This is a genomic window from Actinomycetospora rhizophila (genome assembly GCF_042657905.1).
Classification (GTDB): Bacteria; Actinomycetota; Actinomycetes; order Mycobacteriales; family Pseudonocardiaceae; genus Actinomycetospora; species Actinomycetospora rhizophila.
On record NZ_JBHSKG010000021.1, the window covers coordinates 54,106 to 110,165 of the forward strand.

53 protein-coding genes and 1 pseudogene (2 of these 54 only partly in view) are annotated in these 56,060 nt (G+C 74.7%); 9 read left to right on the forward strand and 45 right to left on the reverse strand.

Features of this window, described 5'->3' with window-relative positions; genetic code table 11:
* The 4 genes from ACFPK1_RS28310 to rarD all read left to right on the forward strand — a co-directional run.
* Positions 1–18: the 3' portion of an enoyl-CoA hydratase-related protein gene (locus ACFPK1_RS28310; protein WP_378024293.1), read on the forward strand. 777 nt of this gene lie to the left of the window's left edge; 18 of the gene's 795 nt are visible here — the last part of the coding sequence; its start codon lies beyond the left edge, outside the window; its stop codon occupies positions 16–18.
* Positions 19–197: 179 nt separating this feature from the next.
* Positions 198–2,084 carry a 2-oxoacid:acceptor oxidoreductase subunit alpha gene (locus ACFPK1_RS28315; protein WP_378024294.1) on the forward strand — a complete coding sequence of 629 codons (1,887 nt, stop codon included), beginning with the start codon at positions 198–200 and terminating at the stop codon, positions 2,082–2,084.
* On the forward strand, positions 2,081–3,178 hold the full coding sequence (locus ACFPK1_RS28320; RefSeq protein ID WP_378024295.1) for a 2-oxoacid:ferredoxin oxidoreductase subunit beta: 1,098 nt from the start codon (positions 2,081–2,083) through the stop codon (positions 3,176–3,178). Before ACFPK1_RS28315 ends, ACFPK1_RS28320 begins: the two co-directional genes overlap by 4 nt.
* A 37-nt stretch (positions 3,179–3,215) precedes the next feature.
* Positions 3,216–4,082: an EamA family transporter RarD gene (gene rarD / locus ACFPK1_RS28325; protein WP_378024296.1), complete on the forward strand. Its 867-nt coding sequence runs from the start codon at positions 3,216–3,218 to the stop codon at positions 4,080–4,082.
* Positions 4,083–4,126: 44 nt separating this feature from the next.
* Here the strand turns inward: rarD and ACFPK1_RS28330 are convergent, their stop codons facing one another.
* The 25 genes and pseudogenes from ACFPK1_RS28330 to menD form a co-directional block, all read right to left on the reverse strand.
* The gene (locus ACFPK1_RS28330) at positions 4,127–5,179 is read right to left on the reverse strand and encodes a polyprenyl synthetase family protein (RefSeq protein ID WP_378024297.1); all 1,053 of its coding nucleotides are present in this window, start codon (positions 5,177–5,179) and stop codon (positions 4,127–4,129) included.
* Positions 5,149–6,774: an NADH-quinone oxidoreductase subunit NuoN gene (gene nuoN, locus ACFPK1_RS28335; RefSeq protein WP_378024298.1), complete on the reverse strand. Its 1,626-nt coding sequence runs from the start codon at positions 6,772–6,774 to the stop codon at positions 5,149–5,151. The genes ACFPK1_RS28330 and nuoN overlap by 31 nt, the downstream gene beginning before the upstream one ends.
* Positions 6,771–8,396, reverse strand: coding sequence for an NADH-quinone oxidoreductase subunit M (locus ACFPK1_RS28340; RefSeq protein WP_378024299.1), 1,626 nt, complete (start codon positions 8,394–8,396; stop codon positions 6,771–6,773). Before ACFPK1_RS28340 ends, nuoN begins: the two co-directional genes overlap by 4 nt.
* Entirely contained in the window at positions 8,393–10,384 is a 1,992-nt protein-coding gene (gene nuoL, locus ACFPK1_RS28345; protein ID WP_378024346.1) for an NADH-quinone oxidoreductase subunit L, read from the reverse strand. The genes ACFPK1_RS28340 and nuoL overlap by 4 nt, the downstream gene beginning before the upstream one ends.
* A 19-nt stretch (positions 10,385–10,403) precedes the next feature.
* Complete coding sequence (gene nuoK / locus ACFPK1_RS28350; protein WP_378024300.1) at positions 10,404–10,703, reverse strand: NADH-quinone oxidoreductase subunit NuoK; 300 nt, start codon at positions 10,701–10,703, stop codon at positions 10,404–10,406.
* On the reverse strand, positions 10,700–11,578 hold the full coding sequence (locus ACFPK1_RS28355; RefSeq protein WP_378024347.1) for an NADH-quinone oxidoreductase subunit J: 879 nt from the start codon (positions 11,576–11,578) through the stop codon (positions 10,700–10,702). Before ACFPK1_RS28355 ends, nuoK begins: the two co-directional genes overlap by 4 nt.
* Positions 11,579–11,733: 155 nt before the next feature.
* A pseudogene (gene nuoI / locus ACFPK1_RS28360) lies at positions 11,734–12,258 on the reverse strand (NADH-quinone oxidoreductase subunit NuoI); the annotation flags it as partial.
* Complete coding sequence (gene nuoH, locus ACFPK1_RS28365) at positions 12,258–13,577, reverse strand: NADH-quinone oxidoreductase subunit NuoH (RefSeq protein WP_378024301.1); 1,320 nt, start codon at positions 13,575–13,577, stop codon at positions 12,258–12,260. The gene nuoH and the pseudogene nuoI, both read right to left, overlap by 1 nt.
* Positions 13,574–16,150 (reverse strand): NADH-quinone oxidoreductase subunit G, encoded by a 2,577-nt coding sequence (locus ACFPK1_RS28370; RefSeq protein WP_378024302.1) that lies wholly within the window; start codon positions 16,148–16,150, stop codon positions 13,574–13,576. The genes nuoH and ACFPK1_RS28370 overlap by 4 nt, the downstream gene beginning before the upstream one ends.
* Complete coding sequence (gene nuoF, locus ACFPK1_RS28375; protein WP_378024303.1) at positions 16,147–17,478, reverse strand: NADH-quinone oxidoreductase subunit NuoF; 1,332 nt, start codon at positions 17,476–17,478, stop codon at positions 16,147–16,149. Before nuoF ends, ACFPK1_RS28370 begins: the two co-directional genes overlap by 4 nt.
* Before the next feature lie 38 nt (positions 17,479–17,516).
* A complete protein-coding gene (nuoE, locus tag ACFPK1_RS28380; protein ID WP_378024348.1) occupies positions 17,517–18,212 on the reverse strand; it encodes an NADH-quinone oxidoreductase subunit NuoE in 696 nt (231 codons plus the stop codon).
* A gap of 116 nt (positions 18,213–18,328) precedes the next feature.
* Positions 18,329–19,660 (reverse strand): NADH-quinone oxidoreductase subunit D, encoded by a 1,332-nt coding sequence (locus ACFPK1_RS28385; protein WP_378024304.1) that lies wholly within the window; start codon positions 19,658–19,660, stop codon positions 18,329–18,331.
* Positions 19,657–20,466 (reverse strand): NADH-quinone oxidoreductase subunit C, encoded by an 810-nt coding sequence (locus tag ACFPK1_RS28390; RefSeq protein WP_378024305.1) that lies wholly within the window; start codon positions 20,464–20,466, stop codon positions 19,657–19,659. The genes ACFPK1_RS28385 and ACFPK1_RS28390 overlap by 4 nt, the downstream gene beginning before the upstream one ends.
* Positions 20,456–21,052 carry a NuoB/complex I 20 kDa subunit family protein gene (locus ACFPK1_RS28395; protein ID WP_285648798.1) on the reverse strand — a complete coding sequence of 199 codons (597 nt, stop codon included), beginning with the start codon at positions 21,050–21,052 and terminating at the stop codon, positions 20,456–20,458. The genes ACFPK1_RS28390 and ACFPK1_RS28395 overlap by 11 nt, the downstream gene beginning before the upstream one ends.
* 2 nt (positions 21,053–21,054) lie before the next feature.
* Entirely contained in the window at positions 21,055–21,420 is a 366-nt protein-coding gene (locus ACFPK1_RS28400) for an NADH-quinone oxidoreductase subunit A (protein ID WP_378024306.1), read from the reverse strand.
* A 170-nt stretch (positions 21,421–21,590) separates the two neighbouring features.
* On the reverse strand, positions 21,591–22,949 hold the full coding sequence (locus ACFPK1_RS28405; protein WP_378024307.1) for a geranylgeranyl reductase family protein: 1,359 nt from the start codon (positions 22,947–22,949) through the stop codon (positions 21,591–21,593).
* A 126-nt stretch (positions 22,950–23,075) separates the two neighbouring features.
* Positions 23,076–23,795, reverse strand: coding sequence for a demethylmenaquinone methyltransferase (locus ACFPK1_RS28410; RefSeq protein ID WP_378024308.1), 720 nt, complete (start codon positions 23,793–23,795; stop codon positions 23,076–23,078).
* Positions 23,792–24,385: a DUF3592 domain-containing protein gene (locus ACFPK1_RS28415; protein WP_378024309.1), complete on the reverse strand. Its 594-nt coding sequence runs from the start codon at positions 24,383–24,385 to the stop codon at positions 23,792–23,794. Before ACFPK1_RS28415 ends, ACFPK1_RS28410 begins: the two co-directional genes overlap by 4 nt.
* Positions 24,386–24,408: 23 nt before the next feature.
* On the reverse strand, positions 24,409–24,882 hold the full coding sequence (mnhG, locus tag ACFPK1_RS28420; protein WP_378024310.1) for a monovalent cation/H(+) antiporter subunit G: 474 nt from the start codon (positions 24,880–24,882) through the stop codon (positions 24,409–24,411).
* Positions 24,879–25,163: a monovalent cation/H+ antiporter complex subunit F gene (locus tag ACFPK1_RS28425; protein ID WP_378024311.1), complete on the reverse strand. Its 285-nt coding sequence runs from the start codon at positions 25,161–25,163 to the stop codon at positions 24,879–24,881. Before ACFPK1_RS28425 ends, mnhG begins: the two co-directional genes overlap by 4 nt.
* Positions 25,160–25,735 (reverse strand): Na+/H+ antiporter subunit E, encoded by a 576-nt coding sequence (locus ACFPK1_RS28430; RefSeq protein WP_378024312.1) that lies wholly within the window; start codon positions 25,733–25,735, stop codon positions 25,160–25,162. The genes ACFPK1_RS28425 and ACFPK1_RS28430 overlap by 4 nt, the downstream gene beginning before the upstream one ends.
* Positions 25,732–27,546 carry a Na+/H+ antiporter subunit D gene (locus ACFPK1_RS28435; RefSeq protein ID WP_378024313.1) on the reverse strand — a complete coding sequence of 605 codons (1,815 nt, stop codon included), beginning with the start codon at positions 27,544–27,546 and terminating at the stop codon, positions 25,732–25,734. The genes ACFPK1_RS28430 and ACFPK1_RS28435 overlap by 4 nt, the downstream gene beginning before the upstream one ends.
* Positions 27,543–28,037 carry a Na(+)/H(+) antiporter subunit C gene (locus ACFPK1_RS28440; RefSeq protein WP_378024314.1) on the reverse strand — a complete coding sequence of 165 codons (495 nt, stop codon included), beginning with the start codon at positions 28,035–28,037 and terminating at the stop codon, positions 27,543–27,545. Before ACFPK1_RS28440 ends, ACFPK1_RS28435 begins: the two co-directional genes overlap by 4 nt.
* Complete coding sequence (locus ACFPK1_RS28445) at positions 28,034–30,886, reverse strand: Na+/H+ antiporter subunit A (protein ID WP_378024315.1); 2,853 nt, start codon at positions 30,884–30,886, stop codon at positions 28,034–28,036. Before ACFPK1_RS28445 ends, ACFPK1_RS28440 begins: the two co-directional genes overlap by 4 nt.
* Before the next feature lie 148 nt (positions 30,887–31,034).
* A complete protein-coding gene (menD, locus tag ACFPK1_RS28450) occupies positions 31,035–32,762 on the reverse strand; it encodes a 2-succinyl-5-enolpyruvyl-6-hydroxy-3-cyclohexene-1-carboxylic-acid synthase (protein ID WP_378024316.1) in 1,728 nt (575 codons plus the stop codon).
* Positions 32,763–33,212: 450 nt separating this feature from the next.
* Here menD and ACFPK1_RS28455 point away from each other — a divergent pair, with 450 nt between their 5' ends.
* Together ACFPK1_RS28455 and ACFPK1_RS28460 are read left to right on the forward strand one after the other, a co-directional pair.
* Positions 33,213–34,478: a hypothetical protein gene (locus tag ACFPK1_RS28455; protein ID WP_378024317.1), complete on the forward strand. Its 1,266-nt coding sequence runs from the start codon at positions 33,213–33,215 to the stop codon at positions 34,476–34,478.
* 96 nt (positions 34,479–34,574) lie between these two features.
* On the forward strand, positions 34,575–35,447 hold the full coding sequence (locus ACFPK1_RS28460; protein ID WP_378024318.1) for a 1,4-dihydroxy-2-naphthoate polyprenyltransferase: 873 nt from the start codon (positions 34,575–34,577) through the stop codon (positions 35,445–35,447).
* Between the two features lie 6 nt (positions 35,448–35,453).
* On the opposite strand, the gene ACFPK1_RS28465 is transcribed toward ACFPK1_RS28460, so the two are convergent.
* Entirely contained in the window at positions 35,454–35,798 is a 345-nt protein-coding gene (locus ACFPK1_RS28465; RefSeq protein ID WP_378024319.1) for a DUF4229 domain-containing protein, read from the reverse strand.
* Positions 35,799–36,004: 206 nt separating this feature from the next.
* Between ACFPK1_RS28465 and ACFPK1_RS28470 the strand changes: the two genes are divergently transcribed.
* Complete coding sequence (locus ACFPK1_RS28470; RefSeq protein WP_337714908.1) at positions 36,005–36,208, forward strand: BldC family transcriptional regulator; 204 nt, start codon at positions 36,005–36,007, stop codon at positions 36,206–36,208.
* A gap of 179 nt (positions 36,209–36,387) precedes the next feature.
* Positions 36,388–36,648: a hypothetical protein gene (locus ACFPK1_RS28475; RefSeq protein ID WP_378024320.1), complete on the forward strand. Its 261-nt coding sequence runs from the start codon at positions 36,388–36,390 to the stop codon at positions 36,646–36,648.
* 6 nt (positions 36,649–36,654) lie between these two features.
* Here the strand turns inward: ACFPK1_RS28475 and ACFPK1_RS28480 are convergent, their stop codons facing one another.
* The 5 genes from ACFPK1_RS28480 to ACFPK1_RS28500 all read right to left on the reverse strand — a co-directional run bounded on the left by ACFPK1_RS28480 (position 36,655) and on the right by ACFPK1_RS28500 (position 42,590).
* Positions 36,655–38,019, reverse strand: a complete 1,365-nt coding sequence (locus tag ACFPK1_RS28480; RefSeq protein ID WP_378024321.1) for a MinD/ParA family ATP-binding protein — start codon at positions 38,017–38,019, stop codon at positions 36,655–36,657.
* Between the two features lie 72 nt (positions 38,020–38,091).
* On the reverse strand, positions 38,092–39,090 hold the full coding sequence (gene ccsB / locus ACFPK1_RS28485; protein ID WP_378024322.1) for a c-type cytochrome biogenesis protein CcsB: 999 nt from the start codon (positions 39,088–39,090) through the stop codon (positions 38,092–38,094).
* Positions 39,080–40,792: a cytochrome c biogenesis protein ResB gene (resB, locus tag ACFPK1_RS28490; RefSeq protein WP_378024323.1), complete on the reverse strand. Its 1,713-nt coding sequence runs from the start codon at positions 40,790–40,792 to the stop codon at positions 39,080–39,082. The genes ccsB and resB overlap by 11 nt, the downstream gene beginning before the upstream one ends.
* A 6-nt stretch (positions 40,793–40,798) precedes the next feature.
* Positions 40,799–41,647 (reverse strand): cytochrome c biogenesis CcdA family protein, encoded by an 849-nt coding sequence (locus ACFPK1_RS28495; RefSeq protein ID WP_378024324.1) that lies wholly within the window; start codon positions 41,645–41,647, stop codon positions 40,799–40,801.
* Positions 41,648–41,738: 91 nt separating this feature from the next.
* Positions 41,739–42,590: a hypothetical protein gene (locus ACFPK1_RS28500; RefSeq protein ID WP_378024325.1), complete on the reverse strand. Its 852-nt coding sequence runs from the start codon at positions 42,588–42,590 to the stop codon at positions 41,739–41,741.
* 299 nt (positions 42,591–42,889) lie between these two features.
* Between ACFPK1_RS28500 and ACFPK1_RS28505 the strand changes: the two genes are divergently transcribed.
* Positions 42,890–43,075: a hypothetical protein gene (locus tag ACFPK1_RS28505; RefSeq protein WP_378024326.1), complete on the forward strand. Its 186-nt coding sequence runs from the start codon at positions 42,890–42,892 to the stop codon at positions 43,073–43,075.
* Positions 43,076–43,079: 4 nt separating this feature from the next.
* On the opposite strand, the gene ACFPK1_RS28510 is transcribed toward ACFPK1_RS28505, so the two are convergent.
* The 14 genes from ACFPK1_RS28510 to ACFPK1_RS28575 form a co-directional block, all read right to left on the reverse strand.
* A complete protein-coding gene (locus ACFPK1_RS28510; protein ID WP_378024327.1) occupies positions 43,080–43,475 on the reverse strand; it encodes a zinc ribbon domain-containing protein in 396 nt (131 codons plus the stop codon).
* Positions 43,476–43,543: 68 nt separating this feature from the next.
* Entirely contained in the window at positions 43,544–44,119 is a 576-nt protein-coding gene (locus tag ACFPK1_RS28515) for a TlpA family protein disulfide reductase (protein ID WP_378024328.1), read from the reverse strand.
* A 1-nt stretch (position 44,120) separates the two neighbouring features.
* The gene (locus tag ACFPK1_RS28520) at positions 44,121–44,756 is read right to left on the reverse strand and encodes a histidine phosphatase family protein (protein WP_378024329.1); all 636 of its coding nucleotides are present in this window, start codon (positions 44,754–44,756) and stop codon (positions 44,121–44,123) included.
* Positions 44,753–46,069, reverse strand: coding sequence for a glutamate-1-semialdehyde 2,1-aminomutase (hemL, locus tag ACFPK1_RS28525; protein ID WP_378024349.1), 1,317 nt, complete (start codon positions 46,067–46,069; stop codon positions 44,753–44,755). The genes ACFPK1_RS28520 and hemL overlap by 4 nt, the downstream gene beginning before the upstream one ends.
* Before the next feature lie 80 nt (positions 46,070–46,149).
* Positions 46,150–48,216, reverse strand: coding sequence for a serine/threonine-protein kinase (locus ACFPK1_RS28530; RefSeq protein WP_378024330.1), 2,067 nt, complete (start codon positions 48,214–48,216; stop codon positions 46,150–46,152).
* 91 nt (positions 48,217–48,307) lie between these two features.
* On the reverse strand, positions 48,308–48,631 hold the full coding sequence (locus ACFPK1_RS28535) for a hypothetical protein (RefSeq protein WP_378024331.1): 324 nt from the start codon (positions 48,629–48,631) through the stop codon (positions 48,308–48,310).
* A complete protein-coding gene (locus tag ACFPK1_RS28540; protein ID WP_378024332.1) occupies positions 48,628–49,086 on the reverse strand; it encodes a hypothetical protein in 459 nt (152 codons plus the stop codon). Before ACFPK1_RS28540 ends, ACFPK1_RS28535 begins: the two co-directional genes overlap by 4 nt.
* Positions 49,083–49,523 carry a hypothetical protein gene (locus ACFPK1_RS28545; protein WP_378024333.1) on the reverse strand — a complete coding sequence of 147 codons (441 nt, stop codon included), beginning with the start codon at positions 49,521–49,523 and terminating at the stop codon, positions 49,083–49,085. Before ACFPK1_RS28545 ends, ACFPK1_RS28540 begins: the two co-directional genes overlap by 4 nt.
* Positions 49,520–50,494 carry a porphobilinogen synthase gene (gene hemB, locus ACFPK1_RS28550; protein WP_378024334.1) on the reverse strand — a complete coding sequence of 325 codons (975 nt, stop codon included), beginning with the start codon at positions 50,492–50,494 and terminating at the stop codon, positions 49,520–49,522. The genes ACFPK1_RS28545 and hemB overlap by 4 nt, the downstream gene beginning before the upstream one ends.
* Positions 50,495–50,524: 30 nt before the next feature.
* Positions 50,525–52,171 carry a uroporphyrinogen-III synthase gene (locus ACFPK1_RS28555; protein ID WP_378024335.1) on the reverse strand — a complete coding sequence of 549 codons (1,647 nt, stop codon included), beginning with the start codon at positions 52,169–52,171 and terminating at the stop codon, positions 50,525–50,527.
* Between the two features lie 23 nt (positions 52,172–52,194).
* Positions 52,195–53,223, reverse strand: a complete 1,029-nt coding sequence (gene hemC / locus ACFPK1_RS28560; protein WP_378024336.1) for a hydroxymethylbilane synthase — start codon at positions 53,221–53,223, stop codon at positions 52,195–52,197.
* The gene (locus ACFPK1_RS28565) at positions 53,223–54,584 is read right to left on the reverse strand and encodes a glutamyl-tRNA reductase (RefSeq protein WP_378024337.1); all 1,362 of its coding nucleotides are present in this window, start codon (positions 54,582–54,584) and stop codon (positions 53,223–53,225) included. The genes hemC and ACFPK1_RS28565 overlap by 1 nt, the downstream gene beginning before the upstream one ends.
* Positions 54,581–55,372 (reverse strand): redox-sensing transcriptional repressor Rex, encoded by a 792-nt coding sequence (locus ACFPK1_RS28570; protein ID WP_378024338.1) that lies wholly within the window; start codon positions 55,370–55,372, stop codon positions 54,581–54,583. The genes ACFPK1_RS28565 and ACFPK1_RS28570 overlap by 4 nt, the downstream gene beginning before the upstream one ends.
* 251 nt (positions 55,373–55,623) lie before the next feature.
* Positions 55,624–56,060: the 3' portion of a hypothetical protein gene (locus tag ACFPK1_RS28575; protein ID WP_378024339.1), read on the reverse strand. Its footprint extends 211 nt past the window's final position; the window shows 437 of its 648 coding nt (coding positions 212–648); its start codon lies off the right edge, out of view; it ends in the stop codon at positions 55,624–55,626.

Sequence of the window (56,060 nt, forward strand, 5' to 3'; positions counted from 1 at the left end):
GCCACCGGGAAGAAGTGACAGCCCGGGACCGCCACAGTCCCGTCACCGGGAACGACGGCGTGCACAACATCCTTTTTCGGTCCAGCCTGTGACCCACGACCAGCCGCCGGACGGTCACGCAGCGGTGAGGTTAGCCTGAGTAGTCCGCCTCGTCCCAGGGGGATTCGCCGAGTTGCGAAGGGAAGCGATCGGAAGCGATGACCACTGACACCGCCGTCGGGCCGTCCGGTCGGGAGGTGCGCCAGACCCATCGGGTCGTCATCCGCTTCGCGGGCGACTCCGGGGACGGCATGCAGCTGACCGGCGACCGGTTCACCTCTGAAGCCGCGGCGTTCGGGAACGACCTGGCTACGCTGCCGAACTTCCCCGCCGAGATCCGCGCCCCTGCCGGGACGCTGCCCGGGGTGTCGAGCTTCCAGCTCCACTTCGCGGACTACGACATCCTCACGCCGGGCGACCGCCCCGACGTGCTGGTGGCGATGAACCCGGCGGCGCTCAAGGCGAACATCTCCGACCTCCCGCACGGCGGGATGCTCATCGTCAACACCGACGAGTTCACCAAGCGGAACCTGGCGAAGGTCGGCTACGAGTCCAACCCGCTCGAGGACGACTCGCTGGAGCCCTACACCACGCACCAGGTCGCGATGGCCACGCTGACGCGCGGGGCGCTCGAGCCGACCGGCATGAGCAAGAAGGACGCCGAGCGCGCGAAGAACATGTTCGCGCTCGGGCTGCTGTCGTGGATGTACCACCGCGGCACCGAGGGCACCGAGCAGTTCCTGCGCGAGAAGTTCGCCAAGAAGCCCGAGCTGGCCGAGGCCAACATCCTCGCGTTCCGCGCCGGCTGGAACTACGGCGAGACCACCGAGAGCTTCGCGGTCACCTACGAGGTCGCCCCGGCGCGCCTCGCCGAGGGCACCTACCGCCAGATCACCGGCAACCTCGCGCTCGCCTACGGCGTCGTCGCCGCGGGACAGCAGGCCAAGCTGCCGGTGTTCCTCGGGACCTACCCGATCACCCCGGCGTCGGACGTCCTGCACGAGCTCTCGAAGCACAAGGGCATGGGCGTCACGACGTTCCAGGCCGAGGACGAGATCGCCGGCATCGGCGCCGCGCTCGGCGCGTCGTTCGGCGGCTCGCTGGGCGTCACGTCGACGTCCGGCCCCGGCGTCGCGCTGAAGTCGGAGACGATCGGCCTGGCGGTGGCCCTCGAGCTGCCGCTGCTGATCCTCGACGTGCAGCGCGGCGGCCCCTCGACCGGCCTGCCCACCAAGACCGAGCAGGCCGACCTGCTGCAGGCCATGTACGGGCGCAACGGCGAGGCCCCGGTGCCGATCATCGCGCCGCAGTCGCCCGCCGACTGCTTCGACGCGGCCCTGGACGCCGTGCGCATGGCGCTGACCTATCGCACCCCGGTGTTCCTGCTCTCCGACGGCGCGATCGCCAACGGCTCCGAGCCGTGGGCCATCCCGGACGTGTCCGACCTGCCGGACCTCTCCACGACGTTCGCCACCGAGCCGAACGCCCCCGACGGTTCCGGGGAGTTCTGGCCCTACCTGCGCGACCCCGACACCCTGGCCCGCCCGTGGGCGATCCCGGGCACCGCCGGCCTCGAGCACCGCATCGGCGGGCTGGAGAAGGCCGACGGGCGCGGGACGATCTCCTACGACCCGGACAACCACGACCGCATGGTCCGGCTGCGCCAGGCCAAGATCGAGGGCATCGAGGTCCCCGACCTCACCGTCGACGACCCGGACGCCGACGCGGAGGTCCTGGTCATCGGCTGGGGCTCGTCGTACGGCCCGATCGGCGCCGCCTGCCGCCGGGTGCGCGCGGCGGGGATGTCGGTGGCCCAGGCCCACCTGCGCCACCTCAACCCGCTGCCCCGCAACCTGGGCGACGTGCTGCGCTCGTACCGCCGGGTGGTCGTGCCGGAGATGAACCTCGGGCAGCTCTCGATGCTGCTGCGCGCGAAGTACCTGGTCGACGCGCACTCGTACACCAAGGTCGCCGGCCTGCCGTTCCAGGCCGAGGAGCTCGCCGGCGTCCTCACCGACGCCGTGAAGGGGGACCTGCCCGCATGACCGCGACAGAACTCGGCCAGCCGTCGTTCGGCGGCGGCCTGGACCTCGTCCCGACCACCGACGAGACGCAGAAGGCCAAGGACTACACCTCCGACCAGGAGGTCCGCTGGTGCCCGGGCTGCGGCGACTACGCCGTGCTCGCGAGCGTCCGCGGCTTCCTGCCGGAGCTGGGGCTCAAGCGCGAGAACATCGTGTTCGTCTCGGGCATCGGCTGCTCGTCGCGCTTCCCGTACTACCTCGACACCTACGGCATGCACTCGATCCACGGGCGCGCGCCGACGATCGCGACGGGCCTGGCGGTCACCCGCCCCGACCTGTCGGTCTGGGTCGTCACGGGTGACGGCGACGCGCTGTCGATCGGGGGCAACCACCTGATCCACGCGCTGCGCCGCAACATGAACATCACGATCCTGCTGTTCAACAACAGGATCTACGGGCTGACCAAGGGCCAGTACTCGCCGACCTCCGAGGTCGGCAAGGTCACCAAGTCCACGCCGATGGGCTCGGTCGACGCCCCGTTCAACCCGGTGTCGCTGGCCCTGGGCGCCGAGGCGACGTTCGTCGGGCGCGCGCTCGACTCCGACCGCAAGGGCCTCACCGAGGTGCTGCGCCAGGCCGCCGCGCACCGCGGCGCCTCGCTGGTCGAGATCTTCCAGGACTGCCCGATCTTCAACGACGGGTCGTTCGACGTCCTGCGCAAGGGCGACGACGTCGCCGAGCGGCTGATCAAGCTCGTCGACGGCGAGCCGATCCGCTTCGGCAACGAGGGCGAGTGGGGCGTCGTGCGCTCCGCGTCCGGCGGGCTCGAGGTCGCCCGGGTCGCCGACGTCGGCGAGGACGCCGTCGTCGTCCACCGCGCGGGCGAGCAGGACCCGACGCAGTCCTTCGCGCTCTCGCGGCTCTCCGACCAGGACCTCACGCACACCGTCACCGGGATCTTCCGCAAGGTCGACCGCCCGACCTACGACGACGGCGCCCGGGCCCAGGTCGCGGCCGCCACCGAGCAGGCCGAGCAGCGGGGCGACAACCTCCAGGCCCTGCTCTCCGGCAAGGACACCTGGGCGGTCATGCCGGAGCCCGAGAACGAGCAGTAGCACCGCGCCCGACACCGCGCCCGACACCCGGGCGACGGTGTCGGGTGCGGGTCGGGGATACGCGGCCGCGGTCACCGCCTACGTCCTCTGGGGCGTCTCGCCGGCGTTCTGGCCGCTGCTGGCGCCCGCGGACGCCGTCGAGTCCGTCGCCCACCGCGTCGCGTGGACGCTCCTGGGCATGCTCGTCGTGATCACCGTCGCGCGCCGGTGGCCGGCCCTGCGCGGCCTGTCGTGGCGGACCTGGCTGCTGATCACGGCCGGCTCGGTGCTCATCGGGATCAACTGGGGCACCTACATCTGGGCCACCACCCACGACCACGTCGTGGACGCGGCCCTGGGCTACTACGGCACCCCGCTGGTCGCGGTGCTGCTCGCGGTGCTCGTGCTGCACGAGCGGCTGCGCCCGGCGCAGTGGGTGGCGATCGGGCTGGCGGCGGCCGCGGTCACCGTGCTGACCGTCGGGACCGGGCGGCTGCCGTGGATCACCCTGGCGCTGGCCGTGAGCTTCGGGGTCTACGGGCTGGTCAAGAAGCGGGTGCCGCTCGACCCGATCCCCGGGCTGACCGCCGAGGGCTTCCTGCTCGGGCCGCTGGCGATCGTCTACATCGTCGTCATCCAGGTGACGGGCGCCGGGACGTTCACCGGCCACGGGCTCGGGCACGCGCTGCTGCTCGTCGCCGCGGGTCCGGTGACGGCGATCCCCCTGCTGCTCTTCGCGGCCGGGGCGAAGCGGCTCACCCTGGCCACCCTGGGCGTGCTGCAGTACATCAACCCGACGCTGCAGTTCCTGTTCGGCGTGGTCGTGGCCGGCGAGGCCATGCCGGTGTCGCGCTGGGTCGGCGTCTCGCTCGTCTGGGCCGCCCTGCTGATCTTCACGACGGATGCGCTCCGCGCACGTGAGTGATACGGGTCGTCCTGACGACCCATATCACTCACGTGGCGGAGCCATCACCCCGTCCTCGCGATCGTGTAGTCGAGGAGGGCGGCGAGGGCGCGGCGGGCGGGGCCGTCGGGCAGGGTCGCGAGCTCGCCACGGGCGGCGTCGGCGCGGGCGTCGAGGGCCGCGCGCGCCTCGTCGAGGCCCCGCGAGCCGCGCAGCAGCTCCAGCGCCTCGCCGACCTCGGAGTCGTCCAGTTCGCGGGTGCCCACGCCCAGCTGGCGCAGGCGCGCCACCTCGGGCCCGTCGCCGGCCAGCGTGTAGAGCACCGGCAGCGTCGCGACGCCCTCGCGCAGGTCGGTGCCCGGGGTCTTGCCCGAGTCCCCGGACGGCGAGGCGATGTCGATGATGTCGTCGGAGACCTGGAACGCGGTGCCGATGATCTCGCCGAACCGGCGCATCGCGGCCACCTGCTCCGGTGTCGCGCCCGCGAACATCGCCCCGAAGCGCCCCGAGGTGGCGATCAGCGACCCCGTCTTCTCGGCCACCACCGCGAGGTAGTGCTCGATGGCGTCCTCGCCGTCGCGTGCGCCGCGCGTCTCGCGCATCTGGCCCGTCACGAGCTCGGCGAACGTCTCGGCGATGATCCGGACCGCGTCGGGCCCCAGCTGCGAGACCAGCCGCGAGGCGTGGGCGAACAGGTAGTCGCCGGTGAGGATCGCGACGCTGTTGTCCCAGCGCGCGTTGGCGCTGTCGGCGCCCCGGCGCATGACGGCCTCGTCCATGACGTCGTCGTGGTACAGCGTCGCGAGGTGGACGAGCTCCACCGACGTCGCCGCGATCACCACGTCCTGCGACGTCCCGCCGGCGAGCTGGGCGGCGAGCAGCGTCAGCAGCGGCCGGAACCGCTTGCCGCCGGCCTCGATGAGGTGCAGCGACGTGTCGGTGACGAACCGGTAGTCGCTGTGCACCTCGCGGCGCAGCAGTTCCTCGACACGGTCGAGCCCCTCGCTCACCGCGGCGGCGAGGTCGGGATCGGCGATGGGCAGGCCCGCGACCTGGGTCAGCGCGGGATCGGGAGCGGACACGGGCCTCAGCCCAGGAAGGACAGGCCGTCGGCCCATCCGAGGACGGCGGTCGGCACGACGCCGAGCAGCAGGGTCACCACGACCCCCAGTGTGATCGCCACCGTCGTGAACGGGCCAGGCACGCTGACGGTCGGACCGTCCGCCGCGGGCTCCGAGAAGTACATCAGCACGATGAGGCGCAGGTAGAAGAACGCCGCCACCGCGCTGACCACGAGAGCCACGATGACCAGCGGCGTCATGCCGTCGGCCAGCGCCGCGGAGAACACCGCGAACTTGGCGGTGAAGCCACTGGTCAGCGGGATCCCGGCGAGCGCCAGCATGAGGAACGTCACCGCCGCCGCGACCACCGGCGAGCGCTTCCCGAGCCCCGCCCACGCCGACAGGTGCGTCGCCTCCCCGTCCGGCCCGCGCACGAGCGAGACGAGCCCGAACAGCGCGACGGTGGTGAAGCCGTAGGCGAGCAGGTAGAACAGCGTCGCCGAGAGCCCGGCCGGCGTGATGGCCATCGCGCCGAGCAGCAGGAAGCCCGCGTGCGCCACCGACGAGTAGGCGATCATGCGCTTGACGTCGGTCTGGGTGAGCCCGAGCACCGCGCCGATCACCATCGAGGCGATCGCGACGGCCCACAGCACGCCGCGCCACTCCCACACCGTCGACCCGAACCCGACCGACAGCACCCGCAGGATCGCGCCGAACGCGGCGACCTTGGTGCAGGCGGCCATGAAGGCGGTCACCGAGGTCGGCGCGCCCTGGTAGACGTCCGGGGTCCAGGTGTGGAACGGGCCCACCGAGGCCTTGAACATCAGCCCGACCACGAGCAGCGCGAGCCCGCCGAACAGCAGCGAGTCGGGGCGCAGCGAGCCCGCCGTGGCGAGCGAGATGTCGGTCAGCTTCACCGAGTCCGCGTAGCCGTAGAGCAGCGCGAGCCCGTAGAGGAAGAACGCCGACGAGAACGCGCCGAGCAGGAAGTACTTGACCGCCGCCTCCTGGCTCATCAGCCGCCGGCGCCGGGCCAGGCCGCAGAGCAGGTACAGCGGCAGGCTGAGCACCTCGAGGGCGATGAACATCGTCAGCAGGTCGTCGGCCGCGCAGAAGACGAGCATGCCGCCGAGCGCGAACAGGACGAGCGAGAAGACCTCGGTCTGGCCCTCGACCGGGCCCCGTCCACCGTCACGGCCCCGTCCACCGCCACCGCCGCCCGTGCGGGTCCGGACCGCCGTCCCGCCGGCCCGGGCGCCGATCGCCTTCTCGCGCGCCTCGGCCTCGCCGGCCGCCTCGGGGTCGGCGAGGAACGCCCCGCCGGGCTCGACGGAGCGGTCGGCCATGAGCAGCACGCTCGGGAGCGCGAGGGCGAGCAGCGTGCCCCAGAGGAACAGCGCCGGGCCGTCGACGGCGACCGCGCCCGCGAGCGTCGACACCGGGGCGGCACCCGACGCCGCCCGGATGATCACGGCCAGCAGCGCCACGACGATCGCGACGAGCGTCAGGACCAGCTGCACCCGCCGGCGCACGCGGAAGGGCAGGAGCGCCTCGAACAGCACCGCGAGGCAGGCCGCGCCGAAGATGATCCAGAGGGGCGCCAGCGCCCCGTAGGCGATCGTCGGGAACGAGGGCGCCAGGGGCCCGGTCATCGCGCCACTCCGTTCGGGGTCACGGGGTCGGGCACGCCGACCTCGCTCAGGGTCGCCGCCACGGTCGGGTCGAGGATCTCGAGGACCGGGCCGGGGAAGAAGCCGAGCACGAGGACCAGCGCGACCAGCGGGGTGAGCAGGGCGACCTCGCCGCGGGTCAGGTCACCGAAGCGGGCGGTGGTGCGCCGCATCCAGGAGTCGTCCCCCGCGCCCGCGTCCGTCCCGAAGGTCGCCGCCGACGCCGCGCCCGGGCCGTCCCCGACGACGGCGGCGCCGCGCAGCGGGCCGGTCATCGTGCGCTGGATGACCCAGAGCATGTACAGCGCGGCGAAGACGATGCCCACGGTCGCGACCACCGTGAACGCCGGCTGGCGCGGGAACGACCCGAGCAGCACGAGGAACTCGCTGATGAACGAGTTCGTGCCGGGCAGGGCGATCGTCGAGAGTCCCGCGACGAGGAACATGCCGGCCAGCAGCGGGGCGGCCCGCCCGACGCCGCCGTACTCGGTCATGTCCGCGGTGCCGCCGCGCCGGATCAGCAGGCCGACGACGAGGAACAGCATCGCGGTCGAGATGCCGTGGTTGACCATGTAGAGCGCCGACCCGGCGAGCGACTGCGACGAGAACGCGAAGATGCCGAGCGCGATGAAGCCGAAGTGCGCGATCGAGGTGTAGGCGACGAAGCGCTTGAGGTCGGTCTGCGCGGCGGCGAGCAGCGCGCCGTAGAGCACGCCGATCACCGCGAGGGTCAGCACCAGCGGGGCGAGCTCCTGCGACGCGGCCGGGAACAGCGGCAGCGTGTAGCGCAGGAACCCGAAGGTGCCGACCTTGTCGAGCAGGCCCAGCAGGATGATGCTGCCCGCGATCGGGGCCTCGGCACCGGCGTCGGGCAGCCACGTGTGGAACGGCACCAGGGGCGCCTTGATCGCGAACGCGGCGAAGAACCCGAGGAACAGCGGGATCTGGGTCGACAGGGGCAGCTGGGCGGCCATCCCCTGCAGCGCGGTCCAGTCGAAGGTCCCCTGGCCCAGGCGCGTGTCGCTCGCGACGAACAGCCCGATCACCGACGCGAGCATGATCAGCCCGCCGAGGAACGAGTAGAGGAAGAACTTCACCGCCGCGTACTGGCGGCGCGGCCCGCCGAAGCGCCCGATGAGGAAGTACATCGGGATGAGCATGGCCTCGAACAGGACGTAGAACAGGAACACGTCGGTGGCCGCGAAGACGCCGACGAGCACGCCCTGGGTCGCGAGGATCAGCGCGGTGAACCCGGCGCCGGTGCGCCCGGCGGGCAGCTTGTCGGCCGAGGCGAACACCAGCACGATCGGCACGAGCACGGCCAGCAGCGCGATCATCGTCAGCGCGATGCCGTCGATCCCGAGGGCGAACGACACCCCGAAGGCCGGGATCCACTCGACGGAGAGCCGCCCCTGGAACCGCGGGGCGTCCGGGGCGGTGCTGAACAGCGACCAGACGACGGCCACGAGCACGAGCGAGACCGCGGCGAACCCCAGGCCGACGGCACGGGCCGCCCGGTCGAGGCCCTCGCGGTTCGCCATGACGCCACAGAGGGCGGCGCCGATCAGCGGGAGCAGCAGCAGGGCGAGCAGCAGCGCGCTCATCCGGCGCCGCCCACGACGAGCAGGGCCGCGACGAGCACGACGGAGCCTCCCAGGATGGTCAGGGCGTAGGAGCGGACGAAACCGGTCTGCGTGCGCCGCAGCCGGCCCGACGTGCCGCCGAGCAGGGCGGCGATGCCGTTGACCGCCCCGTCGACGCCGCGGTTGTCGAGGTACACCAGCGCCCGCGAGAGCCAGATGCCCGGGCGGGCGATGACGCCCTCGTTGATGGTGTTGGCGAACAGGTCGGCGCGGGCCGCCCGCACGGGCAGGCTCACCCGCTGCGGGCGCTCGACCGGCACCTCGCGGCGGCCGATCAGCAGGTAGGCGAGGCCGGCGCCGGCGAGCATCATCACGGTCGCGACGTAGGGCACCAGGCCGACCGGGAACGCCGCGGGCAGGTCGTGGGGATCGACCGGCGCGCCGAGCGAGGCCTCCAGGTAGAGGCCCAGCCGCTCGCCGCCGACGAGGAACGCGCCCGCGCCCACCGACCCGAGGGCGAGCAGCACCATCGGCGCCGTCATCGACGCCACCGACTCGTGCGGGTGGTAGTGCTCCGGCGGGTCCTCGAGGTCGGCGGCGTCGATGCGCCGCGGGTGCAGGTCCTTCCAGCGTTCCGGCCCGAAGAACGTCATGAGCATCAGGCGCGTCATGTAGAACGCCGTCAGCCCGGCGGCGCCGAGGGTGGCGATCGCGAAGATCCAGCCGGCCACGGGTCCCGCGGTCAGCGAGGCCTCGATGATGAGGTCCTTCGTGTAGAAGCCCGAGAGGAACGGGAAGCCGATCAGGGCCAGGAAGCCCGCGGTGAACGTCCAGAACGTCACCGGCATGTGGCGCCACAGCCCGCCGAAGCGGCGCATGTCGGTCTCGTCGGCCATCCCGTGCATCACCGAGCCGGCACCGAGGAAGAGCCCCGCCTTGAAGAAGCCGTGGGCGAGCAGGTGGGCGAGCGCCGCGGCGTAGCCGACCGGGCCCAGCCCGACGGCCAGCATCATGTAGCCGATCTGGCTGACCGTGGAGTACGCGAGCACCTTCTTGATGTCGTCGTACGCGCAGCCGATGATCGCGCCGAGCACCAGCGTGATCGCACCGATGATCGTCACCACGAGCTGCCCGACCGGCGCCAGGTCGTACAGGGGGTTCGCGCGGGCGATGAGGTAGACGCCGGCGGTGACCATCGTGGCCGCGTGGATGAGCGCCGACACCGGGGTCGGGCCCTCCATGGCGTCGGGGAGCCAGGCCTGCAGCGGGAACTGACCGGACTTGCCGCACGCGCCGAGCAGCAGCAGCAGGGTGATCGCCGTCAGCGCGCCGGGCGAGATCTCGCCGGCGCGGGCGAACACCTCGGCGTACTGGGTGGTGCCCAGCTCGACGAACAGCAGGAAGATCGCCAGCGCGAGCCCCACGTCACCGACGCGGTTCATCAGGAACGCCTTCTTGGCCGCGCTGCCCGCCGACCGGCGTCCCGTGTAGAAGCCGATCAGCAGGTAGGAGGCGAGACCGACGCCCTCCCAGCCGAGGTAGAGCGTCACGAACCCGTTGCCGAGGACGAGCAGGAGCATCGCCGCGACGAACAGGTTGAGCTGCGCGAAGAACTTGCGACGGTTCGGGTCGTGGGACATGTAGCCCACGGAGTAGATGTGGATCAGCGAGCCGACGCCGGTGATGAGCAGCGCGAACGCCAGCGACAGCGGGTCGATGCGCAGGCCGAACTCGACGTTCAGCGCGCCGACGGCGATCCAGTCGTAGAGCCCGAGGTCCCGGACCCGCTCCTCGGCGGGCAGCCCGAGCGACCCGGCGAACAGCACGACCGCGACGACGAACGCCGCGACCACCGTGGCGACGCCGAGGATGTGCCCCCAGCGGTCGGTGCGGCGGCCGCCGACGAACAGCACGAGCGCGCCCAGCGCGGGCAGCGCGACGAGGAGCCAGGCCACGCTCGCGGCGCCCTCGGCGGGGAGCACCTCGGGGAGCGGTGCGGCGGCCAACAGAGGCGACACGTCTCTCCCCCTAGTACTTGAGCAGGTTGGCGTCGTCGACCGAGGTCGACCGGCGCGTGCGGAAGATGGTCATGATGATCGAGAGGCCGACGACGACCTCCGCCGCGGCGACGACGATGACGAAGAAGGCCAGGATCTGGCCGTCCAGCGACCCGTTGATGCGGGCGAACGTCACCAGCGTCAGGTTCACGGCGTTGAGCATCAGCTCCACGCACATGAACACGATGATCGCGTTGCGGCGCACGAGCACCCCGACCGCGCCGATGGCGAACAGCAGGGCGGAGAGCAGCAGGTAGCTGGTGGGGCTCATCGGGCTCCCTGGGTCTCGGGGCCCTCGTGCTCGCCCTCGCTGAGACGGTCGTGGGTGCTGCCGACGCCGTGGTGCTCGCCGTCCCCGCCGCGGAGGGCCCGCGCGTCGACCTCGCCGGCCGGACCGCCGTCCGACTGCACGTCGGCGATGTCGGCGTCGAGCCGCTCACGGCGCGTGGCCTCGATGATGCGGGACAGCGAGGCCGGGGCGACCGACCCGTCGGGCAGCAGCGCCGGGGTGGCGACCGAGTCGGCGGTGGCGAAGACGCCCGGCCCGGAGCGTGAGCCGTACCCGGACAGGGGGCCGCGGAGGCGCTCGGCGACCCGCTCGCGCTGCGAGGTGCCCTGCTGGCGCGGGCGCCCGGCGAAGGCGTACACCAGCGCGCCGACCGCGGAGACGGTCAGCAGGAACGCGCTGAGGATCACCGGGAACACGTACTCGAGGAAGATGCTGCTGCCCAGCAGCGCCACGTTCCCCCGGGCCTCCGGTCCGTAGCTCGGGCCGAGCCCGACCGGTTGCACGGCGGTCAGGGTCCCGGCGACGGCCACCGCCGCGAGCGCGGCGAGGCCCACCCCCAGCACGGCGGCGACCAGACGCTGTCCGCGCAGGACCTCGACGACCGAGTCCGAGGCGTCGCGGCCGACCATCATCAGCACGAACACGAACAGGATCATGATCGCGCCGGTGTAGACGATGATCTGCGTGACGCCGAGGAACGGCGCCTGCTGGACCATGTAGAGCACGCCGAGCGAGAGCATGGTGAGCACCAGCCACAGGGCCGAGTGCACGGCGTTGCGCGAGAAGATCATGCCCAGGCCGCCGGCGAGGGCGACCGGGCCCAGGATCCAGAAGACCACCGCCTCGCCGCTGGTCATCTCCCCGCCGCCCGTGACGGGGGCGGCGGCCAGCAGGGCGGTCACCGCTTCTCCCCGGTGGACATGACCGAGCTCTGCTCGACGGCGGTGTCGGTGACCTCGTCCTGCGGGGCCGGCCCGCGCGGGGGCACCATCGGGATCTCCTCGCGCACCGCGTCCTGGACGTCCGCGCGCCGGGCCATCTCGGGGCCCTGCACGTAGTAGTCCTGCTCGTCCTCGCCGAGGCGCATCGGGTGGGGCGGCTGCTCCATGCCCGGCAGCAGCGGCGCGAGCAGCCGCTCCTTGTCGTAGATCAGGTCCTGGCGGTCGTCGTCGGCGAGCTCGTACTCGTTGGTCATCGTCAGCGACCGCGTCGGGCAGGCCTCGATGCACAGGCCGCAGCCGATGCAGCGCAGGTAGTTGATCTGGTAGATCGCGCCGTAGCGCTCGCCGGGCGAGTAGCGCTCCTCGTCGGTGTTGTCCCCGCCCTCGACGTAGATCGCGTCGGCCGGGCAGGCCCAGGCGCAGAGCTCGCAGCCGACGCACTTCTCCAGGCCGTCGGGATGGCGGTTGAGCTGGTGCCGCCCGTGGTAGCGCGGGGCGGTCACCTTCTTCACCCGCGGGTAGTCCTCGGTGACGACCTTGCGGAACATCGTCGAGAAGGTGACGCCGAAGCCGGCGACCCCGTCGAACAGGCCCATCAGCGGTCCCCTTCCCGGCTCGCGCCGGCGGTCACGGTCTCGCCGTCCTGCTCGGTCTCGCGCGACCCCGTCACCGCGCGGCGGCGGCGCTTCGGGGTCGACGGGACGCGCAGGTCCAGCGGCGGGACCGGGTAGTCGGTGACGATCGTCGGCTCCCGGTCGTCGTCCTCCGGCGCCTGGTCGGGGATCAGCAGCGCCGCCCCCACCAGCACGACCAGCGCGATGCCGCCGACCAGGAGGATCTGGCCGGTCGTCAGCTCCGTGCGCAGCACCCGCAGCGCGGCCACCAGCACGAGCCAGACCAGCCCGATCGGGATCAGGAGCTTCCAGCCCAGCCGCATGAACTGGTCGTAGCGCTGCCGCGGCAGCGTGCCGCGCAGCCACACGTAGACGAAGAGGAACGCCAGCGTCTTGCCGAAGAACCAGAGCAGCGGCAGCCAGCCCTCGTTGACGCCCGGGATGAGCGACAGCGGCCACGGCGCCATCCAGCCGCCGAGGAACAGCGTGGTGGCGACGGCCGAGAGCGTGACCATGTTGATGTACTCGGCGAGGAAGAACAGGGCGAACTTGAGCGACGAGTACTCGGTGTGGAAGCCGCCGACCAGCTCCGACTCGGCCTCGGGGAGATCGAACGGGGCGCGGTTGGTCTCGCCCACCATCGACACGGCGAAGATCACGAAGCTGACCGGGAGCAACCAGACGTACCAGCCGGTCTGCTGCGCCGCGACGATGTCCGCGGTCGACAGCGAGCCGGCGTAGAGCACGACCGCGATGATCGACAGGCCGAGCGCGAGCTCGTAGGAGATGACCTGGGCGGCGCTGCGCAGGCTGCCCAGCAGCGGGTAGGGCGAGCCGGACGCCCAGCCGGCCAGCACGATCCCGTACACGCCGACCGACGAGCAGGCCAGCACGACCAGCACCCCGACCGGCAGGTCGGTCAGCTGGAGCGCGGTCCGCTCACCGAAGATCGAGACCTCCGGGCCGAGCGGGATGACCGACCACGCGACGAACGCCGGCACCACGGAGAGCACCGGGGCGAGGAAGAACACCGCGCGGTCGCGCGCGGCGGGCAGCACGTCCTCCTTGAACGCCAGCTTCAGGCCGTCGGCCAGCGACTGGAGCAGGCCGAACGGGCCGTTCCAGTTGGGTCCCGGTCGCTGCTGCATGCGCCCGACCACGCGGCGCTCGAACCAGATCATGAACAGCGTGACCAGCATGAGGCCCGCGAAGACCACGACGACCTTGATCAGGGTCAGCCAGAACGGGTCGTCCGCCAGGAGCGTCTGGGTGTACCCCGGCGGGGGCGGTACGGGGTTCACGCGGGGCTCCCGTCGCGAGTGGGGCGGCCGCCGGTCAGGCGGACGGCGCCGCCGTGGGCGAGCCCGAGGCCGGCGAGGGTGACGATCCGGCCGTCCGGGTGCGGGACCCGCGCCGGGGCCCACACGACGTCGTCGGGCAGGTCGGCGATCTCGACCGGGAGGATCAGCGACCCGCGCGGGCCCTCGAGCTCCGCGGGGTCGTCCTCCTCGATCCCGAGCCGCCGCGCGGTCGGCGCCGAGACGCGGATCTTCGGCGGCCGGGCCGTGCCCGCGAGCTCCGGCTCGCCCGCCATCAGCGCGCCGCCGTCGAGCAGCTGGCGCCACGCGGCGAGCACCAGACCCTCGTCGGGAGCGGCGGGGCCCGTGGCGTCACCGCGCACGGGGGCCGGCTCCGAGGGGCGGGCCACGCCGAGGCGCTCGAGCTCCGCCGCCGCGACCTGCGGGGTCTGGGTGAACAGGTCGACGTCCATCTCGACGGCCAGGGTGTCGAGCACCCGGCAGTCGGGCAGGGTCGTCGCCGCGGTGCCGCCGACGCGGCCGGCGGAGCCGCCGGACGGGTCGATGGTGGTCGCGAAGTACCGGTCGCGGCCCTCCCAGTTGCGGAAGGTGCCCGCCTTGTTGACGACCGGGGCCACGGGCAGGACGACGTCGGCGTAGGCCGTCACCTCCGACGTGGCCTGCTCGAGGCTGATCACCACGTCGGCCGCGCCGAGGGCGGCGCGGGCGAGCTCCGGGTCCGGGAGGTCGGTGAGCTCGACACCGCCGACGACGAGGCCCGCGAGCCGGCCGTCGACGGCGGCGCGCAGGATCGCGGCGGCGTCGCGGCCCGGCGCGGCGGGCAGCGCCTCGGCGTCGGCGAGGCCCCAGCTCGACGCCAGCTCGGTGCGGCCGACGTCGTCGATCGGCCGGCCACCGGGCAGCAGGTTGGGCAGCGCGCCGGCGTCCACGGCGCCGCGCTCGCCGGCGCGGCGGGGGATCCACGCGACCCGCGCCCCGGTGCGCTCCACCAGGGCCGACACCGCGGCGTAGAGACCGGGCACCTCGGCGGCGCGCTCCCCCACGAGCACGACGGCGCCCGGCTGACCGAGCCCGTCGGCGACCGCGTCGGGCAGCGTGCGGAGCGCCGCCGGCTCGTCGCCCGGGGCGCAGCGCACGAGCCGGCCGCCGGTCTTGACGACGGCCGGCGTCGACCACTGGCCGAGGTGGTGCACCCGCGTGCCCGCCCGCGCGGCCTTGCGCAGCCGCAGGAAGACGATCGGCGCCTCCTCCTCGACCTCGAGGGCGACGGTGAGGACCGAGGGCGCCGCCTCGAGGTCCGCGTACGTGACACCGAGCCCGGTGCCGGCGACGTGCGCGGCGAGGAAGTCGAGCTCCTCGCCGGAGTGCACGCGGGCGCGGGCGTCGATGTCGTTGGTGCGCAGCGCCAGGCGCGCGAACTTCGCGTACGCGTAGGCGTCCTCGACGGTCAGGCGACCGCCGGGGAGCACCCCGACGCCGCGCTTCGGCTCGCCGGGCTCGCCGTCGGGGTCGTCGGCGTCGACGGGGGCCGGGCCGGACCCGTCCCGGGCCGCGATCAGCAGGCTCGCGGCGCGCTCGAGGGCGTCGGTCCACGACGCGTCGTGCAGCGCGCCGTCGTCGCCGCGCACCTGCGGCCGCAGGATCCGCCGGTCGGTCTGTGTGTAGCGGAACGCGAAGCGGGTCTTGTCGTCGATCCACTCCTCGTTGACCTCGGGGTCGTCGCCGGCGAGCACGCGGGTGACCCCGCCGCGGCGCCAGTCGCGCCGGATCGCCGCGCCGGAGCTGTCGTGCTCGGAGATGCCCGGCGTCGACACGAGGTCGAACGGCCGCGAGCGGAAGCGGTAGGACGCCGAGGTCAGCGCGCCGACCGGGCAGATCTGGATGGTGTTGCCGGAGAAGTAGGACTGGAAGTCCTCGCCCTCGCCGAAGGCGGTCTCCTCGGTGCCGATCTGCTGGTGCGCGCCGCGCTCGAGCAGCTCGATGAACTGGTCGCCCGCGATCTGGCGCGAGAACCGCGTGCAGCGCTGGCAGAGCACGCAGCGCTCGCGGTCGAGCAGCACCTCGTCGGAGATGGGCAGCGGCTTGGCGAACGTCCGCTTCTCCTCAACGAAGCGCGACTCCGCCCGCCCCGACGACATCGCCTGGTTCTGCAGGGGGCACTCGCCGCCCTTGTCGCAGACCGGGCAGTCGAGCGGGTGGTTGATGAGCAGCAGCTCCATGACGCCCTGCTGCGCCTTGTCGGCGACCGCGGAGGTCATCTGGGTGTTGACGACCATGTCCTGCGCGACGGTCATCGTGCAGCTGGCCTGCGGCTTGGGCATCTTGCGCCCGCCCATCTCCACCTCGACCAGGCACTGGCGGCACGCGCCGGCCGGGTCGAGCAGGGGGTGGTCGCAGAAGCGCGGGACGACGATGCCGAGCCGTTCGCAGGTGCGGATCAGCAGCTCGCCCTGCGGGGCGTCGACGACGCGGTCGTCGATGGTGAGCCGCACGTGCCCGTGGGGCACGGGAGGGAGGTCGTCCTGGTCCGACGCCCGTTCCGGGGCCTGGGTCATGCGCTGGCTCCGCTCAGCTCGGCGATGCGCTCGACCTCGGGGTGCGTCCGCTGGGCGGTGCAGAGGTCGACGAACTCCTGCCGGAAGTACTTGATGCCGCTGGTGATCGGCGAGACCGCGCCGTCGCCGAGCGCGCAGAACGAGCGCCCGAGGACGTTGTCGCAGACGTCGAGCAGCGTGTCGATGTCGGCCTCGGTGCCCTCGCCGTCGACCATCCGGCGCAGGATGCCGGCGAGCCAGTAGCAGCCCTCGCGGCACGGGGTGCACTTGCCGCACGACTCGTGCTCGTAGAACTCGGTCCACTTCATGACCGCCCACGGCACCGACACGGTCTCGTTGAAGATCATGAGAGCGGTGGTGCCGAGCATCGAGCCGGCCTCGGTGGCGCCCTCGAAGTCCAGCGGGACGTCGAGGTGCTCGTCGGTCAGCAGGGGCGTCGACGAGCCGCCCGGCGTCCAGAACTTCAGCGGGATGCCGTCCTTCATGCCGCCGGCGAGCTCGAGGAGCTCGCGCAGCGTCGTGCCCAGCGGCGCCTCGTACTGCCCGGGCCGCTCGACGTGCCCGGACAGCGAGTAGATCTTCGGCCCGGGCGAGCGCTCGCGGCCCATCGTGCGGAACCAGTCCTTGCCGCCCGCGACGATCGACGGGACGGTCGCGATGGTCTCGACGTTGTTGACCACGGTCGGCGCGGCGTAGAGGCCCGCGGTCGCCGGGAACGGCGGCTTGAGGCGCGGCTGGCCGCGGCGGCCCTCGAGCGAGTCGAGCAGCGCGGTCTCCTCGCCGCAGATGTACGCGCCGGCGCCGGCGTGCACGACGATGTCGAGGTCGAACCCGCTGCCGTGGATGTCCTTCCCGAGGTGCCCGGCGTCGTAGGCCTCGCGCACGGCGGCGTGCAGGCGCCGCAGGACGTGGACGACCTCGCCGCGCACGTAGATCACGCAGAAGTGCGCGCGGATCGCCCAGCTCGTGATGATGCAGCCCTCGATGAGCGAGTGCGGGTCGGCCATCATCAGCGGGACGTCCTTGCACGTCCCGGGCTCGCCCTCGTCGGCGTTGATGACGAGGTACTTCGGCTTGGCGGCCGGACCGGTGGGCTCCTCGCCGGGCTTGGCCTGCGGGATGAAGCTCCACTTCATGCCCGTCGGGAAGCCCGCGCCGCCGCGTCCGCGCAGGCCGGAGTCCTTGACCAGCGCGATGAGGTCGTCGGGGAACGTCTGCAGGGCGGTGTCCAGCGCCTCGTAGCCGCCGAGCTCGGTGTAGTGGCGCAGCGTCCACGACTCCGGACCGAGCCAGCGCTTGGTCAGCACCGGGGTGAGGGGATCAGCCATCGGATGCTCCAGCTCCGCTGCGCTTCGTGTCGCGCATCTCAGTTCTCTCCCTCGTCGGTCGCGGCGGGCACCGCGGGCGCGGTCCAGCCGCGCTCCTCGGCGAGCCGTGCGCCGCGCAGGCTCTCGTCGGCGGCCGACGGGCCGGCGACCGCGTCGAGCCCGCCGACGGCCGGGTCGTCGAAGAAGCCGGCCAGCAGCAGCTCGACGGAGCGGAAGTCGGTCAGCGGGGCACCGCGGGTCGGGTGCGGCTTCTCGCCCCGCTGCAGCGCCTCGACGATCTCGAGCGCCGAGTCGACGGTCTGCTTGTCGAAGAACTCGTAGTCGACGGTCAGGACGGGCGCGAGGTCGCAGGCCGCGAGGCACTCGGCGTGCTCGAGCGTCGCCGTGCCGTCGGCGCTGGTCTGCTCGTGCCCCAGCGGCCGCCCCGGCCCACCGAGCCGCTCGCGCACCGCCCGGTAGATGTCGTCGCCGCCCAGCGCCGCGCACAGCGTGTTGGTGCAGACGCTGACGAGGTGGCGCCCGACGGGCTCGCGCTTGTACATCGTGTAGAAGGTCGCGACCGCCGAGACCTCCGCGGTCGTGATCTCCAGCGCCTCCGCGCAGAACGCGATGCCCGACCGGGACACGTGGCCCTCGACGTGCTGGACGAGGTGGAGCAGCGGCAGCAGCGCCGACCGCGGCTCCGGGTAGCGGGCGATGATCGCCGCCGCCCGGTCGCGCACCCCGTCGAACATCGAGATGTCGACCGCGGACAGCGCGGCGTGCTGAGCGGTCGTCCCGCCGGCCTCGTCGATGGCGTGCTCAGGATCCTTCGGCGGGGTCGCCGGCGCGTCGGGGCCCAGGGTCCGGCTCATCGGTCACATCCCCCCATCACGGGATCGAGGCTCGCCAGCGCGGCGATGACGTCGGAGACCATCCCGCCCTCGGACATCGCCGGGGCGGCCTGCAGGTTGACGAAGCTGGGGTCGCGCAGGTGGACCCGCAGCGGGCGGGTGCCGCCGTCGGACACGAGGTGCGCGGACAGCTCGCCGCGCGGCGACTCGATCGGCACGCACGCCTGCCCCGGCGGGACCTTGAACCCCTCGGTGACCAGCTTGAAGTGGTGGATGAGGGACTCCATCGACTGCCCCATGATCCGGCGGACGTGCTCGAGCGAGTTGCCCATGCCGTCGGCGCCGATCGACAGCCGCGCGGGCCAGGCGATCTTCGCGTCCTCGACCATGACCGGGCCCGGCTCGAGCCGCGCCAGCGCCTGCTCGATGATCGAGAGCGACTGGCTCATCTCCTCCACCCGCAGGAGGTAGCGGGCGAAGCTGTCGGCGGCCGTGTCGGTGGGGACCTCGAAGTCGTAGTGCTCGTAGCCGAGGTACGGCTCGACCTGGCGCAGGTCCCACGCCAGCCCGGCCGAGCGCAGGATCGGGCCGGTGACGCCGAGCGCGAGGCAGCCGTCGAGCGGCAGGTAGCCGACGCCCTCGAGGCGCTGGCGCCAGATGCGGTTGCCGGTGAGCAGCTTGTGGAAGCCGGGCAGCCGCTCGCGCATGACCTTGATGAACGAGCGGATGCGCTCCTCGTAGCCCTCGGGCAGGTCCTGCACGACCCCGCCGGGGCGGACGAACGCGTGGTTCATCCGCAGGCCGGTGAGGAACTCGAGCAGGTGCAGGACCTCCTCGCGCTCGCGGAAGCCGTTGGTCATGCCGGTGAGCGCGCCGAGCTCCATGCCGCCGGTGGCCAGCGCGACGAGGTGCGAGCCGATCCGGTTGATCTCCATGAGGAGCACGCGGATCGTCGCGGCGCGGTCGGGCACCTCGACGCCGAGCAGCCGCTCGACCGAGAGGCAGTACGCGGTCTCGTTGAAGATCGGCGAGAGGTAGTCCGCGCGCGTCACGAACGTGACGCCCTGGGTCCAGGTGCGGTACTCGCAGTTCTTCTCGATGCCCGTGTGCAGGTAGCCGATGACGAGACGGGCGTCGGTGACGGTCTCGCCCTGCAGCTCCAGCACGAGGCGCAGCACGCCGTGCGTCGACGGGTGCTGCGGGCCCATGTTGATGACGATGCGCTCGTCGCCGGCGGTCTGGTCGACCATCTCGTCCCAGTCGCCACCGGTGACCGTGTAGACGGTGCCCTCGGTGGTCTCGCGGCTGGACGCGGCGTACGGGTCGGTCTGGTCGTGGACGTCGGTCACGTGTACGCCCTCCGCTGGTCGGGCGGCGGGATCTCCGCGTCGTGGTACTCCACGGGGATGCCGCCGAGCGGGTAGCTCTTGAGCTGCGGGTGGCCGTTCCAGTCGTCCGGCATGAGGATCCGGGTGAGGCTCGGGTGGCCCTCGAAGACCACGCCGAACATGTCCCAGGTCTCGCGCTCGTGCCAGTCGGCCGTCGGGTAGACCTCGACCAGCGAGGGGCAGCGCGCATCGTCGAGGTCGAGGGCGATCTCGAGGCGCAGCCGGCGCCGGTAGGTCATCGACAGCAGGTGGGTCACGACGTGCAGCTGCTGCGGCACGCCCTCGCCGTAGTCGACCCCGGACACGCCCGAGCAGAACTCGAAGCGCAGCGCGGGGTCGTCGCGCAGGGTGCGGGCCAGGCGCACCAGGTGCGCCCGGTCCACGTACCAGGTCATCTCGCCGCGGTCGACGGTCACCTGCTGCACGCACGCGTCGAAGTCGACGCCGGCCCCGCTGTCGTCGGCCAGCGCCGCGGCGGTCTCGTCGACGACCTCGTCGAACCACCCGCCGTACGGCCGCTCGGCCGGCGCCGGCGCGTAGCCGGGCAGGCGCAGGCCGCCGAAGCCCGACGTGTCACCGGAGCCCTGGGTGCCGAACATGCCCTCGCGCGCCCGGCCGGCCGCCGAGCCGCTGACGTCGCGGCGCGCGATCTCCTGGGGGCCGAAGGCGGCGGCGCCCGCCGACGAGGCGTTGGACGCGCCCGTGGGACCGCTCGCACCGCCGGCACCGGTGCCCGGCGGTTTCGGCTTCTGCTCGTCACCAGACATGCTCGGCCTTCGCCTCCCCCGTCTTGCGGTCCTTCTTGGCGTACTTCTCCGAGGAGGGCAGCAGCTCGAGCTTCTCGCCCTGGGCGCGACGCTCGGCGGCGAGCTCGGCGCGCACCGGGCCCAGCGGCTCCGCCTGGATCTTCTGGTGCAGCTTGAGGATCGCGTCGATGAGCATCTCGGGCCGCGGCGGGCAGCCCGGGAGGTACATGTCGACGGGGACGACGTGGTCGACGCCCTGCACGACCGCGTAGTTGTTGAACATCCCGCCCGACGACGCGCAGACGCCCATGGCGAGCACCCAGCGGGGCTCGGCCATCTGGTCGTAGATCTGGCGCAGGACCGGGGCCATCTTGTTGGTGACGCGCCCCGCCACGATCATCAGGTCGGCCTGGCGCGGGCTGGGGCGGAACACCTCCATGCCGAAGCGGCCCAGGTCGTAGCGGGGGGCGCCCGAGGTCATCATCTCGATCGCGCAGCAGGCCAGCCCGAAGGTGGCCGGCCACAGCGACGCCTTGCGGGTCCAGTTGACCAGGCTCTCGACACTGGCCAGCACGATGCCGTTCGGGAGCTTCTCTTCCAGTCCCATGGCTAGCTCCAGTCCAGTCCGCCGCGCCGCCACTCGTAGGCGTAGGCGAACACGATGGGCGCGAGGAACACCACCACGACCGCGAGGCCGTAGAGGCCGAGCGCGTCGATGTTCACCGCGTAGGGGTAGAGGAAGACGATCTCCACGTCGAAGAGGATGAACATCATCGCGGTGAGGTAGTACGCCACCGGGATGCGGCCACCGCCCGAGACGGGCTGCGGCGACGGTTCGATCCCGCACTCGTAGGAGTCGAGCTTCGCCCGGTTGTACCGGCGCGGCCCGACGAGGGGCGCGACGGCCACGGAGAACAGCCCGAACGCGGCCGCGAGCGCGAACATGACGATCAGCGGGACGTAGAGGTCCAGCATCGTCGTCTCCTTCCTCCCCGGTGCTGCGCGTCGGGAGTCCGTGTGGTGGTGGTGCGTCGGGACGGTCCCACCTGTGCGGCCGTCCGGTCGATCACGCTCGTCGGGCGGAGGCCGACCCTAATGAGGACGCTGCTCCCGTCCCCTGATCAGGGCGACCTAACCCGTACTACTCAGGCGGCCCGTCGGGCCGCCGCGGGGTCCTCCTTCCGCCGCCGCGTCCGGTCCGGTGCGTCGTCCAGGGCCGGCACCATCCGCAGCGCGAGCTCGAGGACGCGGTCGCCCGCGTCGCCGTCCCGCCCGTCGGTGAGCCCGGCGAACAGCTTGAGGGCGGCTCCCATCACCCGGCGCCGCGGCAGGCCGAGGCGCAGGGCGTGGTGCATGAAGCGCGGCCGGCCGAGCGCGCCCGCCGCCCGGTTGCCGACGCGGTAGTAGCGGCCCAGCTCGTGGCGCACGGCCGTCGGGTAGGCGCCGAGGGCCCGCTCGCGCCCGGGACCCTCCGGGCGCGCCATGGCCTGCACGACGCACTCGGCGGCGAGCGCCGCGGACTGCAGGGCGTAGGCGATGCCCTCGCCGCTGAACGGGTTGACCATCCCGCCGGCGTCGCCGACGAGCACGAGCCCGTCGCGGTAGACCGGCGTGCGGCTCAGGCCCATCGGCAGGGCGGCGCCGCCGATGGGGCCGGTGGCGTTCTCCTCGCGCAGGCCCCACTCGGCGGGCAGGCCGTCGAGCCAGGAGCGCAGCATCGCGCGGTAGTCGCGCTTGTCGGACTGCTGCGTGGCCAGGACACCGAGGCCGACGTTGGCGGTGCCGTCGCCCATGCCGAAGATCCAGCCGTAGCCCCCGTGGAGGTCGCTGCCGACGCCGGGGCGGTCGTGCAGCCCGAGGTGGGTCTCGAGGTACGCGTCGTCGTGGCGCGGGCTCGTGTAGTAGCGGCGGACGGCGACGCCGAGCGGGCGGTCGTCGCGCTTGGCGATGCCCAGGCTCAGCGCGGTGCGGGCGCCCACGCCGTCGCAGGCGACGACCAGGGGCGCCCGGTACGCGACCGGCGTGCGCTCGGGGCCGCGGCGGGCCTCGACGCCGGTGACGCGGCCGGTGCGCTCGTCGCGCGTCGCGCCGGTGACCGAGACGCCCTCCTCGACGCGGGCGCCGGCGGCGCGGGCGTGGTCGGCGAGCATCTGGTCGAAGTCGCGGCGGGGGCGCACGAGGCCGTAGGCGGGGTAGTGCGCGAGCTCGGGCCAGTCGAGCTCGACGCTGGCGCCGCCGCCGACCACGCGCAGGCCGCGCTGGTGGCGCCAGCCGGCCTCCTCGCGGGTGTCGACGCCGAGGTCGACGAGCTGCTTGACCCCGCGCGGCGTGACCCCGTCGCCGCAGACCTTCTCGCGCGGGAACGTGGCCTTCTCGAGCACGAGGACGTCGAGGCCGGCGCGCGCCAGGTACGTCGCGACCGTGGAGCCCGCGGGACCGGCGCCCACGACCACGACGTCGGCGTCGCTGTCGGGGCTGCGGCGCGCTCCGGTGGTGGCGGACACGGCGCTGACTCTCCTTGTGAATCCGTTCACTAGCTCCGGCACGGGGGAGTCTAGGGATCGCGTGGCGTGATCGCCCGCCGAGGGGGTTTGGGGCGGGTCGCGACGGGTCAGGCGCCGGGTCGGCGCTCAGGAGGGCCGGGTGGCGGTGTGGAGCGCGACGATGCCGCCGGAGAGGTCGCGCCAGGCCACCGAGCGCCAGCCCGCGGCGGCGATGCGCTGCGCGAGGGCGGCCTGGTCGGGCCAGGCGCGGATCGACTCGGCGAGGTAGACGTAGGCGTCCGGGTTGGAGCTGACCGCCGTCGCCACGCGGGGCAGCGCCCGCATCAGGTAGTCGGTGTAGAGCCGGCGGAACGGCGCCCAGGTCGGTCGGGAGAACTCGCAGACCGCGAGCGTGCCGCCGGGACGGGTGACGCGGGCGAACTCGGCGAGGGCGGCGTCGACGTCGACGGTGTTGCGCAGGCCGAACGAGATCACGACGGCGTCGACCGAGGCGTCGGGCACCGGCAGGTGCAGCGCGTCCGCGGCGACGAAGGGCAGGCCGGCCGTGGCGGGACGCGCGCGCCCGGTGCGCAGCATGCCCAGCGAGAAGTCGGTGGCCAGGCAGCGCGCCCCGGTGCGGGCGAGCTCGACGGTCGACACCCCGGTGCCGGCGGCCACGTCGAGCACGACGTCGCCGGGCCCGACGGCCAGTGCGGCGCGGGTCGCCCGGCGCCAGCGGACGTCCTGGGCGAACGACAGCACGGTGTTGGTGAGGTCGTAGCGCGCGGCGACCCCGTCGAACATGCGGGCCACGGCGCGCGGGTCGCGGTCGAGCTCCGCGCGCGTACCCCGCGAGCGCGCGCTCACCGGGAGGCCCCGGCCATCTCCGGCTCGCCGTCCTCGCGCTCGCCGGCGGGCGGGGGTGGCGGGTCGCCCCGCCACCGGGCGGCGGCCGCGGCGGCCTCGCGGCGCCGGCGGCGGGCCCGGGCGAGCGCCCAGGCCGACGGGCCCACCACGGCCCAGAGCACGACCAGGCCGAGCAGCACGGGCACGAGGCCCTCGGTCCAGGTGCGGCCCCCGACGCGCACGAGCTCGGGGTCGGTGCGGTCGTACTCGACCTCGACGAGCTGGCCCGGCTCGAGCCCGCGCGGGTAGAACACGCCCTTCTCGGGGGTGAGCACCGCGCCCTCGACCGTGGTGAAGCGGACGTAGACGTGCGGGCGCGACCCGCCCTCGAGCACCTCGGCGACGGCGTTGCCGCGCGCGGCGTCGATGTGGGCGTCGTTGCGGGCGGCGCCCACGAGCACGAGGCAGAGCAGCACGCTGACCACGACGCCCGCGACCACCACGATCTCCGGTGCCCGCCGGCCCGCCGGACGGATCAGCGCCAGGGCGTCGGCGAGGACCGGCGCGACCCGCGCACGGGCCCGCCGCACCAGCTCGCGCAACCAGGTCACCACGCCGATTCTAGGGAGGCGTCTCACGCCCCCTCCGTCCGCCCGCCCGGGGGCATCCGGATGTCGGTGTCCTCGGCGTCCGACGGGTCCTCGACGTCGGGCTCGTCGGGCTCGGGGCGGTCCGGGCCCGGGTCCGCCGAGTCCTGCGTGTCCTCGAGCTCGTCGACGTAGAGCAGGTCGCGGCGCACCCCGTCGCCGCGGTGTGCGAGCCGGCCGACGACGTGCGCGGTCACCGGCGCCGTGACGAGCTGGAACGCCCCCACCAGCACGAGCATCCACACGTCGACGCTGGTCCGCAGGTGCAGCGCGCCCCCGATGACCACGAGCACCAGCCCGACGACCTGCGGCTTCGTCGCCGCGTGCATCCGGCTCAGCACGTCGGGCAGGGAGAGCAGGCCGACCGAGGCGACGAGGGTCAGCAGCACCCCGAGGACGATCGACACCGTGCCGATCGCGTCGAGCGTCACGGCCAGCCCGTCGCGGCCGCCGGGGCTCACCGGTCGGTCCCCCGGCGCACGAAGCGCGCCACGGTGGTCGAGCCGAGGAAGCCGACCAGGCTGATCGCCACCACCACCGGGACCAGCGACGAGTCACCGGTCAGCGCGGCGTACACGACGAGCCCGACCAGGAACTCGGCGACGAGGACGTCGAGCGCGACGAGCCGGTCGAGCCCCGTGGGGCCGCGCAGCAGGCGCACGACGACCAGGAGCGACGAGAGCCCCAGCAGCACGAGGGACACGACGAGCACGGCGTCGAGCACGGCGGGCAGTCCGGTCACGGGGCCTCCTCGGTGGCGCCGGCGGCCTGCGGCCGGCCCAGCGCCTCGACCAGGTCGGCCTCCAGGCGCGCGACCTGGTCCCGGAAGGCGGCGACCGCCGCGGCGTCGTCGGCCCCCAGGACGTGCGCGTAGATCGTGCGCTCCTCCGGGCGGGCCTCGATGACGACGCTGCCGGGCACCAGGCAGAGCATCTCGACCGCCATCGCCATGACGAACTCCGACGGCGACTCGAGGCGGACCGCGACGACCGAGCTGCGGATCGGGCGGCCGGGGCGCAGGGCCTCCAGCGACTGCCACGCCACCTGCAGGCTCGACACGAGGAGGTCGGCGACGAACCGGCGCGTCGTGCGCAGCGCCGCGCCCGGTCGCAGCCAGTTCCGGCCCGGGGCCGGCGGCAGCGGGAACGCCAGCAGCACCACGAGGGCCACGGCGAGCCCGCCGAGCACGTTGGCCCAGGAGAACGTGCCCCACAGCAGGACCCACACCAGCGTGAGCCACACGACGGGCACGGCGCGGCGCAGGAGGCCGGTGGTGTCGGGCGGGGCGGCGCGGCCCCGGTCCTGCTCGCTCATCGCGCCACCCGGTCGTCGACGGTCTGGGCGAACACGGCCTGGATGTAGGGCGTGCGCGCGACGAGGTCGTCGGCGGCCTGGTCGGCGACGGCGTAGAGCGGGCCCGCGACGACGGTGAGGGAGAGCCCGAGCGCGACGAGCGCGCCCGTCGCGCCGGCCATGACCTTCGGCAGCCGGCGCGACACCCGGTCGCCCGGGGCGCCGAGCAGGCGGCCGCTCAGGACCGACGCGCCGTCCGCGGGCGCGAGGCGGGCGACCGGCCAGTCGACCTCGGCGCCGCTGTTGCCGTCGGCGCCCGCGATCGTGCGGGCCGTGCCGGGGCGCACCTGGGTGAGCACCCCGCTGCGCGGTGTCGGGGCCCCGGGCAGCCCGCCGGTGGCGCGGTCGCGCCCCTCCGGCAGCTCGGCGCCGTCCTCCTCGGCGTCCTCCTCGTCCTCGTCCTGCGCGGGCTCCTCGGACACGGGGATCTGGTCGGCCGGGCGCCAGAACGCGAGCACCCAGACCTTGGTGACCGCGTAGAGCGTCAGCAGGCTCGTCAGCACCGACACCACGACGAGGATCCAGGCGAGCGCGGACCCGTCGACGACGCCGGCCTGCACCAGCCCGAGCTTGCCCACGAAGCCCGACAGCGGCGGGATGCCGCCGAGGTTGATCGCCGGGACGAACCACAGCACGGCGAGCACCGGCGAGGCCTTCATCAGCCCGCCCAGACGGGTCACCGACGTCGAGCCGCCGACCCCCTCGATGAGCCCCACCACGCAGAACAGCGTGGCCTGCACGGTGATGTGGTGGACGACGTAGAACACCGCGCCGGCCACGCCCAGCGGCGTCGCGAGCGCCACCCCGAAGATCATGTAGCCGATGTGGCTGACCAGTGTGAACGACAGGATCCGCTTGATGTCGGCCTGCGCGATCGCCCCGAGCGCACCCACCAGCATCGTCAGCCCGGCGGCCACGAGCAGGATCGTCCGGGTGACCTCGGAGTCCGGGAAGATCAGCGTCTCGGTGCGGATGATCGAGTAGACGCCGACCTTGGTGAGCAGGCCGGCGAACACCGCGGTGACCGGGGCGGCGGCGGTCGGGTAGCTGTCGGGCAGCCACGCCGAGAGCGGGAAGACCGCGGCCTTGATGCCGAACGCCGTGAGCAGCACGAGGTGGATCGCGAGTGCCGTGCCCGGGGGCACCGTCTCCATGCGCAGCGAGATCTGCGCGAGGTTCAGCGTGCCGACCGCGGCGTAGACGAGCGCGATGCCGACGAGGAAGACCAGCGAGGACACCACGTTGACGACGACGTAGGTGATGCCCGCGCGCACCCGCGAGCGGCTCCCGCCCAGGGTCAGCAGCACGTAGCTCGCCATCAGCAGGACCTCGAACCCCACGTAGAGGTTGAACAGGTCCCCGGACAGGAACGCGTTGGCGACGCCCGCGGCGAGCACGAGGTAGGTCGGGTGGAAGATCGTGATCGGGGTGGCCTCGTCGCGGTCGTACACGCCCTGCCCGATCGCGTAGACGAGCACGGCGAGCGTCACCGACATCGACGTCAGCAGCATCAGCGCCGACAGCGGGTCGACCACGAGCGTGATGCCCAGCGGCACCGGCCACGACCCGAGCGTCACGACGATCGGGCCGTTCTGCACCGCGGCGACGAGCAGCATCGCCGCGATGACCACGACCACCGCGAGCACCGCGACGCTCAGGGCGCGCTGCAGCGTCGGGCGCCGCGAGAGCACGAGCGTCGCGCCCGCCCCGAGCAGCGGCAGCAGCACCGGGAGCGGGATGAGCGTGGCGAGCAGGCTGGAGCCGGGGTTCATCGGGCGACCTCCCCGGCGGCGGTCGGGGCCCGGGCGGGGTCGGGCGCCGCCTCGGACTCGTCGTCGGGGTCGGTGTCCGCGGTGGTCTCGCACCCCGTGGTGTCGAGCTCCTCCTCGTCCTCCTGCTCCCCGCGCTCGAGGCGGCGGCGCACGGACCGGTCCTCGACGTCCTCGGTGAGGTCGTCCTCGCGCTCGAGGGTCCAGGTGCGGTGGATGAGGGCGAGCAGGAACGCCGTCACGCCCAGGGTGATGACGATCGCGGTGAGCACCAGGGCCTGGACCAGCGCATCGCTCATCTCCGCGTCCGGCGCCGTGCCGACCAGCGGCGGCGCGCCCGCCCGGCCGCCCGCGACGATGACGAGGACGTTGGTGGCGTTGCCGAGCACGAGGATGCCCAGCAGCACCCGGGTCAGGCTGCGCTCGAGGATCAGGTAGACGCCCGCGGAGTAGAGCACCCCGATGAGGGCGAGCAGCACGATCGGCGAGGTCACGACGGCACCTCCTGCCGCGTCACGGCGGCCACGCGCCGCCGGTCGAGCTCCGCGCCGAGGCTGCGCAGCACGTCGAGCACGAGGCCGACGACGACCAGGTAGACACCGACGTCGAAGATCAGCGACGTCACGAACTTGACGTTCCCGAGCACCGGGACGTACCCCTCGATCACCGCGGTCTGCAGCACCTCGCCGCCGAGCAGCAACGCCCCGACCCCGGTGCCGCCCGCCAGGAGCAGCCCGAGCCCGAGCAGCAGACCGGCGTCCACCGGCACCGCCTCGCCGAGCTCGTACCGCCCGCCCGCCACGTAACGGACCACCAGGGCCAGCCCGGCGACGAGCCCGCCCGCGAACCCGCCGCCGGGTGCGTTGTGGCCGGCGAACAGGAAGTACAGGGAGACGACCATCATCGTCGGGAAGACCAGGCGGGTGACCACCTCGAGGAGCAGCACCCGGTCGTCGTCGCCGCGGCGGGCCGACCGCAGCCAGCCGCCGGCGCGGGTGGTCGGGGTGACGACGGGCTGCGGCTCGCCGCGGGGCGGCGCGCCGGAGCGGCGGTGCAGGAAGACGAGGCTCGCGACGCCCGTGGCGGCGGCGACGATCACCGAGAGCTCGCCCATCGTGTCCCAGGCGCGGATGTCGACCAGGGTCACGTTGACGACGTTCGCGCCGGCCCCGAAGCCGTAGGCCTGGGCGGGGTAGGCCGCCGACACCGCGGGCGCGGACCGGGCGGCGAGCGCGACCGCCCCGAGCCCGGTCATCAGCAGCCCGACCGGCACCGCGACGATCAGGCGCCGCACGCGCCGGCGCGGGGTGTCGCGGTCGGCGATGTCGCGCGGCAGCGTGCGCAGGACGAGCACGACGACCACGAGCGTCGCCGTCTCGACCAGGGCCTGGGTGAGCGCGACGTCGGGGGCGCCCGCGAGCGCGAAGATCAGCGCGGTGGCGTACCCGACGCCGCCGACGACGAGGACCGCCCCGAGGCGCCGGCGCACGCGGGTCGCGACGATCGCGCAGGCGGCGCCGATGACGGCGGCGAGCACCTGGAACGGCGAGTCCGCGAGCCGGTCGATCCGGACCTCGCCGAGCTCGGGCCCGACCAGCAGCACGAGGCCCGGGCCGATCACTAGGACCGCGAAGACCGTCGAGAGGATCCAGGGCAGCGAGCCGCGCTGGGTGAGCGCGGTGACGCGCAGCGAGGTGTTCTCCAGCGCGTGGACGACCCCGCGCCACGTGATCTCCGCCCGGACCCCGGAGAGCGGGTGGCGGGAGGTCAGGCGCGCGCTGACCCGCGGCAGCCCGACGACGAAGCCCAGCGCCACCGCGAGCACCGAGAGGCCCAGCGCGACCCCGACCGACGGGATGACGGCGAGCTCGAGCAGCGCCGGGTAGGTCGCCGGCAGCGTCTCCGCGTACGGCTCGAGCAGCGGGGCGAGCGCCGAGACGCCGACGCCCGCGGCGAGCCCGGCGAACCCCAGCACGACCGGCGCGGTGGCGAACAGCGCGCCCGGCGGCTGCCAGCTCACCTCCTCGACGCCCGGCTTGCGCCAGAACGCGCCCCAGACGAAGCGCGTGCTGTAGGCGACGGTCAGCACCGAGCCGAGCACGACGAGCGCGAGCAGCGGCACCGCGGCCGGCCCGTAGGCGTCGTGCAGGAACGCCTCGAAGGCGCCCTCCTTGGTGACGAACCCGAGCAGCGGCGGCAGCCCGGCCATCGACGCGGCGCCGAGGATCCCGGCGGTGGCCAGCACCGGCGCGCGGCGCCCCAGCCCGGAGAGCTCGCGCAGGTCACGGGTGCCGGCCTTGCGGTCGATGACGCCGACGACGAGGAACAGGCAGGCCTTGAACATCGCGTGGGCGACGACCAGGCCGAGCGCCGCGAGCGCCGCGTCGCGGGTGCCGGCCCCGGCGAGCAGCACCATGAAACCGAGCTGCGAGACGGTGCCGTGCGCGAGGACCAGCTTGAGGTCGTGCTGGCGCAGCGCCTGGATGCCGCCGAGCAGCATGGTGGTGACCGCGAGCGTCGCGACCAGCGGGCGCCACGGCTCGACGTCGGCGAGCCCGGGGGCCAGGCGCAGGACGAGGTAGACGCCGGCCTTCACCATCGCCGCGGCGTGCAGGTAGGCGCTGACCGGGGTGGGCGCGGCCATCGCCGAGGGCAGCCAGAAGTGGAACGGGACGAGCGCCGACTTGGTGATCGCGCCGACGAGCACGCAGACGACGCCGGCGGTCAGGGCCGCCGGCGTGGCCGCCGGGCCGGCGAAGTACGCGACGAGGTCGTCCAGGCGGGACGTCCCGGCGGCCTCGGCGAGGATCACCAGCCCGACGAGCATCGTCAGCCCGCCCGCGGCGGTGACGACGAGCGCCTGCACCGCCGCCGCGCGGCTCGCCCGCTTGTGCGCGTCGTGGCCGACCAGCAGGAACGAGAAGACGGTCGTGAGCTCCCAGCACACGTAGAGCACGAACACGTCGTTCGACCAGACGAGGGCGAGCATCGCGCCGGCGAACGCCGTGAGCACCCCGGCGAACCGGCCCAGCCCGCGCGCCCCGGCCGAGAAGTACCGCGCGCAGTACACGAGCACGAGCGCGCCGACCCCGGTGACCAGCAGCGACACCGTCGCCGCGAGGGGGTCGAGGCGCATCGCGATGTCGACCCCGAGGGCGGGGATCCAGGGCACGTCCTCCTCGACCGGCTGCCCGGCGAGCACGCCGGGCAGCTGCGCGAGGATCCAGACGAAGGCGGCCGCGGGGACGAGCGCGAGCACGAGGAACGCCCGCCGATCGAGCGCCCGGACGAGCGCGGGCGCGGCCAGCGCCGCCACCGCGTGCGCCACCACCAGCACCAGCACGCCTGCCGCACTCCCGTCGTCGCCTCTGATCGCCCCGCCCGAGGCGGGTGCATCATTCCTGATCCCCCGTGGTGACCGCGTGCGGAGACGACTGGGTCACTCCGTGGTCTCACTACGGGCTCACCCGGGGCTCACACCGTGGCCCTGGCTAGTCGGCGCTGCCCACGGCCTCGCGCACGGCCGCCGCGGTCTGCTCCCCCGCCGCGCGCCGCGTCGCCCGGTCGATCTCCACCTCGACCACCCGGGTGCCCGGCCGCCCCGTGGGGGCCAGCGCGTCCGCGAGCTCCGCGGGCGTCGCCCGCCGGTGGAGCACGTGGTGGGCGGCGCAGAGCGAGGCGAGGTCGGTGCCGTGCGGGGTGCCGAAGACCCGCTCGAACGCCGCGGCGTAGCGCGGGGCGCCCTGCTCGAGGGTGGTGAAGATGCCGCCGCCGTCGTCGTTGGCGACCACGATGGTGAGCTCGCCGCGCGGCTCGTCCGGCCCGACGAGCAGGCCGTTGGTGTCGTGGAGGAACGTCAGGTCGCCGAGCAGCGCGTAGGTGGGCCCCGGGTGGCCCAGCGAGACGCCGACCGCCAGCGAGACCGCGCCGTCGATGCCCGAGACGCCGCGTGCCGAGTGCACCCGGACGTCGGCGCGCGGGGTCGCGGCGAGCGCGACGTCGCGGATCGGGGCCGACGAGCCGACCACGAGGTGGGCGCCGGGCGGGAGCGCGGCGACGGTCGCCGCGGCGAGCGCAGGCCCGCCGGCGCCGGGGTCCTGCGCGAGCACGGCGGCGGCGCGGTCGGACGCGTCGGCCCAGGCGCGGGCGAAGTGCAGGTCGGGCTTCCAGTCGTCGGGGTCGGGCAGCGCACCCACCGCGGAGACGGCGCCGGCCACGTCGGTCCACCCCGGGCGGGGTCGGCCGCCGGTCGGCGCGACCGCGGGCACCGCGAGGACCTCGATGCCCGGGTCGGCGAGCAGCCGGGACACCGAGCGGTGCAGGGTCGGGCGGCCGAGGACGACGACCTGCTCGGGGCGCAGGTCGTCGCGCAGCCCGTCGAGCGCGGCCGGCAGCACCCAGGTGCCGGCGTGCAGCATCCGGCCGCCGAGGGCGTCCGACCACAGCGGCGACGTGGGCTCGGCGAGCACCGGCACGCCCTCGGGCAGCCGGGTCCCCGCGGGCACCGCGGCACCGCCGTAGCCGGCGACGACGAGGGTGCGGGCGCCGGCGCGCAGGGGCAGCGGGGCGAGCACGGACGTCGGCGGCGCCGCGATCGACCGCGTCCAGGGAGCCGCGTCGGGACGGCCCGCGAGCGCCGGGTCGGGCTCGCCGGGGGCGTCGTCGGCGGGATCGAGCAGCGGCTCGCGCAGGGGCACGTTGAGCTGCACGGGACCGGGGTCGCCGCCGCTGGTGCCGGCGGCGCGGTCGAGGGCGCGCGCCACGACGGCGCGCCAGGTGCGCGCGGCGCCGGCCCGGTCCTCGGCGACCGGCATGACGATCGAGGCCCGCGCGGCCTCGCCGAACAGACCCGCCTGGTCGATGGTCTGGTTCGCGCCGCTGTCGACGAGCTCGACGGGCCGGTCGGCGCTGACCACGAGGAGCCCGACCCCGGCCCGGGAGGCCTCGAGGACGGCGGGGTGCAGGTTCGCGACGGCGGTGCCGGAGGTCACCACGACGGGCACGACCCGCCCCGACACGCTGCCGAGGCCCACGGCGAGGAAGCCCGCGCCGCGCTCGTCGATGCGGACGTGCAGGCGCAGGCGGCCGTCGCGGTCGGCGGCCTCGAGGGCGACGAGCAGCGGCGCGTTGCGCGAGCCCGGGCACGCGACCGCGTCGGTCACCCCGGCCCGCACCCACTCGTCGACGACGACGTGGGCCTGCGCGGTCGAGGGGAACACTGCTCCGAGGGTAACGACGCGGGACCGGTCGTACGCGACGGACGTGGCGTGATCCCGGCCCTTGATCAGCACGGGATCGGGCGTGGGCCGGGCCCGGCGCCGTCCCGTGGTGATCACGAGCACGACATCCACGTCCGCGTCGGCCCGCGGGGCGATGAGGTGCTCCTGATCACGCGACGGGGGACGACGCTCAGCGCCGGGCGAGCTGACCGCTCACCCACAGGAGCCCCGAGCGCCCCGCACGTCTGCACCACGCACGCGGCGACGTCGAGCCGACGCGCCGGACGGGTGGCGAACCGCTCGACCGGATGACAAACCATCGAGCGAAACCCGGGCCGGACCCGTCATCCCGGCCCGGGGTCGCGCCGTTGCGGAGAGGTGCGCATCGCTGACTCCCGTTCCCCGGACCGGGTCGTCGCGACGCCGCGGAGGCGACGGACCGGACTCGTCGTGGCCGCCGGCGTCCTGACGACCGCCCTGACCCTCGCCGTCGCCGCGCCCGTCGCGGCGGCCGACCCCACGGCACCACCGTCCCCCGGGACCTCCGGACCGGCCCCCCGTGACGAGCGCGGCGCCGCCGACGAGGACGGCGTCCAGCGCTGGGCCCCGCCGCTGGCGGGCGCGACGACCGGTGTCGAGGTCGCCGAGGGCACCGCGCGGCTGTCCACCTCCCGCGACGGCACCGAGACCGGCCCCGCGGCGCTGCGCGGCGCCGAGCGCCAGGGCCTGCTCGACCTCGGCGCCCACCAGTTCGCGACGCCCGTGAACCGCATCGAGGCGCCCGTCACCGGCGACGTCCCGCCCGGCACGCAGGTCGCCGTCGACGTCCGCGGGCAGGGTCCCGACGGGCAGTGGACCGAGTGGATCCCGGCCGCCCCCGGCGCCCCGGCGATCCTCCCCGAGCCCACCCGCACCGTCGCCGCGCGCCTCGCGCTGATCGCCCCCGCCGGCGGGACCGGCCCGGCCGTGCGCAGCCTGGAGGTCCGCGCCGATCAGGTCCCGACCGACGCCCGCACGATCACCCCGCGGGCCAGCTACCGCGTGTTCGCCACCCGCGAGGGCCTCGTGGGCGGCACGACCGCCAACGGGCACCGGATCGTGGCGAACGACCAGTTCGTCGCCCTGCCGTCGCGGCGGGCGCTCTCGCCGAACGGCAGCGGGGACTACAGCGTGCGCGTCTGCACCGACGCCGGCCGCTGCGCCACCGTCCCCGTGTGGGACGTCGGGCCGTGGAACACCAAGGACGACTACTGGAACCCCATCGACCAGCGCCAGCAGTGGAAGGACCTGCCCCAGGGCCGCCCGCAGGCGCAGGCCGCGTTCGAGGACAAGCACAACGGCGGGCGTGACGGGTTCGGCCGCCAGGTGAAGAACCCGGCCGGCATCGACCTCGCCGACGGCACGTTCTGGGGCCTCGGGCTGCGCGAGAACGCCTTCGTCACCGTCGACTACCTCTGGACGGCGCGCGCGGCTGCGCTCGGCCGGGCCGTCACCGGCGGCGCCGGACCGGTCGTCGAGCGGACCGCGGCGGACGCGGCGGCCGCGGACGGCGGGGTGGTCGGCGACGGCGCCCAGGTCGAGATCCAGTGCCAGGTCGCCGGCACCCCCGTCGCGGGCAGCCAGGGCACGAGCAACCTCTGGCTTCGCACGCGTCCCGACCGCTACGTCCCCGCCGCGTGGATCCAGGGCGCACCACCGGTACCTGCCTGCGCTTAGCGTCGCGCCGAGCCGGTCACGACCTGTTGCGCTCCTTCGTCGCGCAACATGTCGGCTGCGGCGGCGCGCTCCCACCGTCCACTAGGCTCGCCGCCCGTGGCGACCGTCGGCGAATGGGTGGAGGGAGCCCGGCCCCGCACGCTGCCCACGGCGATCGCGCCGGTGCTCGCGGGGTCCGGGGCGGCCGCGGGCGTCGCCGGGTTCGACGCGGTGGCCGCGGTGCTGGCGCTGATCGTCTCGGTGGCGCTGGTGATCGGGGTGAACTACGCCAACGACTACTCCGACGGCGTGCGCGGCACCGACGACGACCGGGTCGGCCCGCTGCGTCTCGTGGGCTCGGGCGCCGCGCAGCCGTACAAGGTGCGCCAGGCGGCGTTCCTGTGCCTCGGCCTCGGGGCGGTCGCGGGGATCGCGCTCTCGCTCTACAGCGGCTACTGGTGGCTGATCATCGTGGGCGCGGTGTGCCTGCTCGGCGCCTGGTTCTACACCGGCGGCTCGCGCCCCTACGGCTACCGCGGGCTCGGCGAGGTCGCGGTGTTCGTCTTCTTCGGCCCGGTCGCCGTGCTCGGCACCGAGTTCACGCAGACCGGCCGGGCGAGCGGGCTCGGGATCGGCGCGTCGGTCGGCGTCGGGCTGCTCGCGTGCGCGGTGCTCGTCGCCAACAACCTGCGCGACATCGGCTCCGACGTCGAGACCGGCAAGCGCACGCTGGCCGTGGTCCTCGGCGACCGGGACACCCGCGTGCTCTACGCCGCGCTCGTCGTGGTCCCGCTCGGCATGACGCTGGTGCTGAGCCTGCGCGCCTGGGGCGCGCTCGCCGGCCTGCTCGCGCTGGTCCTGCTCGGCCCCGGCCTGCGGCGCGTGCTCGCGGGCTCGACCGGGCCGCAGCTCATCCCCGTGCTGCGCGACACCGCGCTGGGCCTGCTGGTGTGGTCGGCGGCCACGGCGCTGGGCCTGGCGCTCACCTAGCGGCCGTCACGCCGCGGGGCCGTCCACGTCCCCGCGCAGCTCGGCGCGCAGGTGCTCGCGGCGGGCGCGCCGCGACGCCGTCGCGGCCTCCACCTCGGCGTTCAGGCGGGCGCGCAGGCCGCGGAACAGCACGAGCGAGAGCGGCAGGGCCACGACGATCGCGACGAGCAGGCCCACGAGCAGCGGCAGGCCGACGGCGACGAGCACGCCCGCGATCACCGCCACGAGCAGCAGGCGCACGCCGACGTAGAGCACGACGGCGACGGCCACGCTGCCGGGCGTCCCCGCGGCGGGCGTCGTGCCGGCGCCGGTGGTGGTGGGCGTGGTGGACCCGGATTCCTGGGAGGTCACGCCTCCAGGGTAGGCACCGCGGCGCCGGCCCGTGCGGGTCGTGGCGGGCGCCCACCTCGTCCGGTTTCGCCCTTTATGGTCCCTTTACCTGGATACAAGCGTTCGAGTACGTACGGGGTCCGGTGTCACGATTCGCTGCGTTACGTCCGCTCCGCCCCCGGGCGCGCAGCGGGCCAGGTGTGTAGGGACAGGGAAGGTGGAGTGACATGACCATCACTCACGACGCCGGCGAACGGCTCATGACCCCGGGCGAGGTCGCCGCGATGTTCCGCGTCGACCCCAAGACCGTGACCCGCTGGGCCTCCGCCGGCCGCATCGGCTCCATCCGCACGCCGGGCGGGCACCGCCGGTTCCGCGAGTCCGAGGTCCGCACGCTGCTCGACGGCCTCACCAGCGAGGCGCACCACTAGTCGGTGCCGGCCGGGTGGCCGGCGGCCCCGCGCCGCCGGTCACCGAGTGCACCCGACCGTCACCCGACGGCGACCTCCCGCACGTCACGCGGACTTCGGCCCCGACCGGTAGCGTGGTGGATGCCCGGCCCGCAGTCACACCCGTGGACCGGTGACGTCGAGATGCTGGAGGCGTCCGAGTGATCCCGTTCCTCGTGGCCGTGCTGGTCCTGGTCGTCGTGGGGACGTTGCTGTGGAAGGTGATGGCCGCCCAGGCGGCCCAGGCCGGCCACGACGGCGGCTCCGGCGGCATGGTCGAGGACGCCCCCACCGGTCCTACCCGGCAGGCGACGCCGCGGCGCCCGCAGCGCCCCCGCCGCCCGGTGGCCCCGGACGACGACCCCGAGTTCCTCAAGGCGCTCGACGAGAAGATCCAGCGTGAGGACCCGCCCTCGTCCTAGCGCTCCTCAGCGCGGCAGGACGGGGCGCCGCACGCGCGACCCGGCCCGTCCGAAGTCGTCGGCCACGGTCGCGGCGAGCTCCAGCAGCGCCGCCCGCGTGCGCGACGCGAGCTTGTCCAGCTCGATCTCCGCGCCCTCCTCGAGGTGCGGGTCGAACGGCAGGCGCACCACCGCGCGGCAGCGGGCCGCGAAGTGGTCGGAGACGCGGTCGAGGTCGACGTTGCCCGACGAGCGCCGCACGTAGTTGATGACGGCCACGGAGCGGGACACCAGGTCGCGGTAGCCGTGCGCGTCGAGCCAGTCGAGCGTGGCCGACGCGCTGCGCGCCCCGTCGATCGACGCCGACGACACGATCAGCAGCGAGTCGGCGACGTCGAGGACGCCCTTCATCGCCGAGTGCATGAGGCCGGTGCCGCAGTCGGTGAGCACGACGTTGTAGAAGTGCTCGAGCAACGTCACCGTGCGCCGGTAGTCGACCTCGCTGAACGCCTCGGACACCGCCGGGTCCTGCTCGCTCGCGAGGACCTCGAGGCGGGACGGGCCCTGCGAGGTGTAGGCGCGCACGTCCGAGTAGCGCCGCACGCGGTCGGCGTCGCGCAGCAGGTGGCGCACCGTCGCCGTCGTCTCCAGCGGGATCTTCTGGCTCAGCGTGCCGCGGTCGGGGTTGGCGTCCACGGCGATGACGCGGTCGCCGCGCAGGGACGCGAACGTCGACCCGAGCGTGGTGGTCATCGTGGTCTTGCCGACGCCGCCCTTGAGGCTCAGCATCGCGATCTTGTAGCAGCCGTGCAGCGGCTGGTTGACCCGCGCGATGAGCTCGCGGCGGGCGGCGTCGCCCAGGCTCTCGCCCGGGTTGATCAGCCCGCCCGAGCCGACGAACAGCGCGCGCCGCCAGCCGGTCTGCGGCGGGCGCTTGCTCGGCCGCAGGAGCTGCGCGGACGACAGGTCGTAGGTGCTCGCGCCGCCGCCCGGCGGGGCGCCCGCGCCGCGGCCCGGGGTGGTGAAGCGGCCCGAGACGGGCGCCCGGTCGGCGGGCGCGGGGCTCCCGGGCGGGCCGGCGACCCGGCCGGTGGGAGCGGCGCCGACGCGCGGGTCGAAGCCGGGGTGACGCGGCTGGGCGGCGTCACCGCGGGCGGCCTCGGCCGTGTCGACGCGGCGGGTGGTCTCCGGGGAGTCCGGCGGGCTCGCCACCGCGGGGCTCTCGCCGCCGGTGCCCGTCGACGCCGGGGTGGACGGGGTGGACGGGGTGGATGGCTCGGGCCGGTCCGCCACCGGGGACGCGGGGGCGGCCGGCGGCTCGGACGCGCCCGGCGCGGCGTCGCGTGCGTCTCCCGCCGCACGCTCGGCGCCGGTGTCGTCCCTGGATTCCATCCCCACGGTCCTCCCTCGTCGCGTGCGCGCCGCACCGTATCCCGTCGAGGAGATCCTCGACGACCGGAACGATCAGCCCACTCCGGCGTAGGAGTGCAGGCCCGTCACGACGAGGTTGACGAAGAAGAGGTTGAAGACCATGACCGCGAACCCGACGACGTTGATCACGGCGGCACGCGGTCCGCGCCAGCCGGCCGTCGAGCGGGCGTGCAGGTAGCAGGCGTAGACGATCCAGGCGATGAACGCCGTCGTCTCCTTCGGGTCCCAGCCCCAGTAGCGGCCCCACGCCGCCTCGGCCCAGATCGCGCCGGTGATCACGGCGAACGTCCAGATCGGGAAGGCGATGGCGGTGGCGCGGTAGGCGACGCGGTCGAGGACGTCGGCGGACGGCAGGCGCGAGGTCCACGTCAGCCGCGTGGGGTCGTTCTCGTGCACCCGGCGCAGCAGGTAGAGCACGCTCGCGACGCCCGCGAGCAGCAGGATGCCCGACGCGATCACGGCCGCGGAGACGTGGATGGCGAGCCAGTACGAGCGCAGCGCGGGCACCACCGGCGCGGTCTGCGTGTAGAGCACCGTGCCCGCGAGGAACATCAGGACGACCACGGGCAGCAGCACGAACGCGCCGAGGCGGCGCAGCTCGGGCCGGCGGCGCAGCACGACCAGCCAGGCGCCCACCGCGACCAGGCAGATCGCCGCGGTGAACTCGTACATGTTGCCCCAGGGCACGCGCTGGGCGGCGATCCCGCGCACGACCAGCATCGCGAGGTGCAGGCCGAACCCGAGGACGGTCAGCGAGACCCCGGTGCGCCCGAAGCGCTCGGCCTTCGTCCGCGGTGCGCGGACCGGCGTCGCGGTGTCGTCGTGCTCCGCCGCCGCGGCCGCACCCCCGCGCGAGAGCCCCGCGGTCGTCGCGCCGACGGCCGCCGGGACGCGGGCCTCCTCCTGCTCCGACCCCGTCCGGCGCAGCAGCGCGTGCTCGACGGCGTGCAGGATCATGGCCAGCACGTAGACCGCGAGCGCGGACTCGAACAGCAGGTCGCCGAACTGGCCCAGGCCTGCGTCAACGACCATCGTGGTCCTCCTGCTCGTCCTGCTCGTCGGCCGGCACGTCCGGGTCGGGACGCTCGCGGCCCGTCTCCCCCGCGTCCTCCCCCGTGTCGGGGTGGGGCGGCGCCAGCTCGGCGGCGAGCCGACCGAACTCTTCGCCGTAGCCCGCACGGTCGGTCCGGGCGAGCCCGCCCAGGCTCACCACCGTACGACCTTCTGTCGTAGACGGCGCGGCAGGGCTCACGCGCACCCAGAACCGCCGCCGGCGCACGGTCAGCGAGAGGGTCAGCCCGCCGAGCAGGGCGATCGCGGCGAGGAGCACCGCGGTCTGCGCGGGGTCGTGGGACACCTGCAGCGACACCCAGTTCTCGACGCCGTCGAAGCGGATGCGGGTGCCGTCGTCGAGGGCGATCTCGCCGCCGGGCTTGATGTTCTCGCGGGCCACGCGCTGCAGGCGGCCCTGCTCGACCATCGTCGAGTCCACCTCGAAGATCGACTGGGCGCGGCCCGAGTCGAGGCCCAGGTCGCCGCGCAGCACGTCGACCGCGACCTCCGGGTCGTTCAGCGCCGGGAACACCGACGTGACGAGCCCGCCACCCGACGAGGTGGGCGCGAACAGCCCGGTGATCGCGAGCTGGGAGCGCCGGCGCTCCGCCTCGTCCGTCACTCCGGGCGGGTCGATCTTGGTGGCGCCCTCGGAGAGCAGCGTGGCCTGGTCGACGGGCCGCCACTGGATCAGCCCGACCCGCTGCTCGCCGTTCGGGAACATCACCGTGAACCGCGGGGCGTAGCCGTGCCCGAGCAGGTAGACGCGCTCGCCGTCGACGCGCAGCGGGTCGTTGACGGCGAGGTCGTGCGACTGCCAGGTGGTGTCACCGCGCTCGACGGCGTCGGTGTCCTGGTAGCGGACGCGCGCGTCGAACGAGTCGGGCTGGCCGTCCGGACGGAACGTGGCGCGGAAGTCGTCGACGATCATGCAGAACGGGTCGAGGCCGGTGCCGTCGACCTGCAGGCCGGGGCGGAACGAGTCGTAGGCGTAGATGCCGGAGTTGCAGAACTCGCTGCCGTCGGCCATGACGATGACCTGCCCCTCGTAGCCGAGGAGCTTGCCGACCGCGATCCCGCCGAGCAGCGCGACGAGGCTGAGGTGGAAGACCAGGTTGCCGACCTCGCGCAGCGCGCCCTTCTCCGCCGACAGCGTCCGCACGCCGCCGGGCTCGGAGCGCACGGCGACCTTCCAGCCCCGCAGGCGGCGGCGCGCGGTCTCGACGACGGTGTCCGGGTCGTCGTCGGAGGTGCTCCGCGCGTGGTGGGGCAGGCGGGCGAGGTTGCGCGGCACCGACACGGGCTCGGCGCGCAGGCCGCGCACGTGCTCGAACGACCGCGGCACCAGGCAGCCGATGAGCGAGATGAACAGCAGCAGGTAGATCGCCGCGAACCACGGGGTCGCGAAGACGTCGAAGAACCCGAGGTCGTCGAGGATCGGGCCGAGGGTGGGGTTCCGGGTGAGGTAGTCGTCGACGGCGTTGGGGCTCGGGGTGCGCTGGGGCAGCAGCGCGCCGGGCAGCGAGGCGACCGCGAGCAGGAAGAGCAGGATCAGCGCCGTGCGCATGCTCGTGAGCCCGCGCCAGGTGTTGCGGGCCAGGGCGAGCGCCTGCCGGGTCCGGCCCGGGCGCGACGGCGGCGGTCCCGCGTCCCCGGGGGGCGCCTGCAGCGTGGAGGTCATCGAGGCCTACAGAGGGGTGGTGAAGCCGGCGACGGGGCCGCGCAGGAGGGCGACGATCTCGGCCCAGAGGCCGGTGGCGAGCAGCAGCCCGACGACGACGAGCGCGACGCCGCCGACGATCTGGATGCGGCGGCTGTTCGTGCGCAGCCACGCCTGCGCCCGGACCGCGCGCCCGGCGCCCAGCGCGATGAGCACGAACGGCACGCCCAGCCCGAGGCAGTAGGCGAGCAGCAGGACGATGCCCCGGACCCCCGCCGACCCGGTGTCGGTGCCGCTGGCCAGCGCGACGACCCCGGCGAGCGTCGGCCCGAGGCACGGCGTCCACCCGAGCCCGAACGTGGCGCCGAGCAGGGGCGCGCCGAGCAGGCCGGTGCGGGGGACCCAGTGCGGGCGGGTGTCGCGCTGCAGCGCCGGCACGAGGCCGAGGAAGACCAGGCCCATGGCGACGGTGACCACACCCCCGATGCGCTGCAGGAGCGCCTCGTTGACCAGCAGCGCGTCCGCCAGCCACACCACCGAGCCGAGCCCGACGACGAACACCACGGTGAAGCCGAGCACGAACAGCGCCGCGGCCCCGGCGACCCGGAACCGGCGCAGCGTCCGCGGCGTGGCCGTGGCCGTCCCGGCCGTCGGGAGCTCGCCCGTGACCGCGGCGCGGCGCTCGGCGTCCTGCACGCGCACCTCGTCCTGCGTGACGGCCGGGGCGTCGGCGCCGACGAGGCCGGCGAGGTAGGCCAGGTAGCCGGGCACCAGCGGCACCACGCAGGGCGAGGCGAAGCTGACCACTCCCGCCGCCACCGACAGCAGCACGGCGAGCAGGACGGGGCCGGACGTGGCCACCTCGGTCAGGTTCATGGCGCCGTCCAGGGTAGGACGCCACGGTCGGACGCGCGTGAGCACGGGCCCCGATCTCCGACGATGTGTCGTAGGAGACGGGTCGGCGGGGTCAGGCGCCGGGCCGCCGGGAGCCGATGAACGGGTCGCCCGCGGCGAGGTCGCGGCCGGCGCCGGCGAACCACCCGGGCTCCGGGGCGGGCGCCTGGGCGGCGCTGTCGGCGACGAAGCGCTCGATGCCGGAGCGGCGCTCGAGGTCACGTCGACGCCTCACCGGGGCCGGCAGGTCGGCCGGCAGCGCGTCCACCAGGGCGACGAGGACCGCGACCGCCGGGGCGAGCGTCGTCGTGGTCAGCGGGCCGTCCCAGGTCATGGTGACGTGGCGCCCGTCGACGACCACGGAACCGGGCGGCTTCGGCGGGCCGGCGAGACGTGCGAGCGAGGGGGCGAGCAGCGCCCGTGCGTACCCCGCGTCGCGGCTCCCGGCGGTGAACGTCGCGCCCAGGGGGCCGGCGTCGACCTCGGGGAGCTTCCCGATCTGCTCCTCCCAGCGGGTCACGGGCCACCCGCGGGGGCGCAGGATCACCGCCGGCGCGTCGCGCACGGCCTCGTCGACCTCGACCAGCGCGGTGTCCTCGACGACGACCTTCTCGCCCTCGCCGTCGCCGACGGTCACCCAGCGCCGGTGCTCGACCGCGCGGACGACGTGGTCGCCGACCGCGGTCGTGAGGTCGCGGACCACCACCCCGCGCCGCTGGGCGGGGCTCGGCGGGCGGAACCACGACGACCCGGAGAGCGACGCGTGCGCCCCGACGTGGTGCCAGCCGTGCTCCGCGGCCCAGCCCTCCCACGCCGCGTCGTCGCGCGCCGCGGACCGGCGCGACGGCAACGAGCACGCCGCGGCGAGCGCCAGCCCGAGGCCGACCGCGGCCACGCACACCACCAGGATCCCGATCCCCGCCACAGCTCCCCCTCGCCTCGCCTCACGGCTCGGACGGTGCGGGGAGGGTCGGATGTTCCCGGAGCGGAAATTCGCTCGCGCGCTCCGTGGGCGCGTCCTAGCGTCTCCGTCGTGCTCATCGACTCCTGAGGCCCCGGGGCCGTCCGCCCCGAGCCACTCCGCTGTCCTCCCGCCGTCCGCGCCCGGACGATGATCAGGGAGCACCCGCGGTCGATGTCGATCTCCTCGATGACCCTGTGCGCTCCGTGATCTCCCGGTGCCGGCGCCGTCCGCCGAAGTCCCAGCACACCCAGGAGGTCCGTATGCGAACCACCGATCCCACGACCCCGCCCGAGCGCCCGGCCAACCGCGCCGAGCGCCGTGCCGCCGCGAAGGGCCGGGCACCCGGGTCGTCCGGTCGGCCGAGAGCACCCCGCGCGGCCGGCCCGAAGGAGCACACGAAGCCCGCGCACCTGCGCACGGACTTCGCCGCCCGCCGCAGCGGGTGAGCGGTCAGTTGTGCGAGGGGTGGCCGTTGCCGTTGGTGCCGCCCTGCGGGGGCGCGGGCCAGGGCGCGGCGCCGGGCATCCCCGGTGCCGCGCCCTGGGGCGGGTAGGGCTGGTACGGGCCCCGGTACTGGCCGGGCAGCGGCGGCGGGCCCGCCGGCGGCGCGGGCGGGGCCGCCGCGAGCTGCTCGGCCTGCCCCTTCTCGACCCACATCAGGAACCCGCAGGCCGTGCACTGCGTGGCCCAGCGCGTGCGGACCGGGAAGAGCGGGATGAAGAACAGCGTGAACCTGGTGACCGCTCGCAGGATGGCGTTGGCGGCCGAGCGGTGGCAGTTGACGCAGGTCAGGACGACCAGCGCCAGCTGCGTGACGGTGCGGCGGGTGCCGAAGATGAGCAACACGTACCCCCGGGGAGCGATCAGCCGGACGAGCTAATCAGATCGGACGCGTGCCACGGAACCGGCACGGGTCAGCTGGACGGCGCCGGCTCGGCCGCGATGCGGTCGACCACGGGCTGGAGGTCCTCGGCGAGGATCGCGGTGAGGAACACCGCCGCGACGCGGTGCTGGCGGTCCAGCACGATCGTCGAGGGCACCGCGTTGCGCGGGTAGCCGCGCAGCGCGAGCAGCGAGCGTCCCGGCGGGTCGTAGATCGACGGGTAGACGACGCCGCGGTCGCGGACGAAGTCGGCGGCGGCGTCGCGCTGGTCGCGCACGTCGATGCCGAGGAACTGCACCCCGCGAGGGGCCGAGGCCGACGCGACCTGGTCGAGCGCGTCCGCCTCTCCGCGGCACGGCCCGCACCACGACCCCCACACGTTGAGCACGACCACCTGGCCCCGCCAGGCGTCGGTGGAGAGGGTCCGGCCCGGCTCGAGCAGGCTCTCGCCGCTGATCGGGGTGAGGGTGCCGCGGGTCTCGGGCGGGTCGTAGACGACGGTGGTGCGCCCGCCCGTGCCGTTGAAGACGAACTCGCCCTCCGCCGCCCCGGACGAGCACCCGGCGACGAGCAGCAGGCCCGCCAGCGCGAGCAGGAGCACGCGCACCTCAGGCCCCCGTGGCCGTCGGGTCCGAGGTGCCGCCGGGCTCGGCGTAGGCGATGTCGACGAGGCTCTCGTCGTCGAAGACGAAGCTCGTCACCGAGCCGAGCGAGCACTGCCGGTGGGTGGGGTTGTGCCAGAGCCGCTGCCCGGCCAGGTAGCGCCGCAGCGTCCAGATCGGCAGCTGGTGGGAGACGCACACGGCCTCGTGGCCCGCGGCCGCGGCGCGCGCCCGGTGGGCCGCGCCGAGCATGCGGTGGGCGATCTCCAGGTACGGCTCCCCCCACGAGGGGCGGAACGGGTTGCGCAGCAGCGGCCAGTACTCGGGCTTGCGCAGCGCCCCGTCGCCGACCGAGACGTGCTGGCCCTCGAAGGCGTTGGCGGCCTCGATGAGCCGGTCCTCGGTCACCGGCTCCAGGCCGAGCGCCGCGGCGACCGGCTCCGCGGTCTCCTGCGCGCGCTGCATCGGCGAGACGAACAGCGCGGTGACGTCGGCGCCCGCCAGGTGCAGCGCGACGCGTTTCGCCTGCTCACGCCCGGTGTCGGAGAGCCCGTAGCCGGGCAGGCGCCCGTAGAGGATCTTCTCGGGGTTGTGCACCTCGCCGTGGCGCACGACGTGGACGGTGGTGCGGACAGGGCTCACGGGGCCTCCGCCGCCGCGGCAGCCCGGGCGGCGTGCGGGAGGGCGTCGGCGATCACCGAGAACGCCTCGTCGTCGAGCGCAGCGGACACGAAGCACGCCTCGAACACGCTCGGCGGCCAGTAGACGCCGCGGTCGAGCAGGGCGTGGAAGAACGGCGGGAAGCGCCAGGTCTGGGCGGCGCGCATGTCGTCGTAGTTGCGCCCCTCGCCCTCGGCGAAGCGCACGGAGATCAGCGAGCCGGCCCGCTGGATGGTGTGCACGACGCCGGCGCCGCTCAGCGCGTCGGTGACGAGCCCGTGCAGCCGGTCGACGTGCGCGTCGAGCGCGGCGTAGACCTCGGGGGTGGCGTGGCGCAGCGTCGCGAGGCCCGCGGCGGTGGCGACGGGGTTCCCGGCCAGCGTGCCCGCCTGGTAGACGGGCCCGGCGGGCGCGAGCTGGGCCATGATGTCGGCGCGGCCGCCGAAGGCCGCGGCGGGCAGGCCGCCGGACATGACCTTGCCGAAGCAGTAGAGGTCGCCGGCCACGCCCTCGAGGCCGTACCAGCCCGCGGACGAGACCCGGAAGCCCGTCATCACCTCGTCGATCACCAGCAGCGCGCCGTGGGCCCCGCAGAGCCGCTTGAGCCCGGCGTTGAAGCCGTCGTCGGGCGCGACCGCGCCCATGTTGCCCGCGGCCGCCTCGGTGATCACGCAGGCGATCTCGGGCCCGCGCTCGGCGAAGACCTGGGCGACGGCGTCGAGGTCGTTGTAGGGCAGGACGACGGTGTCGGTCGCCTGCGCGCCGGTGACGCCCGGGGTGGACGGCAGCCCGAACGTCGCGACCCCGGAGCCCGCCTCGGCGAGCAGCGCGTCGACGTGCCCGTGGTAGCAGCCGGCGAACTTGACCACGACGCTGCGGCCGGTGAACCCGCGCGCGAGGCGCACCGCGCTCATCGTCGCCTCGGTGCCCGAGTTGACCAGGCGCACCTGCTCGACGGGCTCGACGCGGCGCACGATCTCCTCGGCGAGCGCGACCTCGCCCTCGGTCGGCGTCCCGAACGACAGCCCGTGGGTCGCGGCCTCGCGGACCGCCTCGACGACGCCCGGGTGCGCGTGCCCCAGGATCATCGGGCCCCAGGAGCTGACCAGGTCGACGTAGCGGTGGCCGTCGGCGTCGGTGAGGTACGGCCCGGAGCCCGACACCATGAACCGCGGGGTGCCGCCGACCGACCTGAACGCGCGCACCGGGGAGTTCACGCCGCCCGGGACCACCTGCTCGGCGCGGGCGAAGAGGTCGGCGCTGTGGCCGACGCTCGACGTGCCGGAGCCCGTCATCGCTGTACTGGTCACGGGGCCAGTGTCCCAGCCGGGACGTGACGGCGCCGTGGCCGGGATGGGGCCGGGTGGGGCCGGGATCAGGAGGGCAGGGCCTCCCCCGGCGGCGGGCCCAGCCCGGCGAGCGTCCGGTCGACGGCGTCGCAGTCCGGTCCGACGATCTCCGCGGCGTAGGGCGCCGCGTCCCAGCCGAGCAGCGCCCGGCACGTGCCGCCGTCCTCGGCCTGCAGGTACGGGCCCTGACGCGGCCCGTTCGGCGCGCTCCAGGAGCTCACCGACTCGCCGGTGCGCGACCCGCGGGCGTTGGCCTCGGTCGCGACGTCGCCCGGGCCGTTCCACCGCGACCACGTCGTCGTGGTGCCGTCCGCGCCGATGCAGCTGCGCGCCTGGAGCGGGACGATCCCCGAGGTGCCCGGGGTCGGCGTCGCCGGGCCGCAGCCGTCGCGGACCGCGCCCGGCACGACGCGTTCGACGGCCCGCAGCTGGTCCCCGCCGGGCAGGCCCGAGTTCACGAACGCGGCGGTGACGTCGGCGCACCGGTCCGCGGGGGCGTAGAGCTGGACGTTCACGGCGACGCCGTCGTAGGCCGCGAGGCTCTGGCAGGCCCCGCCGCTGATCGTCTGCCAGTACGGCCCCTGCGGCACGCCCCGGAGCTGCCACTGCCGCAGGCCGTCCACCGACGGCGAGGTCGTGTACGAGAGCACGCGGTTCGCGGCGTCGGTCGGGGTGGCCCACCGCGCGTAGGAGACCGCGACCTCGGCCGGCCCGGTGCACTGGACGGCCTCGACGGGCCGGGGACCGCCCGTGCTGATCTCGTACGCGGCGACGTCGCCGGGTGCGCACCCGGCGGAGGTCGTCTCCGGGAACAGCTGCGCGAGCGAGGCCGGGTTGCCGACGGCCACCGTCGCCGGCCCGGACGACCCGCCGCCCACCACCAGCACCGCCGTGACGACCACGGCGGCGACGAGGACGAGCGCGCCGGCGACGATCGCGACCGTCCGCCCGCGACGCCGCGGGGTGCCGGGCGAGCCCGCGGAGGCGGCCGGGGTGGCGAAGGGGGCCGAGGAGCTCCAGGTCCCCGGTGGCGCGGCGGGTGACCAGGGACCCGACGCCCCGTGCGGCCCGCTGTCCCACCGGACCTGCCCCGGCTGGCTGGGCTGCCCCGGCTGACTCGACCGGGCCTGCTGGCCCGCTCCGGGGACCGGCGCGTACGGGGGCGGGCCCTGCGGCGGGTAGCCCGCCGGCCCCACCCAGGTCGCCCGCCCGTGCTCGGGGCCGCCCACCGGCGGGGCCGGGGTGGTCGCCGGCACGGGCCCGCTGCCGTCGAGGGCGGCGCGGGCGGCCTCGGCGAGCTCGCCGGCCTCGGCGTACCGGTCGGCGGGGCGCTTGGCGAGCCCGCGCAGGACCACGGCGTCGAGCGCCGCCGGCAGCCCGGGGCGTCGCGAGGACGGCGGGGCCGGCGCCACCGCGAGGTGCTGGTGCAGCATCGCGGGCATGTCGCCGTCGAACGGCGGGCGCCCGACGAGGCTCTCGTAGAGCACGACGGCCAGCGCGTACACGTCGGCGCGGCGGTCGACGGCGGCGCCCTCGAACTGCTCGGGCGCCATGTAGGCCAGCGTGCCCAGCGTGGTGCCGGTGCCGGTGATGTTGCGCCCGCGCGTGCCCCCGCCCGCCAGCCGCACGATCCCGAAGTCGACGAGGTGCACGAAGTCCGGCCCGCGCCCCGAGGTGACCAGGACGTTGCCCGGCTTGACGTCGCGGTGCACGAGGTCGTGGGCGTGGGCGTCGTCGAGGGCGTCGGCGACCTGCTCGACGATCCCCACCGCGCGCGCCGGCTCGAGCGGGCCCTCCTCGGCGAGCACCTTGGCGAGGTCGCGGCCCTCGACGAGGCGCATGTCGAGGAACAGGCGCCCGTCGATCACCCCGAAGTCGTGGATCGGCACCACGTGCGGCGACGACAGGCGGGCGGCCGTGCGGCACTCGCGCTCGAAGCGCTCGCGGATCTCCGGGTCGTCGGCCAGTTCGGGGGTCAGGCGCTTGAGCGCGACCTCCCGGTCGCGGCGGGTGTCGTACGCGCGGTGCACCTCGCCCATGCCGCCGCGACCCAGGCGACCCTCGAGCCGGTAGGGCCCGAAGCTGTCGGTCATCCGTCCTCCCCCGGTGGGGCGGACGGTCCAACCGATGACCACTGACCCGGCGCCCGGTCGGAGGATAGTCAGACGAGGGCCGCTCCGGCGATCACGTGGTGCGCTCGGATCCCGGGGCGAGCGCGGCGGGCTCCCCGGCCGGGGCCGGGGCCTCCGTGCGCTCCGTGGGCGCGTCCTCGGCGGGCTCCCGCCGGCCCGTGCGCAGGGCCGGCACGGCGACGAGGGCCGTGAGCACCGCCGCGACCCCGGCGGCCGTGCCGGCGACGAGGTACCCGCCGACGAGGTGCAGCTGGCGGATCGGGGCGACGAGCAGGCCGCCGGTCGTCTCGCGCACCTCGACGCCGGCGATGAGCAGCACCACCGCGGCCACCGCGAGCAGCACCGCCACCGTCAGCAGCAGCACCGGGCGCCTCACGACGCCGCCCGTGTGCGCAGCAGGTCCTCGAGCGCCGCGCGCAGCCCGGCGCCGTCGCGGGCCCACGCCACCGCGCGGGTGCCGTCGGTCAGGCGCAGGACCACCGGCTGCAGGCGGCGCGGCACGACCGGCCCGTCGCCGAGCACCCGCAGGCCGTGGTGCTCCTCGTCGGCGGGGCGCAGCGACGTCACGTGCGACATCGGCAGGCTCGTGGTGCCCTGCTCGAGCGTCGACGGGGTCAGGCGCACCCGGAGGTAACGGCGGCGCGTGCGCACGAGCAGCAGCGTGTAGAGGAGGACGAGCAGTCCGACCCCGAGCCACAGCGGCAGCGAGGCGCCGCCGGGCGCGAGGCTCTCGAGCCCGATCCCGGCCGCGGCCAGCACCGGGCCGAACAGCAGGATCCCGGCGCGCGTGCCCGACTCCTCGAAGAGCACGGGCGCCTCGGTGGTCGTCACGACGACCGGCCGAACCACGCCCGCGCCGCGGGCAGGTGTAGCAGCACCGCGCCGACGGCGAAGGCGACGAACCAGACGCCGCCGACCCCGAGGAACGTCACCTGCACCAGGCCGACGACCCCGAGCACGGCGCCGAGCACCGTCAGGCCGATCCACGCCGCGCGCGAGCCGTCCCGCAGCCGCCGCGCCCCGACGACCGTGCCGACGCCCCCGGCGAGCAGCACGACCATCGCGGCGATGACCGCGATCGGCTGGGTGGTCGGGTCGAGGGTGCCGAAGAGCAGCCCGACCGCGAACAGCACCGCGGTGCCGATCATCAGGGCGCCCAGCACGACCCACAGCACCACCGCCGCGGTGACGAGGCCCGGGCGACCCGGCTCCTCCTCGGGCGGGGTGACCGCGACCGGGTCGACGGGTGCGTGGTCGGGCACCGTCACCGATCCAGCCAGGCGGTGGCCTCGGTGGCCCAGTAGGTGAGTACGACGTCGGCGCCGGCGCGGCGGATGCTGGTGAGCGACTCGAGGATCGTGCGCTCGCGGTCGAGCCAGCCCCGCTCGACGGCCGCCGAGATCATCGCGTACTCGCCCGACACCTGGTAGGCGGCGACGGGGACGTCGGCGGAGTCGGCGACCCGGCGCAGCACGTCGAGGTAGCCCATGGCCGGCTTGACCATCACCATGTCGGCGCCCTCGTCGAGGTCGAGCGCCACCTCGCGGGCGGCCTCGCGCGCGTTCGCCGGGTCCTGCTGGTAGGTCCGGCGGTCGCCCTGCAGCTGGGAGTCCACCGCCTCGCGGAACGGGCCGTAGAACGCGCTCGCGTACTTCGCCGAGTAGGCGAGGATCGCCGTGTCGCGGAACCCGGCCTCGTCCAGCGCGGCCCGGATGACGCCGACCTGCCCGTCCATCATCCCGCTGGGCGCGACGACGTGGGCACCGGCGCGGGCCTGGGCCACCGCCATCTCGGCGTAGACCGGCAGCGTCGCGTCGTTGTCGACGGCACCGTCCGCGTCGAGGACCCCGCAGTGGCCGTGGTCGGTGAACTCGTCGAGGCACGTGTCGGCCATGACGGGCAGGGCGTCGCCGACCTCGGCCCGCACGTCGGTGAGCGCGACGTTGAGGATGCCCTCCGGGTCGGTCGCCCCGGAGCCCACCGCGTCGCGCCGCGCCGGCACGCCGAACAGCATGATCCCGCCGACCCCGGCCGCCGCCGCCTCCGCCGCCGCCTTGCGCAGCGACTCGCGGGTGTGCTGGACGACGCCGGGCATCGAGGAGATCGGCCGCGGCGCGTCGAGGCCCTCGGCCACGAACACGGGCAGCACCAGGTGCCGCGGGCGCACCTCGGTCTCGGCGACGAGGCGCCGCATGCCGGGGTTCACCCGCAGGCGGCGGGGGCGGTCGGTCGGGAACATCAGGTGTCCTTAGGGCGCGAGGGACCCAAGTTAGCGCTTGCGGGCCTTCGTCTTGCGCGGCGGGGGCAGCGCCCCCTCGGCCCGCAGCTTGGTGGCGTGCGACGCGAGCGCCTCGACCAGCGACGGGACGTCGGCGACCTCGGGCTTCACGTCGACGCGCAGCCCGAACTCGACGGCCGTCTCCGCGGTCTTCGGCCCGATGCAGGCGACGATCGTGCGGGCGTGCGGCTTGCCCGCGATCCCGACGAGGTTGCGCACCGTCGACGACGAGGTGAAGCAGACCGCGTCGAACCCGCCGGTCTTGATCGCCTCGCGCACCGGCGCGGGCGGCGGGGCCGCGCGCACCGTGCGGTACGCCGTGATGTCGTCGATCTCCCAGCCGCGCTGCTGGAGGCCCTCGGCGAGGGTCTCGGTGGCGATGTCGGCGCGCGGGAGCAGCACCCGGTCGACCGGGTCGAGCACGTCGTCGTGCGGCGGGAAGACCTCGAGCAGGCCCTCGGAGGACTGCTCGGTCTCCTCGTCCGGCACGAGCTCGGGGTGGACGCCGAAGGCGCGGACGGTCTCGGCCGTCGCCTCGCCGACGCAGGCGATCTTGACGCCGGAGAACGCGCGGGCGTCGAGGCCGAACTCGCCGAACTTCTCCCACACCGCGCGCACCGCGTTGGCCGAGGTGAACACGACCCACTGGTAGCGCCCGTCGACGAGGCCCTTGACCGCGCGCTCCATCTGCGCCGGGCTGCGCGGCGGCTCGACGGCGATGGTCGGCACCTCCTCGGGCACGGCGCCGTGGACGCGCAGGCGGTCGCTCATCGCGCCGGCCTGGTCCTTGGTGCGCGGCACGAGGACGCGCCAGCCGTACAGCGCGCGCGACTCCCACCAGGAGAGCGTGGCGCGGTCGGTGACGGCGTCGCCGAGGGTGACGACCAGCGTGCCCTCGAGCTCGGCGCCGTCCGACGCGAGCTTGTCGAGGCTGGTCTCCACCGTGCGCTGCCGCGAGCCGGTGCCGGCCGCGGTGACCAGTGCCGGGGTGCCCGGCTTCCAGCCGTTGCCGACGAGCTGCGCGGACGCGCCGGCGAGCTCGGCGGCGGTGGCCTGCAGCACGAGCGGGCCCGGCGCGACGGCCAGGGCCGCGTAGTCGACGGTCTCGCCGGCGGTCAGGTCGACCGAGGTGTGGGCCGGGCCGAGCGCGACGCCGGCGTAGGTCGGGACCGCGGTGTCGGCGGGCATGCCCGGGACGACGTCGAACGGCACGGCGGCCGCGGCGACGGCGCGGACCTCGGTGACGACGTCGGGGCGGACCAGCGGGTCGCCCAGCACCAGGCGCACGACCGACGCGCCGCCGCGGGCCGCCGCGACCACGGTCTCGGCCAGCGTCGCCGGGTCGGCGGGGGCGGGGCCGTCGCCGGTCGCGGCGGGGTCGTCGGCCGCGAAGCTCGGCGCGACCACGGCGTCGGTCGCCGGGCCGCCGGCCGCGGGGTCGTCGCCGACCTGCCCGACCGGGCGCACCGTCACCGACGACGGCAGCAGCGCGAGGACGTCCGCGGGGGCGCCGCGATCGGCCACGACCAGCGTGGCGGCGGCGAGGGCGTCGCGGGCCCGCACGGTCAGCAGGCCGGGGTCACCGGGCCCGCTGCCGACGAAGGCGACCCGGCCGGCGGTCGTCGAGGGTGCTGTCATGTCTTCCGTTCCCATCGTGGTGTTCAGGAGGCGGGCGGGGGCTGGTTCTTCGTCGCCGTGTCGCCGGCGAGCCCCTTCGGCTCCGCCCCGTCGGCGAGCAGTTCCTCGGCCAGTGCGCGGCCGATCTGCTCGGCGTCCTCGGTCTCTCCGGTGGCGGAGCCGCGCACCAGCGCGCCCTCCGCCGTGGCGGCCACCGCGCGCAGCGACAGCCGTTCGACGACGTGACCGTCGTCGTCGAGGTCCTCGACGACCTCGGCGAGCGCCCCGATCGGGGACCCGCAGGGTGAGCCCAGCCCGCCCAGGACCGCGCGCTCCGCGGTCACGGCGACGGCGACGGACTCGTCGTGCAGCGTGGCGCGCAGGAACTGCTCGAGCCCGGCGTCGTCGGCCCGGCACTCGCAGGCCAGCGCCCCCTGGGCGGGGGCGGGCAGCACCTGCAGGGGATCGAGCACCTCGGTGGCCTCGCCGACCCGGCCCAGGCGGGCGAGCCCGGCGCGGGCGAGCACCACGGCGTCGAGCTCGCCGCGGGTCACCTTCCCGATGCGGGTGTCGACGTTGCCGCGGATCGGCACGAGCTCCAGCCCGAGCCCGAGCGCGCCGATCTGCGCGATGCGCCGCGGCGACCCGGTGCCGACCACGGCGCCCGGCGGCAGTTCGCCGAGGACCATGCCGTCGCGGGCCACGAGCGCGTCGCGGGGGTCCTCGCGGGCCGGGACGGCCGCGAGGGAGAGCCCCGGCACCGGGGCGGTGGGCAGGTCCTTGTAGGAGTGCACCGCGACGTCGATCTCGCCGGCGAGCACGGCGTCGCGCAGCGCGGTGACGAACACCCCGACCCCGGTCTGGGGGATCGGCGTGCCCGCGGCCTGGCTGCGGTCGCCGTCGGTGGCGATGGTGACGACCTCGACGGTGGCGCCGGCGTCGGTGAGCGCGGTGGCGATGATGTCGGTCTGGGTGCGGGCGAGCAGGCTCGCCCGGGTCCCGATCCGGATCGTGCGCGCGCCGGAGCCGGTCAGCGGGGTCTCGGCGGTGTCGGCGGTGTCGGCCACGGTCATCAGCGCCTCCGCCGCGTGTCGACGGCCAGCGCCTGGTCGACGCCGTCGCCGGGCTCGACGCTCGTGGTGGTCTCGGCGAGCACCGCCGGGGTCTGCGGGTCGAGCTCGAAGAGCTCGCGCAGCGCCTCGGCGTACGTGTCGCCGCCCGGGGACTGGGCGAGGCGCTTGACCTGCACCGTCGGGGTGTGCAGCAGCTTGTCGACCACGCGGCGCACGGTCTGGGCGACCTCGTCGCGGGCGGGCCCGTCGAGGTCGGGCAGGCGCCCGTCGAGGCGCAGCAGCTCGGCGTCGACGACCTCCGCGGCGCGGCGGCGCAGCGCGGTGACGGTGGGCGTGACCTCGGCGGTGCGCTGGGCGGCGAAGTACGCGCGCACCTCCTCGGCGACGACCGAGCGGGCCTCCTCGACCGCGCGCCCGGCGCTCGCGGAGCGCAGGCGCTCGCCGAGGGCGGCGAGGTCGACGACGGTGACGCCGGGCAGCGCCGCGACGCGCGGGTCGACGTCGCGGGGCAGGCCCAGGTCGCAGACCACCAGCGGGGTGGCCGCGTCGCGGGCCGCCCGCACGTCCTCCTCGTCGACGACCGTGCCGACCGCGCCGGTGCAGGCGACGAGGACGTCGGCCGCGGCGATCTCGGAGCGCAGGGCGTCGAGGCCGGCCGCGCGAGCGGGCGTGCCCTCGGCGCGCAGGGACACCGCGAGCCGCTCGGCGTTGGACTCCGAGCGGTTGGCCAGCACGATCTCGGCGACGCCGCTGCGGCGCAGGTGCGCGGCGCTCAGCGCGCCCATCGACCCGGCGCCCACCACGAGCGCACGCCGCCCGGCGAGCCCGCCGAGGGCCACGTCCGCGTCGGCGAGGGCCTCGGACACGACCGAGGCGCCGGCGGCGTCGATGCCGGTCTCGGCGTGGGCGCGCTTGCCGACGCGCAGCGCCTGCTGGGCGAGCTCGTGCAGCACCCGGCCCGCCGACCCGAGCTCGCGGGCCTCGGCGTACGAGGCCCGGAGCTGGCCGAGGATCTGGGCCTCGCCGACGACCATCGAGTCGAGCCCGGCGGCCACGGAGAAGAGGTGCTCCACCGCCGAGCCGGCGTAGTGCACGTAGAGGTGGTCGGTGAGGTCGGAGACCTCGGCGTGGGCGTGGCGCGCGAGCACCGAGGACACCTCGGTGAGGCCGCCGTGGAAGGTCTCGACCACCGCGTAGATCTCGACGCGGTTGCACGTGGAGACGAGCATCGCCTCGGTGACGTGATCGCCGGTCAGCAGGTCGTCGAGGACCTTGCGGGTGTCGTCTCCGGACACGGCGACGCGCTCGAGCACCGGCACCTCGGCGGTGCGGTGCGAGACGCCGACCAGGAGCAGGCTCATCGGGAGACCGCCTCTCGCGGGGTCTGTCGCGGGGTGGCTGCGGGGCCGGCCGCGGGGACCGTGCCGTGCCGACGGGCGACGTGGAACGACAGCACCTGCATCTCCACCGCCAGGTCGACCTTGCGCACCTCGACCCCCGCGGGCACCACCAGCACGGTGGGCGCGAAGTTGAGGATGCTGCGCACGCCCGCGGCCACGAGGTGGTCGCAGACCTGCTGGGCGGCGGGCGCGGGCGTCGCGACCACGCCGATGGTGACGCCGCGCTCGGCGCAGACCCGCGGGATGCTGTCCGCGTGCTCGACCTCGACGCCGTCGACGGTGGTGCCGACCAGCGCCGGGTCGACGTCGAAGAGCGCCGCGACGGGGAAGCCGCGCTGGGCGAAGCCGCCGTAACCGGCGAGGGCGTGCCCGAGGTTGCCGACGCCGACCAGGGCGACCGCGTGCGGCCGGGTCAGCCCCAGGGTGGCCTCGACCTCCGCGGTGAGCCGCGAGACGTCGTAGCCGACCCCGCGCACGCCGGACGAGCCGATGTGCGAGAGGTCCTTGCGCAGCTTCGCCGAGTTGACCCCGGCGGCCGCCGCCAGCTCCTCGCTGGACACGGTGCCGCGGCCCTCGCCCAGCAGCGTCGTCAGCACACGGAGGTAGACGGCCAGGCGGGCCACGGTCGCCTCGGGCACGGGGCGAGCGCCGTGACCGCCGTCGACCCCCGCCGGCGTGAGGTCGTCCTCGTGCGCCCGGGTCGTGGGCACCGGGCGGCGGGCAGGCCGGGTGCCACGATCGACCGTCACTTCCGGGCGCCTCCTGTCATGCCTCGCTGCGTGCCGCGGTCAGCACCCGGCGGCCTGCACCACGCGGAGGTCCTGGACCCTGGCGGCGACAACGCTAGCGCTCGTGAACGCACGCACAAAATCGCCGCGAACCGACCGGCGGAGACCTCCAGTCTGCCCGATCCGGCCGCTCGACGCCTGCTCCGGCGGTGTCGTGAGCGTCGCTCCGCGGTGCCCGGCGTCCCTCGTGCGCCGTCCGGTGGACGCGGGTGTCAGACGGTGAGCGCGTCGGGACCCAGCGCTCCGGCGGTGGGGTCCCCCGGTGCGCTGGGCGGACGCCCGAGCAGGAAGTCCGCGGTCGCGCCGTGCATCGCCGCGACCGGTCCGACGCCCGCCGCGAGGGCGACGGCCGACGCCTCGGTGACCCGCCCCGTGATGGCGGTCACGGTCGCCGCGACCGTGCCGGTGAGGTCGGCGGCGAGGCCCAGGAGGTCGACCGGGGCGCGCGCGGCGTCCAGGCGTTCGCGCAGCGCCGGCTCGACCGACAGCGGGGCGCCGTCCACCGCGGGCCGCCCGGCGACGGTGAGCAACCGGTTCCACGCCTCGGCGTGGGCGACGTGCTGGGCCGCCGCCCCCGACAGGTACGCGGCCACCGCGCCGGGCACCGCGCCGTAGCGGCCCTGCCCCGCGCCCGACGCGGCCTGGCCGA

Excerpts from the sequence above, each read along its gene's own strand:
- resB (WP_378024323.1), bottom strand. The coding sequence starts at position 40,792 with ATGACCTCCACGCTGCAGGCGCCCCCCGGGGACGCGGGACCGCCGCCG.
- ACFPK1_RS28480 (WP_378024321.1), bottom strand. The coding sequence starts at position 38,019 with ATGGAATCCAGGGACGACACCGGCGCCGAGCGTGCGGCGGGAGACGCA.
- ACFPK1_RS28470 (WP_337714908.1), top strand. The coding sequence starts at position 36,005 with ATGACCATCACTCACGACGCCGGCGAACGGCTCATGACCCCGGGCGAG.
- hemB (WP_378024334.1), bottom strand. The coding sequence starts at position 50,494 with ATGTTCCCGACCGACCGCCCCCGCCGCCTGCGGGTGAACCCCGGCATG.
- hemL (WP_378024349.1), bottom strand. The coding sequence starts at position 46,069 with ATGACGGGCTCCGGCACGTCGAGCGTCGGCCACAGCGCCGACCTCTTC.
- ccsB (WP_378024322.1), bottom strand. The coding sequence starts at position 39,090 with ATGGTCGTTGACGCAGGCCTGGGCCAGTTCGGCGACCTGCTGTTCGAG.
- ACFPK1_RS28340 (WP_378024299.1), bottom strand. The coding sequence starts at position 8,396 with ATGAGCGCGCTGCTGCTCGCCCTGCTGCTGCTCCCGCTGATCGGCGCC.
- ACFPK1_RS28390 (WP_378024305.1), bottom strand. The coding sequence starts at position 20,466 with ATGTCTGGTGACGAGCAGAAGCCGAAACCGCCGGGCACCGGTGCCGGC.
- nuoK (WP_378024300.1), bottom strand. The coding sequence starts at position 10,703 with ATGAGCCCCACCAGCTACCTGCTGCTCTCCGCCCTGCTGTTCGCCATC.
- ACFPK1_RS28315 (WP_378024294.1), top strand. The coding sequence starts at position 198 with ATGACCACTGACACCGCCGTCGGGCCGTCCGGTCGGGAGGTGCGCCAG.
- ACFPK1_RS28430 (WP_378024312.1), bottom strand. The coding sequence starts at position 25,735 with ATGAGCGAGCAGGACCGGGGCCGCGCCGCCCCGCCCGACACCACCGGC.
- ACFPK1_RS28530 (WP_378024330.1), bottom strand. The coding sequence starts at position 48,216 with ATGACCGACAGCTTCGGGCCCTACCGGCTCGAGGGTCGCCTGGGTCGC.
- ACFPK1_RS28320 (WP_378024295.1), top strand. The coding sequence starts at position 2,081 with ATGACCGCGACAGAACTCGGCCAGCCGTCGTTCGGCGGCGGCCTGGAC.
- ACFPK1_RS28400 (WP_378024306.1), bottom strand. The coding sequence starts at position 21,420 with ATGCTGGACCTCTACGTCCCGCTGATCGTCATGTTCGCGCTCGCGGCC.
- ACFPK1_RS28355 (WP_378024347.1), bottom strand. The coding sequence starts at position 11,578 with ATGACCAGCGGCGAGGCGGTGGTCTTCTGGATCCTGGGCCCGGTCGCC.
- ACFPK1_RS28435 (WP_378024313.1), bottom strand. The coding sequence starts at position 27,546 with ATGAACCCCGGCTCCAGCCTGCTCGCCACGCTCATCCCGCTCCCGGTG.
- ACFPK1_RS28395 (WP_285648798.1), bottom strand. The coding sequence starts at position 21,052 with ATGGGACTGGAAGAGAAGCTCCCGAACGGCATCGTGCTGGCCAGTGTC.
- hemC (WP_378024336.1), bottom strand. The coding sequence starts at position 53,223 with ATGACCGTGGCCGACACCGCCGACACCGCCGAGACCCCGCTGACCGGC.
- ACFPK1_RS28565 (WP_378024337.1), bottom strand. The coding sequence starts at position 54,584 with ATGAGCCTGCTCCTGGTCGGCGTCTCGCACCGCACCGCCGAGGTGCCG.
- ACFPK1_RS28370 (WP_378024302.1), bottom strand. The coding sequence starts at position 16,150 with ATGACCCAGGCCCCGGAACGGGCGTCGGACCAGGACGACCTCCCTCCC.
- ACFPK1_RS28555 (WP_378024335.1), bottom strand. The coding sequence starts at position 52,171 with ATGACAGCACCCTCGACGACCGCCGGCCGGGTCGCCTTCGTCGGCAGC.
- nuoE (WP_378024348.1), bottom strand. The coding sequence starts at position 18,212 with ATGTTCGACGGGGTGCGCGACCGGGCGGCGGCGATCATCGCCCGCTAC.
- ACFPK1_RS28330 (WP_378024297.1), bottom strand. The coding sequence starts at position 5,179 with ATGGGCCGACGGCCTGTCCTTCCTGGGCTGAGGCCCGTGTCCGCTCCC.
- nuoN (WP_378024298.1), bottom strand. The coding sequence starts at position 6,774 with ATGACCGGGCCCCTGGCGCCCTCGTTCCCGACGATCGCCTACGGGGCG.
- ACFPK1_RS28495 (WP_378024324.1), bottom strand. The coding sequence starts at position 41,647 with ATGAACCTGACCGAGGTGGCCACGTCCGGCCCCGTCCTGCTCGCCGTG.
- nuoF (WP_378024303.1), bottom strand. The coding sequence starts at position 17,478 with ATGGCTGATCCCCTCACCCCGGTGCTGACCAAGCGCTGGCTCGGTCCG.
- ACFPK1_RS28505 (WP_378024326.1), top strand. The coding sequence starts at position 42,890 with ATGCGAACCACCGATCCCACGACCCCGCCCGAGCGCCCGGCCAACCGC.